The 53,215-nt window shown below is 67.7% G+C and carries 58 protein-coding genes and 1 riboswitch (2 of these 59 only partly in view); of the genes, 27 read left to right on the forward strand and 31 right to left on the reverse strand.

Annotated features, from left to right (window positions below; all coding sequences use genetic code 11):
- On the forward strand, positions 1 to 177 hold the 3' end of the coding sequence (locus ACSFA7_RS28385) for a histone deacetylase family protein (RefSeq protein WP_435502447.1). Its footprint begins 870 nt before the window's first position; 177 of the gene's 1,047 nt are visible here — the last part of the coding sequence; the start codon falls outside the window, past its left edge; the stop codon is at positions 175 to 177.
- Between the two features lie 95 nt (positions 178 to 272).
- A complete protein-coding gene (locus tag ACSFA7_RS28390) occupies positions 273 to 1,253 on the forward strand; it encodes a Bug family tripartite tricarboxylate transporter substrate binding protein (RefSeq protein WP_435502448.1) in 981 nt (326 codons plus the stop codon).
- Here the strand turns inward: ACSFA7_RS28390 and ACSFA7_RS28395 are convergent.
- Positions 1,207 to 1,809 carry a TetR/AcrR family transcriptional regulator gene (locus ACSFA7_RS28395; protein WP_435502449.1) on the reverse strand — a complete coding sequence of 201 codons (603 nt, stop codon included), beginning with the start codon at positions 1,807 to 1,809 and terminating at the stop codon, positions 1,207 to 1,209. The two genes, ACSFA7_RS28390 and ACSFA7_RS28395, sit on opposite strands and share 47 nt — an antisense overlap.
- Before the next feature lie 88 nt (positions 1,810 to 1,897).
- Between ACSFA7_RS28395 and ACSFA7_RS28400 the strand changes: the two genes are divergently transcribed.
- Positions 1,898 to 3,163 (forward strand): MFS transporter, encoded by a 1,266-nt coding sequence (locus tag ACSFA7_RS28400; RefSeq protein WP_435502450.1) that lies wholly within the window; start codon positions 1,898 to 1,900, stop codon positions 3,161 to 3,163.
- Here ACSFA7_RS28400 and ACSFA7_RS28405 read toward each other — a convergent pair.
- Positions 3,153 to 3,995: an HAD-IIB family hydrolase gene (locus tag ACSFA7_RS28405; RefSeq protein WP_435502451.1), complete on the reverse strand. Its 843-nt coding sequence runs from the start codon at positions 3,993 to 3,995 to the stop codon at positions 3,153 to 3,155. The genes ACSFA7_RS28400 and ACSFA7_RS28405 overlap by 11 nt on opposite strands.
- 95 nt (positions 3,996 to 4,090) lie before the next feature.
- Here ACSFA7_RS28405 and ACSFA7_RS28410 point away from each other — a divergent pair, with 95 nt between their 5' ends.
- Genes ACSFA7_RS28410 through ACSFA7_RS28420 form a run of 3 tightly spaced genes read left to right on the forward strand, consistent with a single transcriptional unit; the run spans position 4,091 to position 6,737 of the window.
- Positions 4,091 to 5,086: an ABC transporter ATP-binding protein gene (locus tag ACSFA7_RS28410; RefSeq protein WP_435502452.1), complete on the forward strand. Its 996-nt coding sequence runs from the start codon at positions 4,091 to 4,093 to the stop codon at positions 5,084 to 5,086.
- Positions 5,086 to 5,928: an ABC transporter permease gene (locus tag ACSFA7_RS28415; RefSeq protein ID WP_435502453.1), complete on the forward strand. Its 843-nt coding sequence runs from the start codon at positions 5,086 to 5,088 to the stop codon at positions 5,926 to 5,928. Before ACSFA7_RS28410 ends, ACSFA7_RS28415 begins: the two co-directional genes overlap by 1 nt.
- A 5-nt stretch (positions 5,929 to 5,933) precedes the next feature.
- Positions 5,934 to 6,737 (forward strand): ABC transporter permease, encoded by an 804-nt coding sequence (locus ACSFA7_RS28420; protein ID WP_435502454.1) that lies wholly within the window; start codon positions 5,934 to 5,936, stop codon positions 6,735 to 6,737.
- 25 nt (positions 6,738 to 6,762) lie between these two features.
- Here ACSFA7_RS28420 and ACSFA7_RS28425 read toward each other — a convergent pair whose 3' ends face one another.
- The 11 genes from ACSFA7_RS28425 to ACSFA7_RS28475 form a co-directional block, all read right to left on the reverse strand.
- Positions 6,763 to 8,796, reverse strand: a complete 2,034-nt coding sequence (locus ACSFA7_RS28425) for a hypothetical protein (RefSeq protein ID WP_435502455.1) — start codon at positions 8,794 to 8,796, stop codon at positions 6,763 to 6,765.
- A 310-nt stretch (positions 8,797 to 9,106) separates the two neighbouring features.
- Positions 9,107 to 10,735 (reverse strand): peptide chain release factor 3, encoded by a 1,629-nt coding sequence (locus tag ACSFA7_RS28430; RefSeq protein WP_354358610.1) that lies wholly within the window; start codon positions 10,733 to 10,735, stop codon positions 9,107 to 9,109.
- A gap of 86 nt (positions 10,736 to 10,821) precedes the next feature.
- Positions 10,822 to 10,959: a hypothetical protein gene (locus ACSFA7_RS28435; RefSeq protein WP_435502456.1), complete on the reverse strand. Its 138-nt coding sequence runs from the start codon at positions 10,957 to 10,959 to the stop codon at positions 10,822 to 10,824.
- 11 nt (positions 10,960 to 10,970) lie between these two features.
- Positions 10,971 to 11,594, reverse strand: coding sequence for a hypothetical protein (locus ACSFA7_RS28440; protein ID WP_435502457.1), 624 nt, complete (start codon positions 11,592 to 11,594; stop codon positions 10,971 to 10,973).
- Between the two features lie 162 nt (positions 11,595 to 11,756).
- Positions 11,757 to 13,010 carry a hypothetical protein gene (locus ACSFA7_RS28445; RefSeq protein WP_435502458.1) on the reverse strand — a complete coding sequence of 418 codons (1,254 nt, stop codon included), beginning with the start codon at positions 13,008 to 13,010 and terminating at the stop codon, positions 11,757 to 11,759.
- 139 nt (positions 13,011 to 13,149) lie between these two features.
- Positions 13,150 to 13,707: a GNAT family N-acetyltransferase gene (locus tag ACSFA7_RS28450; protein ID WP_435502459.1), complete on the reverse strand. Its 558-nt coding sequence runs from the start codon at positions 13,705 to 13,707 to the stop codon at positions 13,150 to 13,152.
- A 47-nt stretch (positions 13,708 to 13,754) separates the two neighbouring features.
- A complete protein-coding gene (locus tag ACSFA7_RS28455; RefSeq protein ID WP_435502460.1) occupies positions 13,755 to 14,828 on the reverse strand; it encodes an alpha/beta fold hydrolase in 1,074 nt (357 codons plus the stop codon).
- The gene (locus ACSFA7_RS28460; RefSeq protein WP_435502461.1) at positions 14,825 to 15,250 is read right to left on the reverse strand and encodes a cyclin family protein; all 426 of its coding nucleotides are present in this window, start codon (positions 15,248 to 15,250) and stop codon (positions 14,825 to 14,827) included. The genes ACSFA7_RS28455 and ACSFA7_RS28460 overlap by 4 nt, the downstream gene beginning before the upstream one ends.
- 29 nt (positions 15,251 to 15,279) lie before the next feature.
- Positions 15,280 to 16,197 carry an alpha/beta fold hydrolase gene (locus ACSFA7_RS28465; RefSeq protein WP_435502462.1) on the reverse strand — a complete coding sequence of 306 codons (918 nt, stop codon included), beginning with the start codon at positions 16,195 to 16,197 and terminating at the stop codon, positions 15,280 to 15,282.
- An 18-nt stretch (positions 16,198 to 16,215) separates the two neighbouring features.
- Complete coding sequence (gene phaP / locus ACSFA7_RS28470) at positions 16,216 to 16,716, reverse strand: TIGR01841 family phasin (RefSeq protein WP_206175725.1); 501 nt, start codon at positions 16,714 to 16,716, stop codon at positions 16,216 to 16,218.
- A 161-nt stretch (positions 16,717 to 16,877) separates the two neighbouring features.
- Positions 16,878 to 17,513: a hypothetical protein gene (locus tag ACSFA7_RS28475; protein WP_435502463.1), complete on the reverse strand. Its 636-nt coding sequence runs from the start codon at positions 17,511 to 17,513 to the stop codon at positions 16,878 to 16,880.
- Positions 17,514 to 17,630: 117 nt separating this feature from the next.
- A riboswitch (S-adenosyl-L-homocysteine riboswitch) is annotated at positions 17,631 to 17,700 on the forward strand.
- A 73-nt stretch (positions 17,701 to 17,773) separates the two neighbouring features.
- On the opposite strand from ACSFA7_RS28475, the gene ahcY reads away from it, so the two are divergent.
- From ahcY to ACSFA7_RS28495, 4 genes are all read left to right on the forward strand, one after another.
- Positions 17,774 to 19,213, forward strand: a complete 1,440-nt coding sequence (gene ahcY / locus ACSFA7_RS28480; protein ID WP_435502464.1) for an adenosylhomocysteinase — start codon at positions 17,774 to 17,776, stop codon at positions 19,211 to 19,213.
- Positions 19,214 to 19,221: 8 nt separating this feature from the next.
- Entirely contained in the window at positions 19,222 to 20,040 is an 819-nt protein-coding gene (locus tag ACSFA7_RS28485; RefSeq protein WP_435502465.1) for a TlyA family RNA methyltransferase, read from the forward strand.
- 10 nt (positions 20,041 to 20,050) lie between these two features.
- Positions 20,051 to 20,875, forward strand: coding sequence for a methylenetetrahydrofolate reductase [NAD(P)H] (gene metF / locus ACSFA7_RS28490; RefSeq protein WP_435502466.1), 825 nt, complete (start codon positions 20,051 to 20,053; stop codon positions 20,873 to 20,875).
- A gap of 83 nt (positions 20,876 to 20,958) precedes the next feature.
- Positions 20,959 to 21,585: a septal ring lytic transglycosylase RlpA family protein gene (locus tag ACSFA7_RS28495; protein WP_435502584.1), complete on the forward strand. Its 627-nt coding sequence runs from the start codon at positions 20,959 to 20,961 to the stop codon at positions 21,583 to 21,585.
- A gap of 17 nt (positions 21,586 to 21,602) precedes the next feature.
- On the opposite strand, the gene ACSFA7_RS28500 is transcribed toward ACSFA7_RS28495, so the two are convergent.
- The gene (locus ACSFA7_RS28500; RefSeq protein WP_435502467.1) at positions 21,603 to 22,553 is read right to left on the reverse strand and encodes a 23S rRNA (adenine(2030)-N(6))-methyltransferase RlmJ; all 951 of its coding nucleotides are present in this window, start codon (positions 22,551 to 22,553) and stop codon (positions 21,603 to 21,605) included.
- An 88-nt stretch (positions 22,554 to 22,641) separates the two neighbouring features.
- Between ACSFA7_RS28500 and ACSFA7_RS28505 the strand changes: the two genes are divergently transcribed.
- From ACSFA7_RS28505 to mdtD, 5 genes are all read left to right on the forward strand, one after another.
- Positions 22,642 to 23,181: a hypothetical protein gene (locus tag ACSFA7_RS28505; RefSeq protein ID WP_435502468.1), complete on the forward strand. Its 540-nt coding sequence runs from the start codon at positions 22,642 to 22,644 to the stop codon at positions 23,179 to 23,181.
- Positions 23,182 to 23,377: 196 nt separating this feature from the next.
- Complete coding sequence (gene rplM, locus ACSFA7_RS28510; protein ID WP_013543664.1) at positions 23,378 to 23,809, forward strand: 50S ribosomal protein L13; 432 nt, start codon at positions 23,378 to 23,380, stop codon at positions 23,807 to 23,809.
- A gap of 12 nt (positions 23,810 to 23,821) precedes the next feature.
- Positions 23,822 to 24,214: a 30S ribosomal protein S9 gene (gene rpsI, locus ACSFA7_RS28515; protein WP_007827948.1), complete on the forward strand. Its 393-nt coding sequence runs from the start codon at positions 23,822 to 23,824 to the stop codon at positions 24,212 to 24,214.
- Positions 24,215 to 24,398: 184 nt separating this feature from the next.
- Entirely contained in the window at positions 24,399 to 24,764 is a 366-nt protein-coding gene (erpA, locus tag ACSFA7_RS28520) for an iron-sulfur cluster insertion protein ErpA (protein WP_013543663.1), read from the forward strand.
- 90 nt (positions 24,765 to 24,854) lie between these two features.
- The gene (gene mdtD / locus ACSFA7_RS28525; protein ID WP_435502469.1) at positions 24,855 to 26,288 is read left to right on the forward strand and encodes a multidrug transporter subunit MdtD; all 1,434 of its coding nucleotides are present in this window, start codon (positions 24,855 to 24,857) and stop codon (positions 26,286 to 26,288) included.
- 3 nt (positions 26,289 to 26,291) lie between these two features.
- On the opposite strand, the gene ACSFA7_RS28530 is transcribed toward mdtD, so the two are convergent.
- Positions 26,292 to 27,416: an anhydro-N-acetylmuramic acid kinase gene (locus ACSFA7_RS28530; protein WP_435502470.1), complete on the reverse strand. Its 1,125-nt coding sequence runs from the start codon at positions 27,414 to 27,416 to the stop codon at positions 26,292 to 26,294.
- Between the two features lie 36 nt (positions 27,417 to 27,452).
- Positions 27,453 to 28,799 (reverse strand): M23 family metallopeptidase, encoded by a 1,347-nt coding sequence (locus ACSFA7_RS28535; RefSeq protein ID WP_435502471.1) that lies wholly within the window; start codon positions 28,797 to 28,799, stop codon positions 27,453 to 27,455.
- Positions 28,800 to 28,982: 183 nt separating this feature from the next.
- On the opposite strand from ACSFA7_RS28535, the gene tyrS reads away from it, so the two are divergent.
- A complete protein-coding gene (tyrS, locus tag ACSFA7_RS28540) occupies positions 28,983 to 30,191 on the forward strand; it encodes a tyrosine--tRNA ligase (protein WP_435502472.1) in 1,209 nt (402 codons plus the stop codon).
- 37 nt (positions 30,192 to 30,228) lie between these two features.
- On the opposite strand, the gene ACSFA7_RS28545 is transcribed toward tyrS, so the two are convergent.
- A complete protein-coding gene (locus ACSFA7_RS28545) occupies positions 30,229 to 30,852 on the reverse strand; it encodes an OmpA family protein (RefSeq protein WP_435502473.1) in 624 nt (207 codons plus the stop codon).
- Complete coding sequence (locus ACSFA7_RS28550) at positions 30,849 to 31,343, reverse strand: FecR family protein (RefSeq protein WP_435502474.1); 495 nt, start codon at positions 31,341 to 31,343, stop codon at positions 30,849 to 30,851. Before ACSFA7_RS28550 ends, ACSFA7_RS28545 begins: the two co-directional genes overlap by 4 nt.
- A gap of 153 nt (positions 31,344 to 31,496) precedes the next feature.
- Here ACSFA7_RS28550 and ACSFA7_RS28555 point away from each other — a divergent pair, with 153 nt between their 5' ends.
- Entirely contained in the window at positions 31,497 to 32,414 is a 918-nt protein-coding gene (locus ACSFA7_RS28555) for a cation diffusion facilitator family transporter (protein WP_435502475.1), read from the forward strand.
- The gene (dtd, locus tag ACSFA7_RS28560) at positions 32,411 to 32,854 is read left to right on the forward strand and encodes a D-aminoacyl-tRNA deacylase (protein WP_435502476.1); all 444 of its coding nucleotides are present in this window, start codon (positions 32,411 to 32,413) and stop codon (positions 32,852 to 32,854) included. The genes ACSFA7_RS28555 and dtd overlap by 4 nt, the downstream gene beginning before the upstream one ends.
- On the opposite strand, the gene ACSFA7_RS28565 is transcribed toward dtd, so the two are convergent.
- Genes ACSFA7_RS28565 through ACSFA7_RS28575 form a run of 3 tightly spaced genes read right to left on the reverse strand, consistent with a single transcriptional unit; the run spans position 32,826 to position 34,874 of the window.
- A complete protein-coding gene (locus ACSFA7_RS28565) occupies positions 32,826 to 33,464 on the reverse strand; it encodes a class I SAM-dependent methyltransferase (protein ID WP_435502477.1) in 639 nt (212 codons plus the stop codon). The two genes, dtd and ACSFA7_RS28565, sit on opposite strands and share 29 nt — an antisense overlap.
- The gene (gene ybeY / locus ACSFA7_RS28570) at positions 33,461 to 33,922 is read right to left on the reverse strand and encodes an rRNA maturation RNase YbeY (protein ID WP_435502478.1); all 462 of its coding nucleotides are present in this window, start codon (positions 33,920 to 33,922) and stop codon (positions 33,461 to 33,463) included. The genes ACSFA7_RS28565 and ybeY overlap by 4 nt, the downstream gene beginning before the upstream one ends.
- Before the next feature lies 1 nt (position 33,923).
- Complete coding sequence (locus ACSFA7_RS28575) at positions 33,924 to 34,874, reverse strand: PhoH family protein (RefSeq protein ID WP_435502479.1); 951 nt, start codon at positions 34,872 to 34,874, stop codon at positions 33,924 to 33,926.
- A gap of 20 nt (positions 34,875 to 34,894) precedes the next feature.
- Here ACSFA7_RS28575 and ruvA point away from each other — a divergent pair, with 20 nt between their 5' ends.
- On the forward strand, positions 34,895 to 35,467 hold the full coding sequence (ruvA, locus tag ACSFA7_RS28580) for a Holliday junction branch migration protein RuvA (RefSeq protein ID WP_126749423.1): 573 nt from the start codon (positions 34,895 to 34,897) through the stop codon (positions 35,465 to 35,467).
- Positions 35,464 to 36,351, forward strand: coding sequence for a hypothetical protein (locus tag ACSFA7_RS28585; RefSeq protein ID WP_435502480.1), 888 nt, complete (start codon positions 35,464 to 35,466; stop codon positions 36,349 to 36,351). The genes ruvA and ACSFA7_RS28585 overlap by 4 nt, the downstream gene beginning before the upstream one ends.
- 13 nt (positions 36,352 to 36,364) lie before the next feature.
- On the opposite strand, the gene ACSFA7_RS28590 is transcribed toward ACSFA7_RS28585, so the two are convergent.
- The 7 genes from ACSFA7_RS28590 to ACSFA7_RS28620 all read right to left on the reverse strand — a co-directional run bounded on the left by ACSFA7_RS28590 (position 36,365) and on the right by ACSFA7_RS28620 (position 42,907).
- Positions 36,365 to 36,928, reverse strand: a complete 564-nt coding sequence (locus tag ACSFA7_RS28590; protein WP_435502585.1) for a YdeI/OmpD-associated family protein — start codon at positions 36,926 to 36,928, stop codon at positions 36,365 to 36,367.
- A gap of 68 nt (positions 36,929 to 36,996) precedes the next feature.
- Positions 36,997 to 37,953 (reverse strand): phosphatidate cytidylyltransferase, encoded by a 957-nt coding sequence (locus ACSFA7_RS28595; protein WP_307649153.1) that lies wholly within the window; start codon positions 37,951 to 37,953, stop codon positions 36,997 to 36,999.
- Positions 37,950 to 38,657 (reverse strand): lysophospholipid acyltransferase family protein, encoded by a 708-nt coding sequence (locus ACSFA7_RS28600; RefSeq protein ID WP_435502481.1) that lies wholly within the window; start codon positions 38,655 to 38,657, stop codon positions 37,950 to 37,952. Before ACSFA7_RS28600 ends, ACSFA7_RS28595 begins: the two co-directional genes overlap by 4 nt.
- Complete coding sequence (locus tag ACSFA7_RS28605; RefSeq protein ID WP_435502482.1) at positions 38,654 to 39,094, reverse strand: hypothetical protein; 441 nt, start codon at positions 39,092 to 39,094, stop codon at positions 38,654 to 38,656. Before ACSFA7_RS28605 ends, ACSFA7_RS28600 begins: the two co-directional genes overlap by 4 nt.
- On the reverse strand, positions 39,087 to 40,430 hold the full coding sequence (locus tag ACSFA7_RS28610; protein ID WP_435502483.1) for a phosphatase PAP2/dual specificity phosphatase family protein: 1,344 nt from the start codon (positions 40,428 to 40,430) through the stop codon (positions 39,087 to 39,089). Before ACSFA7_RS28610 ends, ACSFA7_RS28605 begins: the two co-directional genes overlap by 8 nt.
- 61 nt (positions 40,431 to 40,491) lie before the next feature.
- Positions 40,492 to 42,258 carry a bifunctional alpha/beta hydrolase/class I SAM-dependent methyltransferase gene (locus tag ACSFA7_RS28615; protein WP_435502484.1) on the reverse strand — a complete coding sequence of 589 codons (1,767 nt, stop codon included), beginning with the start codon at positions 42,256 to 42,258 and terminating at the stop codon, positions 40,492 to 40,494.
- Positions 42,259 to 42,292: 34 nt separating this feature from the next.
- Positions 42,293 to 42,907: a CDP-alcohol phosphatidyltransferase family protein gene (locus ACSFA7_RS28620; protein ID WP_435502485.1), complete on the reverse strand. Its 615-nt coding sequence runs from the start codon at positions 42,905 to 42,907 to the stop codon at positions 42,293 to 42,295.
- 82 nt (positions 42,908 to 42,989) lie between these two features.
- Here ACSFA7_RS28620 and ruvB point away from each other — a divergent pair, with 82 nt between their 5' ends.
- A complete protein-coding gene (gene ruvB / locus ACSFA7_RS28625; RefSeq protein ID WP_307645940.1) occupies positions 42,990 to 44,054 on the forward strand; it encodes a Holliday junction branch migration DNA helicase RuvB in 1,065 nt (354 codons plus the stop codon).
- A gap of 6 nt (positions 44,055 to 44,060) precedes the next feature.
- Positions 44,061 to 45,011, forward strand: coding sequence for a CDF family Co(II)/Ni(II) efflux transporter DmeF (dmeF, locus tag ACSFA7_RS28630; RefSeq protein WP_435502486.1), 951 nt, complete (start codon positions 44,061 to 44,063; stop codon positions 45,009 to 45,011).
- Positions 45,012 to 45,015: 4 nt separating this feature from the next.
- Here the strand turns inward: dmeF and ACSFA7_RS28635 are convergent, their stop codons facing one another.
- On the reverse strand, positions 45,016 to 46,761 hold the full coding sequence (locus tag ACSFA7_RS28635; protein ID WP_435502487.1) for a lysoplasmalogenase family protein: 1,746 nt from the start codon (positions 46,759 to 46,761) through the stop codon (positions 45,016 to 45,018).
- Positions 46,762 to 46,855: 94 nt separating this feature from the next.
- On the opposite strand from ACSFA7_RS28635, the gene ACSFA7_RS28640 reads away from it, so the two are divergent.
- Complete coding sequence (locus ACSFA7_RS28640) at positions 46,856 to 47,725, forward strand: UDP-2,3-diacylglucosamine diphosphatase (protein WP_176661669.1); 870 nt, start codon at positions 46,856 to 46,858, stop codon at positions 47,723 to 47,725.
- 13 nt (positions 47,726 to 47,738) lie between these two features.
- Here the strand turns inward: ACSFA7_RS28640 and ACSFA7_RS28645 are convergent, their stop codons facing one another.
- Positions 47,739 to 47,999 carry a hypothetical protein gene (locus ACSFA7_RS28645; RefSeq protein ID WP_435502488.1) on the reverse strand — a complete coding sequence of 87 codons (261 nt, stop codon included), beginning with the start codon at positions 47,997 to 47,999 and terminating at the stop codon, positions 47,739 to 47,741.
- A 208-nt stretch (positions 48,000 to 48,207) separates the two neighbouring features.
- On the opposite strand from ACSFA7_RS28645, the gene ACSFA7_RS28650 reads away from it, so the two are divergent.
- From ACSFA7_RS28650 to ACSFA7_RS28665, 4 genes are all read left to right on the forward strand, one after another.
- Complete coding sequence (locus ACSFA7_RS28650) at positions 48,208 to 49,389, forward strand: acyl-CoA dehydrogenase family protein (protein WP_435502489.1); 1,182 nt, start codon at positions 48,208 to 48,210, stop codon at positions 49,387 to 49,389.
- Between the two features lie 10 nt (positions 49,390 to 49,399).
- Positions 49,400 to 50,533: an acyl-CoA dehydrogenase family protein gene (locus ACSFA7_RS28655; RefSeq protein WP_435502490.1), complete on the forward strand. Its 1,134-nt coding sequence runs from the start codon at positions 49,400 to 49,402 to the stop codon at positions 50,531 to 50,533.
- Between the two features lie 100 nt (positions 50,534 to 50,633).
- On the forward strand, positions 50,634 to 51,737 hold the full coding sequence (locus ACSFA7_RS28660) for a CaiB/BaiF CoA transferase family protein (RefSeq protein WP_435502491.1): 1,104 nt from the start codon (positions 50,634 to 50,636) through the stop codon (positions 51,735 to 51,737).
- Between the two features lie 37 nt (positions 51,738 to 51,774).
- Entirely contained in the window at positions 51,775 to 52,923 is a 1,149-nt protein-coding gene (locus ACSFA7_RS28665; protein ID WP_435502492.1) for an acyl-CoA dehydrogenase family protein, read from the forward strand.
- A 27-nt stretch (positions 52,924 to 52,950) separates the two neighbouring features.
- Here the strand turns inward: ACSFA7_RS28665 and ACSFA7_RS28670 are convergent, their stop codons facing one another.
- Positions 52,951 to 53,215: the 3' portion of a hypothetical protein gene (locus ACSFA7_RS28670; protein WP_435502493.1), read on the reverse strand. 116 nt of this gene lie beyond the right edge of the window; only the last 265 of its 381 coding nucleotides appear in the window; the start codon falls outside the window, past its right edge; it ends in the stop codon at positions 52,951 to 52,953.

Below are 53,215 nucleotides of genomic sequence, written 5' to 3' on the forward strand. Positions count from 1 at the left end.
GAGGGCGACCCGATCTCCGGCTTCAAGCTGAAAAGCGACGACTACCTGCGCATGGGAGAAGACCTCGCGCGCGCAGGGTTACCCACGGTGTTCGTGTTCGAGGGCGGTTATGCGGTGGCCGAAGTGGGCGTCAACACGGTGAACGTGCTCGAAGGTTTCGGCCACGCAGCCGGCTGAGGAACGTCGGCGACAGCAGTCGGGTGAGCCCCGATTGCCGCATCGGGCGGGGCAAGGCCCAATGCGCGGTTCTTCAAGTTTCAGGAGCCTCCGCCATGTCCCGCCGTTCCCTTCTCTGTGCCGCCACGCTCGCCGCGTGCGGCCTCGCTTCCCCGCTGGCGGCGCTTGCCCAGGCTTTTCCGAACAAGCCGATCAAGCTGGTCATCGCGTTCCCTGCAGGCGGCCCGACCGATATCACGATGCGCCAGCTCGCCGACAACGCGAGCAAGATCCTCGGCCAGCCGGTCATCGTCGACAACAAGCCCGGCGCCGGCGGCACGCTCCCCGCGCAGGCGCTGCAGACCGCGCAGCCCGACGGCTACACGGTCGCGCAGATTCCACTCGGCGTGTTTCGCCTCGGCTACACCACCAAGATCAACTGGGACCCGCTCAAGGACATCACCTACGTCCTGAACGTCACGGGCTACGCCTTCGGCATCGTGGTGCCGGCCAACAGCCCGTTCAAGACCTGGGCCGACTTCGTCGCCTACGCCAAGGCCAACCCTGGCAAGCTCACCTACGGCTCGACCGGCACACTGACCAGCCCGCACCTGACGACCGAGATCGTCGCGCAGAAGGCCGGCATCGAACTGCAGCACGTGCCCTACAAGGGCAGCGCCGACCTGATGCTCGCGGTGGTCAGTGGCCAGTTGATGGCGGCCGCCGACAGCACCGGCTTCGCGCCGCAAGTGGAGGCCGGCAAGCTGCGCGTGCTGAACACCTGGGGCGAGAAACGCCTGGCCAAGTTCCCCGATGCGCCCACGCTCAAGGAACTGGGCTACGACGTGGTGCAGAACTCGCCCTTCGGCATCGGCGCGCCCAAGGGCACGTCGCCCGAGGTGGTGAAGAAGCTGCACGACGCGTTCAAGCAGGCGATGGAAGAGCCGAGCTACGTGGCCGCGCTCGGCCGCTACGACATGCTGCCGGACTACATGAGCTCGGCGCAGTACACCAAGTTCGCGCAGGACACGGTGGTGAAGGAGAAGGTGGTTATCGAGAAGCTGGGGTTGGCGAAGGAACAGCCGAAGACGAACTGATCGCGAACAGCTCGCCCACCAGCCGATCCGCCAGCTCCGGCTTCACCGGATCGGCCCCAAACACCAGCCGGAACACGATCGGCGCAATCAGGTGATCGATCACCTGCTGCGCATCTGGCGCGTGCTCGCCGCGGGCATGGGCCTGCTCGACCAGCGTCAGGGCTTCCTTGCGGCGGTTGCGCAGGCAGTCGGTGTCCGCCTCGCCGGTGGCCAGCGCGGCCGCGGCTTTCAACAGGGACTTGCTGCAGGGCTGCGCCAGGTGCGTGATGAGTTCCTGCGCCCACGCGGTCAGGTCCTCGCGCAGGGTGCCGGTGTTCGGCAGCGGCCGGTCCGGGTCCAGCCGGCGTGTGGCCGTCTCGGCCAGGAGACCTGACAGATCCCCCCATCGGCGGTAGATGCTGGAGGCGCTGACCCCGGCGCGTTCGGCCACGGCCGGCACGGTGACGCGCTCGCTCCCCTGCTCGGCCACCAGTTGTTCGAGGGCGGTGCGCACCAGCGCCTGCACCTGGGCGCTGCGGCCGCCGGGACGCTTGCTGGGAAGGACAACATCGTTCATGCTAGGACTTTAACGCAAAGTAATTTGCTTTAGTGAATCTACAGGTCTAGAATCACAAAAGCTAAAAAAGTTGCGTTAAGGACATCCAATGCCTTCCTCTTGCCCTGAACTTGCCGTTGCCACCGCTGATGTCGCTGCCCGTTCCAAGCCCTGGCGGCTACCTGCAGCGGTCGGCTTCCCGCTGCTGGCCGCGGTGCTCTTCGCCTTTTTCTTCGCGGCCGCCGCACCCACGCCGTTGTTCGTGGTGTTCCAGCACGCCTGGGGCTTCTCGGCGTCGATGCTCACGGTGGCGTTTGCGATCTACGCGATTGCGCTGCTGATCTCGCTACTGGTGGCCGGCTCGCTGTCCGACCACATCGGCCGTCGCCCGGTGGTGCTGGGGGCGCTGGTGCTGCAGGCGGTGGCAATGGGGCTTTTCGTGTTGGCGCAGGACATCGGCGGGCTGATCGGCGCGCGCGTCGTGCAGGGCGTGGCCACGGGCATCGCGAGCGGCGCGTTGAGCGCTGCGGTGGTCGAAGCGGCGCCGGCATCGCGCAAGCGCCTGGGCGCGATGATCACGAGCGTGTCGCCGCTCGCGGGGCTCGCCGTGGGCGCGCTGCTCACTGGCATGGCGGTCAAGTTCACCGCCCAGCCCGTGATGCTGGTGTTCGGCGTGCTGGCCGTGGTGTTCGCGGTCGGCGCGGCCGTGGTGCTGTGGATGCCCGAGACCGTCACGCCGCGCGCTGGTGCGCTGGCCTCGCTGGTGCCGCGCGTGTCGATTCCCGCGCGGGCACGGGCCGACTTCGTGCGCGGCCTGCCGGTGTTCATCGCGGTGTGGGCGCTGGGCGGCCTGTACCTCTCGCTCGCGCCGTCGTTGATGCTGCATGTGTTCCACATCGACAACGGCGTGGTCAACGGCCTCACGGTGGCGGTGCTCTCCGGTTTTGGCGCGCTCGCGCCGACGCTGCTCAGTCGCGTCTCCGCACCGCGGACCGTCGTCTTCGGCACGGCGAGCATCGCGATCGGCCTGGTGCTGCTGCTGGCGTCGCTGGCGACGAAGTCGCTCGCGCTGTTCTTCGTCGGCACCGCGATCGCGGGCCTGGGCTTCGGCGGTGCGTTCTCGGCGCTGGTGCAGACGCTGGCGCCGCTGGCCGATTCGCACGAGCGTGGCGAACTCTTCGCCGCCATCTTCGTGGTCTGCTACCTCGCGTTCAGCCTGCCGGCGATGCTGGCGGGCTTCCTGGTGAAGCCGCTCGGCCTGCTGAACACGGTGGAAGGCTACGCGGCGGTGCTGCTGCTGATCGCGGCCTTCGGCATCTGGCGCCAATCGGCGGTGCTGCGCCGCACGGTGCGCAGCCTGCCGGTCAGCGAGTAGCGCCGCGCACCGAGAGCATCGCGCGCGCCGCCTCGGCGAAGCCCACGCCGCGTTCACCTGGCGTCACATAGCGCGGCAGGTGCTCCAGTTGCGGCACGAAGCGCGCCACGTTCGCCACGCCGATGCTGCCGGCGAAGGTGCGGAACATCAGCTGGTCGTTGGTCGAATCGCCCACATAGGCCCAGCGGTCGAGTTCGTCGTCGAGCGTGCGGCCCCAGAGCTCGCGCACGATCCAGCGCGCGCCCTCGAGCTTGTCGTTGTCGCCGTACCAGCCGTTGATGTGGATGCTGCTCACGGTGGCGTGCATGCCCTCGCTGCGCATCAGCGCGACGACATGCGCGATGGTCTCCTCGCTCAGCTGCACGAACTCGCTGTGGTCGATGGCAATGTCGGTCTCGCGCCCCGCCGAGTCGGTGGCGCGCTGCGCGCCCGGAATCTCGCGCTCGATGCGCGCCAGCACCGCCTGCATGCGCTCGAAGTTGGCGGCGCGTGTGGGCGCATCCTGCTGGTAGCGCTTCTCGATCTGCCCGTCGGGCGCGGGCAGCAGCGCCACCGCGCCGTTTTCCGCCACGATCGCATCGACCGGCCAGGTGTTGACGAAGGGCAGGCTCCAGCCCACCGGCCGGCCCGTGATCGCCACGATGGCGAAGCCGGCCGCCTTCAGATCGCCAAGCGCCTGCAGCGCATCGGCCGTGATCGCGCCATCGGTGGTGAGCGTGTCGTCGATGTCCGTGAACACGCCGGCGATCGCGCTACGCGCCGGTGCTGCCCAGCGGTCGAGCGGCAGCAGATGAGTGGGCGAGGCGGGCAGGGGAGACGACGAAGACGACATGGGCGATGAATCTCTGGAGAGCCCGAGATCGTACCGGCGCTTTCGTGTAGCATCCCGCCCCCGCCGCGCCTTCCAGGCCGGCGCGGCACTTTTCCATGCCCCACATCCTCGTCGACCACCTCCTCAAGACCTACCGGATTTCCGAGCGCGACCCCGGCGTGATGGGCGCGCTGCGCGGCCTGGTGCAGCGCCGGCACCGCACGGTGGAGGCACTGTCCGGCGTGTCCTTCGAACTGCAGCGCGGCGAACTGCTCGGCTTCATCGGGCCGAACGGCGCGGGCAAGTCGACCACCATCAAGATCCTCGCGGGCATCCTGCGGCCCGACGGCGGCCGGGTGGAGGTCGACGGCCGCGATCCCTTCGCGGACCGCGAGCGTCACGTGGGGCGCATCGGCGTGGTCTTCGGCCAACGCACGCAGCTGTGGTGGGACCTGCCCGTGGGCGACGGCTTCGACCTGCTGCGCGACATCTACCGCGTCGACCCGCAGCGCTATCGCAGGACGCGCGACGAGCTGGTCGCGCTGCTGCACCTGGAGCGCGTGCTCGACCAGCCGGTGCGCCAACTCTCGCTGGGCCAGCGCATGCGCGCCGAGATCGCCGCCGCGCTGCTGCACGAGCCCGACATCCTCTTCCTCGACGAGCCGACCATCGGCCTCGATGCGCCGTCCAAGCTCGCGGTGCGCGACTTCGTTCGCCGCGCCAACCGCGAGCGCGGCACCACGGTGCTGCTGACCACGCACGACATGCACGACATCGAGGCGCTGGCCCAGCGCGTGATCGTCATCGGCCACGGCCGCGTGCTGGCCGACAGCCCGGTCGAGGCACTGCGCGCGCAGGTGATGGCCGAGCGCCGGTTGATCGTCGACTTCGCGCAGGACGCCGCGCTGCCCATGCAGGTGCCTGGCGCCATGGTGCGCGCACGCGACGGCCAGACGCTGGTGCTCGATTTCGATCCTTCGGTGACCACCGCGCCGGCCTTGATCGCGCGCATCGCGGCCGAGCATGCGGTGGAGGACATCCGCCTCGAAGGCATGGCGATCGAGGCGGTGATCGCGCGCTTCTACGCCATGCACGGAGCGGCCGAAGCGTGATGAGGCTGCGAACCCTCGCGCGTCCCTACGTCGCGGCTTTCGCCTCGCGCTTCCTGCAGATGCTGCAGTACCGCACGGCCGCGCTCGCGGGCTTCGCGACGCAGTGCTGGTGGGGCGGCATCAAGGTGATGGTGTTCGCCGCCTTTTATGGCGGGACGGCCATCGCGGGCGCGAGTTCGTCGATGTCGCTCGAACAGGCCATCACCTACACGTGGCTTGCGCAGGGGCTGCTCGTGCTGCTGCCCTGGCTGGGCGACCCGGAAGTGGCGCAGGCCGTGCGCACCGGCGCGGTCGCCTACGACCGGTTGCGCCCGGTGGACGCCTATGCGCTGTGGTTCGCGCGCAGCGCCGGATGGATCGCCGCGCGCGTGCTGCCGCGCGTGGCGCTGATGGCGGCGTTCGCAGCGGTTGCATTGCCTTTGGCCGGTCTGGGCGAATGGGCCTGGCAGTTGCCTGCGAGCTGGGCCGCGGGGCTCGCATTCCTTCTGTCCACAGTGTTGGCACTGCTTCTGTCGGCATCGATGGTGATGCTGCTCAACGTGGCGGCCACCGCTGCGCTCAACGAGCGCGGCATCAGCGCGGTGGCAACGCCCGTGGTCATCGTGCTCTCGGGCAACCTACTGCCGCTCGCGCTGCTGCCGGACGCCTGGCAGACGGTGCTGTTGCTGCAGCCGCTGGCCGGGCTGATGGACATTCCGGCCCGGCTGTACTTCGGGCAACTGGGCGGCTGGCATGCCGTGGCCGCACTGGGGCTGCAGTGCTTCTGGATCGTCGTGCTGGTCGCGGCGGGACGCCTTGCGATGGGTCGCACGATGCGCAGCCTTCAGATCCAGGGGGGCTGACCGAGGTGGGCTCGCTTTCTCTTTTCTTCCGACTCGTGCGCGCGTCCATCGGCGGCCAGGCGCGCTATCCCGCCTCGGCGCTGATGCTGACCGTCGGCCAGTTCCTCGGGACCGGCATCGAAGTGATCGTGGTCTGGGCGCTGTTCCATCGCTTCGGCGACGTGCAGGGCTGGCGCATCGGCGAAGTGGCGCTGTTCTACGGCTTGGTCAACTGCATGTTCGCGCTGGCCGATGCATTGGGCCGCGGCTTCGACGTGCTCGGCACCGAGTTCCTGCGAACCGGCGCCTTCGACCGCTTGCTGCTGCGCCCCCGCCCCTTGGCGCTGCAGCTGATGGGCAACGACTTCCGCATCAGCCGCGCGGGCCGCCTGCTGCAGGGCCTGGCCGTCGTGGTGTTCGCTACGCACCAGGCAGGCATCGAATGGACGGCCGCCACTGTGGCGATTGCGCTGTTCGCGCTGGCCGGCGGCGTCGCGTTGTTCCTCGGCATCCTGGTGCTGCAGGGCACGCTGTCGTTCTGGACCGTCGAGAGCCTGGAGATCGCCAATGTGCTCACCTACGGCGGCGTGCAGGCGGCGCAATACCCGCTGGCGCTGTATGCGCGATGGTTCCGCCGGGTGCTGACCTTCGTGGTGCCGCTGGCCTGCGTGGCCTATTACCCGGCGCTGGCGATCCTGGGCAAGGCCGATCCGCTCGGCGCGCCGGCGTGGGTCGGCATCGTGTCGCCGGCCACGGGCTTCGTGTTCCTGGCGGCTGCCTTCGGCGTGTGGCGGCTGGGGGTGCGCCGCTACGCGTCGACAGGCAGCTGAGTCTTCTTTCTTCCGGCCTTCTTCCTCAATCCACCAGATTGAGCTGGATGTAGCCCTGCGTATTGACGTTGAGTCGCGCACCCACCAGCACGCTGAGGCCGGACGATCGCGCCTCGAAGTACGTCTTGTCGTTGTGGGGTCCACGGCCGTTCACCACGCGCAGCGCCGACAGGCTGCTGATCGTGTCCACGGGGAAGCTCAGCGTTCCCGTGGTTCCGTTCACGCTGGTGCTCGTGCGCCGGTTCGCGTAGTTATCCAGCACGGAAGAACCCCATGACCCGTCGGTGGCATGGCCGTGGGCCGTGACCGAAGGCCAGGCATTCGATTCGGGCAACCCGATGCGGAAGATCGTGCTGGCCTGGCTGGCGCCGAATGCGCCGCGCAGCTGGACGTTCTGTCCACTGATGCGCGCCATATGGAAGATCTGGCCCTGGTTCGGGTCCGGGTTGTCGAGTCGGATCGCCTGCCAGCGCGCATTGGCGGCGTCCCAGCTGACCGAATACGCGATCTGGGACCCGCTGGGGCACGCATCGATGGCCGAGATGGCGTTGCTGTTGCACAGGACCATGCCCGTGCCCGCACCCTGGAGCTTGAACGTCGTGATGGAGGAGTCCGCGCCGGCGGCGTTGCGCGTCACGGCCACCTGGTTGTAGGTGCCGTCCAGATCCGCGGCGCGGGTCACGAAGGTCCGGGCCGCAACGAACGGCTGCGCCGCGTAGGTCGCCGGATTCGAGAGCGCCACCGCGAACGGGAACCCACCGACGACGGCATCGCTGGAGACCCGGAAGCGTGCCGTGTTGTACGGGGTGTTGGCGACCCGGCCCGTTGCGAAGATATACGTGCCCGCTTCCGCGCCGTCGTCCGCAATCGCCCCGGCCACGGTCGCGCCCGTGTTGTCGGTCATCTCGTAGCGCTTCGTGTCGAGGTTGAGCTTCAGCGTTTGCTGCGTGCCGTTGGTGGCGAAGACCTTGTAGCGGCCGTTGCGCGAGTCGCCGGGCGCGCGGCTGTCGACGAGGCCGAGCGCGATGTAGCCCACGGTGCTTGCAACGGTGCGGAACCCGGTTGAGACCACCAGGCCGCTTCCCTGTACGGCGTGGTACTTGTCGGTGCCGTTGGTCAGCACGCGGATGCCTGTCGGCCCCGACGCCAGCGGGGTGACGGGCATGGTCAGGGTGTTGTAGTTGTCATCGGCGGACGAAGACGCGCGCAGGTAGGTGGTTGCGTTCAGCGTCGTCGTACCCCAGGTGCCCCGTGTGGAGCCGCCGCGCATCGTGACGGCCGGCCAGCTGGACGACTCCGGCACGGCCAGGCGGAAGACTTGGGTATCGGGATCGATCGTGCTGGCGCCGGCCGAGAGGTAGACGTTCTGACCGCCGATGCGGGTCATACGGAACCCGATCTTGTCGTCGGGGTTGGTGACGCTGGTGCCGGTCCACTTCGAGTTGGCGTCGACGGCCAGCGAATAAGCGCGTTTCGACCCCGTGGGGCAGGCGTCCATCGTGTAGATCGTGTTGTCGAAACACATCTCGAGCAGCGTGCCCGTGCCGGAGATGCGCATCGGCACGGCCTGGGAGTCGACGCTGCCGTTGCGGTTGTGGCTGATCCCCAGGCGGTTGTAGACGCCGTCCATCGCCGCGCCGGCCGTCACGAAAGTCCGCGCCGCGATAAAGGGCTGCACCGCGTAGGTTGCGGGGCTCGAGTAGGCGTTCGCGAACGGGAACTGGCCGACCGCGGCGTCCGCGGTGATGCGAAAGCGCGCCAGATTCAGTGCGGCGGGGACACGCGTGGTGTCGAAGACGTAGGTGCCGGGCTCGGTGAAATCTTCGGCAAAGGTGCCCGATGCCGATTCCCCTGCCGGGTCGGTCATCACATAGCGCTTCGCGTTCAAGTCGATCGACAGGGTCAGCTGCGTCCCGTTGGCCGCGTAGACCGCGTAGCTGCCGTTTCGCGGGTCCGGGGCATCGAGCCGGGCCTGGGCACCCGACAGATCGGGGCCAGCGTTGTCGGTGACCTGCGCCGAGAACGAAGGAGCCGGCTCGTCGCCGGGTGCCTGGAGCATTGCCGAGGAGGACTGCGCATCGGACCCAGTCACCTTGCCAAGGCCGGCTCCCCCGGATGAAATGCCCCCCGAACCGACTGAACTCCCTCCGCTGCCGCCACCACCGCAGCCCGAAAGAACCAGACACACAAGCGCTGCACTCGACAGCGACTTCGACCAACCGACAGCGAACATCAGTCTCCCCCCCCCGCGTGTAAATCGACGATCTGCCGCAGCCTTGCGAGGCCGCGATGCTTTGTCGCCAATCGTAACCGGAAGGGCCTACTGTAAGCGTGGACTATGCGATTTCACAGTCGGTTCGCAGCCCAGCTCAGCCCGCGCTCTGCAGCGCCAGCCCCGCGTGTTCCCGCAGCGGGTGGAAGTGGATCTTCGGAAAACGCTCCTGCGCCAGCCGCACGTCGTAGGGCGAGGTGCACAGGAAGGCCAGCGTGTCGGCCGCGTCCTTGGCCATGCGCACCGGGTAGGCGTTGACGAACTCGCGCAGCTCGGCCGGCGTGTCGGCCGTGATCCAGCGCGCGCCCGTGTACTGGCAGCCCTCGAGCCGCACGTCGGCGTCGTACTCGGCCTTCAGGCGGTGCTGCACCACTTCGAACTGCAGCTGGCCGACCGCGCCCAGCAACATCGGGCCGCCGACCTCGGGGCGGAACACCTGGATCGCGCCTTCTTCGCCGAGTTGGGCCAGGCCCTGCTGCAACTGCTTGGTGCGCAGCGGGTTCTTCAGGATCACCGTCATGAACAGCTCGGGCGCGAAGAAGGGCAGCCCGGTGAACTGCAGGCTCGCGCCGTCGGTGATGGTGTCGCCCAGCTGCACGCCGCCGTGGGTGGTGAAGCCCACGATGTCGCCCGCATAGGCTTCTTCGACGGCCTCGCGGCGCTGGCTCATGAAGGTCACGACGCTGGTGGGGCGCAGTTCCTTGGACGTGCGCTGCACCTTGAGCTTCATGCCCGGCGTGTACTTGCCCGAGGCCATGCGCACGAAGGCGATGCGGTCGCGGTGGTTCGCGTCCATGTTGGCCTGCACCTTGAAGACCACGCCCGCGAAGTCCTTGTCCTCGGGCTGGATCTCTTTCACCACCGGCTGGCGGTTGACCATGGTGGTGCTGGTGCGCGATTGCGGCGAGGGCGCCAGGTCGACCAGCGCATCGAGCACTTCCATCACGCCGAAGTTGTTCACGCCGGAGCCGAAGAACACGGGCGTCTGCTTGCCGGCGAGGAACGCCTCGCGGTCCCAGGTGGGCGAGGCGCCGGTGGCCAGCTCCATGCTGTCCATGGCCGACTCGAAATCGGCGCCGAAGCGCTGGGTGAGCTTGTCGCGTTCCGTCAGCGGAATCGTCTCGAAGTCATGCGGCAGCCGCTCGCTGCCCGACTCGAACACCGTCATGGTCTGCGTGCGCAGGTTCATGATCCCGCGAAAGCTCTTGCCCTGGCCCACGGGCCAGGTCATCGGCACGCAGGGCATGCCGAGCTCGCGCTCCACTTCGTCGAGGATGTCCAGCGGCTCGCGCACTTCCCGGTCCATCTTGTTGACGAAGGTGATGATGGGCGTGTCGCGCTGGCGGCAGACTTCGATGAGGCGCCGCGTCTGCGCTTCCACGCCGTTGGCCGCGTCGATCACCATCAAGGCCGAGTCGACGGCGGTGAGCACGCGGTAGGTGTCTTCCGAGAAGTCCTTGTGGCCGGGCGTGTCGAGCAGGTTGATCACGTGGTCGCGGTACAGCATCTGCATGACCGACGAGGCCACCGAGATGCCGCGCTGCTTTTCGATTTCCATCCAGTCGGAGGTGGCGTGGCGCGAGGCCTTGCGCGCCTTCACCGAGCCGGCGATCTGGATCGCACCGGAGAAAAGCAGCAGCTTTTCGGTCAGCGTGGTCTTGCCGGCGTCAGGGTGGGAAATGATCGCAAAGGTGCGGCGACGGCGGGTTTCGGCAACAAAAGACAAGGTGGGCAATCTGCGGGGGAATCACCCGATTTTAGAAGGACGCACCCCCGGCGGCCCCGCCAGGGTGGATTGCGTCGATCCCGCGGTCAATCCGCCAGGCCGATGTGCAACTGGCTCGCATCGCCGTTCGACGGCATCTCGAACACGAAGCGGCCGTCGTTGATTGCGAGGAACGGCGTGCCGACGGCATCGGTGCCGGTCATGAACCACCCGTTGTTCGTCACGGGGCCGAGCGTCAGTGCGAACGGCGCCGTCGTGCCGTCGGCTCGCCGGTAGGAGCCCCCATGGCTCGACGGGCCGATGGCCAGTGCGCCCAATTGCCCGCGCTCGAATAGCTGTGCACGTTGCCGGTGAGCCATGTCGCGGGCCCCGTGGCAGGCTGGCGCGGCCCCAGGAGCAGGTAGGAGCCGAGCTTGCCGTCGCTCCCGTAGGCCTCCCGGCCGAATGCCAGCATGATCTCGCGGCTTCGCACGTTGGCCACGACGAAGGTGAAGAGCGCCGAGCCGCCGCCCGAGAACAGGTACCACTGGTTCGATGCCGGGGACACGATGAAGGCGTCCGGCGATGCTTCCTCGGCGCAGGTCGTGACCGCGGTCAGCCTGCAGATCTTCGTCAGCTCGCCGTCCGGCCCGATGACCACGCGCACAATGCTGGACGACAGGTAGCGGGGTTCGAGGGCTGCAGGCGTGCCGGCCACGATGAGGTCGCAGCTGCCCGGGAGATCGGCCTGGCTCGTGACCAGGTTGCGCACCGCGAAGAAGGGCTGGACCTGGTGCGGCGGCGTGGCGAGTGCGCTCACATACAACGGGAATGCACCGCCGATCGCATCGTCGGTCACCCGGAACCGCGCCGTGTTCACGGCGCCTGCGATGCGCGGGCTGGCGAAGACCTAGCTGCCGGGATCGGAAGGGTCGGCACTGAACGTGCCGCTGCTGGCCTGTTGGAAGGCCTCGTTCATCTGGTAGGTGGCGGCATCGAAATCGAGCGTCAGCCTCACCGGATCGCGCTGTGCGGAGTAAGCCTAGTAGCTGCCGCTTCGCGGATCGACACCGCCGTTGTCCTTGAACAGGCCGATCTGGATGTAGCCCTGTGTTCCGGGATTGCGCGCGCCGACGATCACCGCCAGCGTGCCGTTCTGGGTCGCGAAGTACCTGTCCACGCCGCTGCCGTTGATCAGGCGGATGCCCTGGGGCATGCGAGGGTCGACGTCGTTCACCGGCAGCGTCAGGGTGGCGGATGTTCCTGTCGCATCGAAGCTGGTGCGCGACGTGCTCGCGGGCCCAAGGAGGTTCGTGCCCCAGCGGCCGTCCGAGGAACTGCCGACGTAGCGCGCCGTCGGCCAGGTGGTCAGGTCGCGCAGCGCGATGCGGAAGGGCCGCACGTCGGGGGCCGTGAGGCTGGCACCGCCGAGCAGCGCCACGTTCTGCCCGCCGATGCGTGCCATGCGGAACCCCAGCACGTCGGTGGGCGCATTGACGTTGGTGCCGGTCCAGACGAAATCCGCCCCCGGCGTGATCGTGTAGACGCGCCGCGATTGGAGCGGGCAAGCCTCCGGCTGGTAGATCGCGCTGTCGAAGCACATCATCAACTGCGTGCCCTTGCCCGAGATGACCATCGGCACGATCTGCGAGTCGGCGCTGCCGTCGCTGTTGAGGCTGATGCCCAGGCGGTTGTATTCGCCGTCGAGCTGTGCGGGGTCGGTCACGAAGGCGCGTGCCCCGATGAAGGCGGTGACCTGATAGCTGACCGGGTTCGACCACGGCTTCTCGAACGGGAACGCGCCGACGATGGCGTCGGCGGCAATGCGAAAACGCGCCGTGTTCACTGCGCCGGTGATGCGGCTGCTCGCGAAGAGGTACGTGCCGGGCTCGCCCGGGTCTTCCCCGAAGGTGCCCGACGTCGCCTGGCCCAGGTGGTCCGTCAGCATGTAGCTCCTGGTGTCGAAGTTGACGCGGAGCTTTTGCCGCGTGCCGTTGGTCCCGTTCGCGGCATAGACGTAGTACAAGCCGTTGCGTGCATCCGCGCCGTTCAGTCGCGCGGTGATGGCTTGTGCGTCCAAGGCTGCGCTCGTTGCCGCCTGGGCCGTCAGCGACGGCGCCCCTTCGTCGCCCCGCGCCTGGAGTGCCGGCGAATCTGAAAGGGCAGGCCCGCTGGCATCGGCAGCCATTGGCGCGGCGATGCCGTTCCCGCCGCTATTTCCTCCACCCCCGCCGCAAGCCGTCAGGCCCAGGCACAGAACAACCGCGCTCCACAGCGCAGCAAGTGTCGTCTTCATTGTTTTTTCTCCGATCCGCTCACCGGTGCCATGTGCACCGACCTCGCGCCCCCTCCGGGCACCGATGGATCGTAGCTTTAGACGCTAATTTTTTAGATGCTTTTGATTACAAAAACCGCGCAATTGTTGTCGCCGAACCCTAAAAAGCCTCTGCCATCCCATACGCCCGCATCTGCGCCTCGAACTGCGCCACGTCGTGGCTCAGCACCACGAGGTCGTGCGTCACGCCCTGCCGGTCTTTCACGTGCTTGCTCAGCAGCGCCTCGGGGCGAAAGCCCAGCGCCTGGAAGACGGCGATGGCGCTGCGCTGGTCGACGGTCATGCGCGCGACGAGTTTTTCCGCGCCGCGTTCGATGCCCAGCGCGCAGGCCTCCCGCGCGAGCCGATGGCCGAGGCCGCTGCCGCGCAGTTCGGGCGCGGCCAGGAGGCGCAGTTCGGCCACATGGCTGGACCAGGAGTGCGGGTCGCGGATCACCGCCGCGCAGCCGAGCACGGTGGTGCCGCGCACCGCGAGCACGCTGTCGATGTCGCCACGCTCGATGGCGCGGACCCAGGCGTTCATCACCTTGGGCTCGGTGATGTCGCGCGGCAGGAAGAGCAGGTCGTGCGCGGGCAGGCCCTGCGCGAAAGCCAGCACGGCGGCCGCGTCGTCCGCATTCATCAGGCGCAGGACGATGTTGCCGTCACTGCTCGTCACGGTGCGCGGATAGGTTCGCGAAAAAGAGTCGGAGACAGCAGTGATGGTCATGTCGAGCGCACTCCAAGCCAGTCGTCGAGTTTGGGCCACAGCCGGCGCACCGCGTTGGCGCCCGCGGCCAGGCTGACGTGGCCGCCCTTGAGCACCACCTCTTCCTTGTCGGCCGAGCCGATGTTGGCGATCAGCGGCTGGCCGGCCTCATAGGGAACGATGTGGTCGTGCTGCGCGAGCGCGTGCAGCACCGGCACCTTGATGTTCGCGAGCAGCACCTTGCGGCCGCCGAGCACCAGCTCGTTGCGCAGGAGCTTGTTGTCCCACATCAGTTCTTTCACGGTCTGGCGGAAGTACTCGCCGGCCAGCGGCAGCATCTCGGTGCCCCAGCGGTCGAACATGCGGTACGACTTGACGAATTCGTCATTGGCCATGTTGTCCCACAGCTGCACCACGCCGGCGCTGCGGCCTGCGGGGCGCAGCATGTCGAAGGAGGCGAACAGCATCTCGGGCGGCACGTTGCCCACGGTGTCGATGAGCCGATCGACGTCAAAGTAACGCCGGTCCGACCACGCATGGAAGAGCTTCATGCGGCTGAAGTCGATGGGCGTGGTGAAGAGCGCAAGGTTCTTGATCGGCCCGTCGGGATGCAGCGCCGCGTAGAGCGTGGAAAGCACGCCACCCATGCAGTAGCCCACGAGCGTGACGTCCTCCTCGCCGGAGCGCGCCTGCACGCGCCGCAGCGAATCGGGGATGAAGTCGAGCACGTAGTCCTCGATGCGCAGCTGCTTTTCCTGGGGGCGCGGCGCGTTCCAGTCCATCATGTAGACGTCGTAGCCTTGGAGCAGCAGGTGCTCCACCATGCTCTGGCCCGGCGCGAGGTCCAGGATATAGCCGCGATTGGTGGTCGCCATGACGATCAGGAGCGGCACGCGATAGATCTCGTCGACCAGCGGGCGGTAGTGGTACAGGCTCAGCGTGCCGCGGCGGTGGATTTCGTCCCGGCTCGTCTGCCCCATGGCCGGCGCGGCCGAAGTCAGGAAGTCCAGGCCCTTGAGGTTGCGCTGGATCGCGCGCTCGATCTCGGCGCCGATGTCGGGCAGGGCGAACGCGTCCGCGGTGGCGCTCATCGTGCCCGCTTTCCGGCGGTGCGCTTCGGGGCGGTCGGAGCCGGGGCGGCTGCCTTCGCCTGCGGGGGCTTCTTTGTGCGGCGCGGCTGGGGCGGCGCATGGGCGGCCGAAGATACAGCCGGGGAGCGTCCGCTTTCAATGGCGCGGCTGATGTTCGCCAGGTGATCGTCGATGCTTTGCAATTGCTCGCCCAGCGCCTGGATGTCGGCACGCGTGGGCAGGTTCAGCATCGTGAGGTAGCGCGCCATCAGGTCGCCCAGCCCCTTCTGCGCGGTGAGCGAGGCGTTCATGCCGCCGTGCATGCCCTGGCGGAACGGGTCCGAGGCCATGGTCTCGTTGGCGAATTCGTTGGTGCTCTTTTCCCATTGGGCCGTGAGCTCGCGCCACATGGCCATCGGGTCGAGGGGGGAGAACTTGTTCATGGACAGAGGCCCCGTCGTCTATCGGTCGTTCAATGGTCGCGACGCTGCCCGGTGTGCGCGGCAATGGCGTCGATGATCTGCGGCCACATCGGGATCGGCAGCGCATGGCCCATGCGCGGAATGCGCAGCAGCTTTGCGCCCGCAATGGCATCGGCCACGTCGACGCCGCACTCGACCGGCACCAGCGGATCGGCATCGCCGTGGATCACCAGCGTCGGCACGCGCACGTCGCGCAGTGCGGGCCTGCGGTTGCCGGACGCGAAGATCGCCGCCAGCTGGCGCGCCACACCGCCCGGATTGAGCCCGCGCAAAAAGATGAGCTGCGCGCGTTCGGCATCGCGCGCCTCGTCGAGCGGAAAGTCGGGGCCGCGCAGCACGCGCCAGACCTTCCTGTAGTGCGGCAGGTAGGTGTCGAAGGTCAGCGGCGTCGGCGAGAACAGCACCGCCATCGCCTCGGGCGTGGGCGGCGGGAGCGCCGGGTTGCCGGTCGTCGACATGATGCTGGTGAACGAGCGCATGCGCTCCGGGTGATGGATGGCCAGCTCCTGCCCGATGGCGCCGCCCATCGAGGCGCCCACGATGTGCGCGCGGTCGATGCCGAGCGCATCGAGCAGGCCGATGCAATCGGCCGCCATGTCGCGCAGCGTGTAGGGCACCACGAGCGGCTTGCCCGCCATGGCCTGCAGCATCAGCGCCTGGATGTCGGGAATGCCCAGGTGCGGCAGGTGCGTGGAATGGCCGATGTCGCGGTTGTCGAAGCGGATCACGCGGTGCCCGCCGGCTTCGGCCAGGCGCGCGCAGAACGCGTCGTCCCAGGCGACCATCTGGGCGCCGAGGCCCATGATCAGGAGAAGCGGCGGCGCGTCGGGATCGCCGAAGCTGTCCCACGCGATGTCGATGCCGTTGGCGAGCGTGCGGCGCTCGGTGCGGGGTGGGACGGCGGTCATCGCGCGGGCGCCTTGCGCCTACTTGCGCTGCAGCAGCTTGGTCACTTCGTCCACGTTGGACTGGATGCGCTGGCGCACCACGTCGAAGGCATCGGCCTGCGACTTGGCCGCGAGGTTGGCCAGCTCCTTGATGTCGTCGATGGCGCGCTGGAACGACTGGCGGCCGAGCTCGTCGAGCTTGGCCAGGTTGGCCTTGGCGTCCTTGCCGGGCATTTCCTTGGCGGCCGTCTGCCATTCGGTGATGGCGCTCTTGATCATCTCGGTCTGCCGCTGCACCACGGTCTGCAGGCCCTGGTAGGACTTTTCATTGGCCTGCATCAGCGCCTGCAGGTCCTTGCGGCCGCTCTCGAGCAGCTTGCCCGCGCCGCCGGTCAGGTTGAGTTCCTGCAGGCGATCGGTCATGCCCTTGAGATTCTTCAGCGGATTGAGCATGTCGGCGGCGCTGGGAGCGGCCGTCTTGGCGCTGCTGCTACTGCTGGCAGTGGTCTTCTTGGCGGCGGCTTTCTTGGCAGTGGCCATGGTGCGGTATCTCCTGTGTCGGGTGAACGGGTGAATGGCAAACAAGGACCGGCCGGACGGCAAAAGTCCCTCGCCACGATACGCCGCACCGGCACGCCCGCGGTCCCCGCAGCGACAAATTTGCCTGCGGGATTTCCCTTGGGTGACTTGCCTTACATCGCTTACATCGGCGGCGCGAAGCCGTTGCGCCCGGCCGTGACGCGCAGCGCCGTCGGCGTGCCGTTCTTTTCCTGTGCATTGACCAGCACCTTGGCGCCGGGCACCAGCAGCGCCTCGGTGCCGGGGCGGAAGGTCACGACTGGCACGTCGGGCGGCACGATGACGGTCTTCTCGCCGCCCTTGTAGGTCAGGCGCAATTGCTGCCCGCCGCGCACCGACTTCGGCGCCGCGGCCAGGTCGGCGACGGTGGCGTTGGTCATGGTGCTCTCCGGCAGCAGGTCCCACGGCCGGTGGCCTTCGCCGGTGCCGCGCGCGGCCTCGGGGAACACCACGACTTCGAGCGCCTTCTGCGTGCCGTCGGCCTGCGGTATGGCGGCGGTGCCGATGAAGCTGCCTTTCTTGATGTCGGCGAGCTTGATGCGGTAGACCTCCGCCAGCTGCATGTCGGCCGGCCGCGCGAGGCTGACGACTTCGCCGCCGCGGTCCTGCACGACGAGTGTCTTGGCGTCGACGCGGACGATGGTGCCGCGGATGCGGACTTGTTCGGAAGGGGCTTGTGCCGAAGCGGCGACCGGCGCGGCCGCGCCGGCAAGAAGGGCGGCCGAGGCCAGCAGGGTCGAGGAGATTCTGGAGAGCATGGGAGGGGTCTTGGTGTTGGAGTGCGGATCAATGTACGCCTCGAAAACGAAACGCGCTTCCCGTCATGCGGGATACCCCAGCGGTTGGCTCGGCCTGGCACCCCGTCTACAATCCGCCGTTCCGAGGAGCGTTGCAGCGCCATCAAGGCGTGAGGCTCGGACCACATCGCAACCACGCTCACCCGCTGTTCTCGCGGTGAGTCCCTTTTCCGTCAGACCCCGTACGCAGTGGCATCTTTCAAACCAGTTTTGGAGTTCTCATGAGCGCCGTTCTCAAGCCCACCCCCGTTTCGACCGCCGACCAGGCGATTGCCGATCTGTCCCTCGCCGCCTGGGGTCGTAAGGAAATCCGCATTGCGGAAACCGAAATGCCCGGCCTGATGGCCATCCGTGAAGAGTTCTCGAAGGCGCAGCCGCTCAAGGGCGCGCGCATCACGGGCTCGCTGCACATGACCATTCAAACGGCCGTGCTGATCGAGACGCTGCAAGCCCTGGGCGCGACCGTGCGCTGGGCCTCGTGCAACATCTTCTCGACGCAGGACCACGCCGCTGCAGCGATTGCCGCTTCGGGCACGCCGGTGTTCGCGATCAAGGGCGAGTCGCTCAAAGACTACTGGGACTACACCCACGCGATCTTCGACTTCGGTCCCAAGGACTCGAAGGGCGAAGGCCCGAACATGATCCTGGACGACGGCGGCGACGCCACGCTGCTGATGCACCTGGGCCAGCGCGCCGAAAAGGACCAGAGCTTGCTGGCCAATCCGGGCAGTGAAGAAGAACGCATCCTCTTTGCGGCGATCAAGGCCAAGCTGGCTGTCGATTCGACCTGGTACACCCGCAAGTCCGCCGAGATCATCGGCGTGACCGAAGAGACGACCACCGGCGTGCACCGCCTGAACGAGATGAGTGCCAAGGGCACGCTGCTGTTCCGCGCCATCAACGTGAACGACTCGGTCACCAAGAGCAAGTTCGACAACCTGTACGGCTGCCGCGAATCGCTGGTCGACGGCATCAAGCGCGCGACCGACGTGATGATCGCCGGCAAGGTGGCCTGCGTGGCCGGCTACGGCGACGTGGGCAAGGGCTCCGCCCAGGCGCTGCGCGCACTGTCGGCGCAGGTGTGGGTCACTGAAATCGACCCCATCAACGCCCTGCAGGCCGCGATGGAAGGCTACAAGGTCGTGACGATGGAATACGCCGCCGACAAGGCCGACATCTTCGTGACGACCACGGGCAACAAGGACGTCATCACGCACGACACGATGGCCAAGATGAAGGACCAGGCCATCGTCTGCAACATCGGCCACTTCGACAACGAGATCGACGTCGCGTCGATCGAGAAGTACGAGTGGGAAGAGATCAAGCCGCAGGTCGACCACATCACCTTCCCGGATGGCAAGAAGATCATCCTGCTGGCCAAGGGCCGCCTGGTGAACCTGGGCTGCGGCACGGGCCACCCGAGCTTCGTGATGTCGTCGTCGTTCGCGAACCAGACCATCGCGCAGATCGAACTGTTCACCAAGCCCGATGCGTACCAGGCCGGCAAGGTCTACGTGCTGCCCAAGCACCTGGACGAGAAGGTCGCGCGCCTGCACCTGAAGAAGGTCGGCGCGATGCTGACCGAGCTGACCGACGCGCAAGCTGCCTACATCGGCGTTAGCAAGAACGGCCCGTACAAGCCGGACACGTACCGCTACTGATCGGGTTCATGCGCGCCGATCAATTGCTGGTGGAACGCGGCCTCGCCGCCTCGCGTTCGCAGGCCGTGCGGCTCATTGCCGGCGGCATGCGCTGGCGCGATGCGGGCACGAGCGACGCATGGCGCTCGGTCGTCAAGAACAAGGACGAAGTGCCCGACTCCGCCGAGCTCGAGCTCGACGATGCAGCCGAGGCGCGCTACGTGTCGCGGGGCGGGCTCAAGCTCGAAGGCGCGCTGGCTGTGAGCGGTATCGATCCTGCGGGCAAGCTGTGCCTCGATGTGGGCCAGTCGACCGGCGGCTTCACCGATTGCCTGCTGCAACGCGGTGCGACGAAGGTGGTGGGCGTCGACGTCGGCCACGGGCAGTTGCATGCGAAGTTGCGCGACGACGAGCGCGTGGTGGCCATCGAAGGGGTCAATGCACGGGCGCTGTCTGCGGACGACCTGCGAGAGGATCGCGATGAAGAAGAAGGGGACGCGCCAGAGGGCGGGGAACCTTCCGACCCGCGCTTCGACCTCATCGTGGGCGACCTGTCGTTCATCTCGCAGACGCTGGTGCTGCCGGCCGTGGTCCAGTTCCTGGCCGACGACGGCCACCTGCTGATGCTGGTCAAGCCGCAGTTCGAGCTGCAGCCCGGCCAGGTCGGCAAGGGCGGCATCGTGCGTGACGCGGCGATGTACGAGATCGTCGAGAAGCGCCTGCACGACGCCTGCGCGGCGCTCGACCTGAAGGTGCTGCGCTGGTTCGACAGCCCCATCGCCGGTGGCGACGGCAACCGCGAGTTTTTCATTCACGCTGTGCGCGCGACGGGCGCGAACGGTTCCTAAGGAGACGCAGGTGCGCCTTCCGCTGAGTTTCGAATTCTTCCCGACCAAGACGCCCGAAGGCGCGGTCAAGCTGCGCGCGGTGCGCCAGCAGCTGTATGTGCGCACGCCCCAGTTCTGCTCGGTCACCTATGGTGCGGGCGGCTCCACGCACCAGGGCACCTTCGGTGCGGTGCAGGAGATCCTGAACGAAGGCGTCGATGCCGCCAGCCATTTCTCGTGCATCGGCGCTACGCGCGCCACGGTGCGGGAGCAACTGGCCGAATTGAAGGCCATGGGCGTCAAGCGCCTCGTGGCCTTGCGTGGCGACCTGCCGAGCGGCTACGGCATCGGCGGCGAGTTTCACTACGCGAGCGATCTCGTGGCCTTCATCCGCGAGGAAACGGGCAGCGACTTCCACATCGAGGTGGCCTGCTATCCCGAAGTGCATCCGCAGGCACGCTCGCCCGAGGCCGACCTGCAGGCTTTTGCCGCCAAGGTGAAGGCAGGTGCCGACTCGGCCATCACGCAGTATTTCTTCAGCCCCGAGGCCTACTTCCGCTTCGTCGACGACGTGCGCAAGCTCGGCATCGACACGCCGATCGTGCCGGGCATCATGCCAATCACGAGCTCGACGCAGCTGATGCGTTTCTCGGACGCCTGCGGCGCCGAGATTCCGCGCTGGATCCGCCTGCGCCTGCAAGGCTTTGGCGACGACACCGCATCGATCAAGGCCTTCGGGCTGGACGTGGTGACCGACCTCTGCGCGCGCCTTCGCGACGGCGGCGCACCCGCGATCCATTTCTACACGATGAACCAGTCTGCGGCGACGCTGGCTGTGCTGGAGCGCCTCGATTGAGAGGGGGCGCCGCAGGTTCGTCGCTGCGCGCGGGGCTTCGCCTCGCGATCGTCGCCGCCACCTGCGTGCTCGCGGGCTGCGCCATGCCGCCTGCCACCGAAGGCGGCACCGATCCGGGTGCCGCAGCGGGCTCGCGGCTGCGGCCGCTCTCGAAGGGGCTGGCGGTTCCGCCGGGCGCCTCGGCGCGGTCGGATGTGCCGTCGGTGCGCTATGACCTCGCAGTGTCCGGCACCGGCGAACTGACGCCCGACGACGGCGTGCCCGGCGACGACGGTCCGCGCGAGATCTTCGAGCGCGGCGGCGCGTCCTGGTACGGCATCCAGTTCCACCAGCGCAAGACAGCGAGCGGCGAGCGCTTCGACATGACGGCCCTGACGGCCGCCCACAAGACCCTGCCGTTCGGAACGCGCGTCTGCGTGCGCAGCCTGGTCAACGGCAGCGAGGTGCTGGTACGCATCACCGATCGCGGACCCTATGCGCAGGGCCGCGTGATCGACCTGAGCCGTGCCGCGGCCGAGCGCATCGGCCTGATCGGGCTTGGAATCAAGCAGGTGGCACTGTCGGTCGTCGGCCCCGCGGGCATGCGCTGCGGCGGTGTCGATGTGGAGCCGGGCGAAGCGGCTGCGCCCGTGGCGCCGGGCGCCGATCGCGCCAAGGCCACGGTGCCGGCACGGCGCAAGGCGATCGTGCCGCCGCGGCGTCGCCGCTGAATCGCTGAACGGGCGGATCAGCCGCCGCTGTCGAGCGAGAAGGTCGCGTTGCGGTCCTGCGCCAGCTTCTCGGCCAGTTGCGGCAGCGCCGCCGCGAGCAGCGGCTTCAAGGTGTACGGCGGGTTGATCAGGAACATGCCGCTGGCCGGCAGGCCGGGGCGCTTGGTCTCGCCGGTCGGCGTGGCCGTCAGCTTGCTCGACTTGACCGTCAGCGTGGCATGCAGCCACGGCTTGCCGGCCTTGGTCGCCATGGTCTTGAGCCGGCGCGGCAGGTCGTGCGCTTCGGGCCGCGGAATGATCGGATACCAGACCGCATACGTGCCCGTGGCAAAGCGCTTGAGCGCCTCGGCCGCGAAGTCGAGCACCCGGGCGTAGTCGCTCTTGATCTCGTAGCTCGGGTCCATCAGCACCAGCGCGCGGCGCGAAGGCGGCGGCAGGAACTTGGTGGCGCTCCCGAAGCCGTCCTCGGTCAACACGGCGATCTGCCGGCCGGCTTCGAGCTGTGCGATGTTGGCGCCGAGCGTGCGCGAATCGGTCGGGTGCAGCTCGAACAGCTTGAGCTTGTCGTGGTCGCGCAGCAGGTGCTGCACGATGAACGGCGAGCCGGGGTAGACGCGGGCGCCGCCCTTGGGGTTGAAGTCGTGGATCACGCTGAGGTAGCGCGCGATCGCGTCGGCCAATGGGGCCTCGGCCTCTGGCGCGACTTTCTTGGCGGTTGACTTCGCGGCGGGCGCAGCTGCGGCGGGCTCCTTGGGTGGAGCAAGCAGGCGCAGGATGCCGTCGGCCGCTTCGCCGCTGGTGTCGGCGTAGTCGCCATCGAGCCGGTAGAGGCCCGCGCCGGCGTGGGTGTCCACGACCGTGAGGGCGGCCTCTTTTTCGAGCAGGTGGTCGAGCGTGGCAATCAGCACCGTGTGCTTGAGCACGTCGGCGTGGTTGCCGGCATGGAAGGCGTGGCGGTAACTGAACATGAGGGATTCCGGGATAGGTGGCAGATGCGCAACAGCCTCTTCAATGAAGCCGCGGTAACATCAAATTACAAAACTAGAGGGAAACAGGATGAGTCCGTCGAACTGGAGATTTTGGGGCCTCGCGGCCACGATGGGAATTTTGTCGGCCCTGGGCGGCTGCGCCGCCATCAGCCAGGGACTCGATCAGCCGATGCGCGTCGACGTCCTGTCGCAGACCGGGGAGATCATTCCCGATGCGAGATGCAGGGCCGTCAACGACAAGGCCAAGGTGAGGATGCGATCCGGCCGGGTCATCGGCGTGCGCCGCTCGCGGGCCGACCTGATGATCCAGTGCACCGTCGACGGCCAAGGCGTGGCCACCGGGCAGGCGGTCTCGCGTCCCAACATCGGTTTCCTGGGCAACTTCGTCGTGGCCGGTGGCGTGATCGGCGCGGCGGTGGACGACAGCGCCGGCACGGCCTACACCTACCCGACCTGGATCCAAATGGTCATCGGCGAAGAGCGCCTGTACGACCGCAGCGGCCACCGCGACGAAAGCCTGGACACCGGCACGCTGGTGCGCAAGCTCGATGCGCCGGCTACCAAGGCTGCGGTGCTGACCGGGCCGGTGACCGCGCCGGTGCGCTGACCGGGCCAGACCCGAAATTGGCCAGATCGGCCAATTCTTCATATAATCGCGGGCTTCGCAGCGTTTTTGTGGCCCCGCGGCGAAGGCATTCAACCCGTCTTGCGGGGCGAATGAAACCCCACCTAAGAGATTCCCATCAGAGGAACGCCGACCGTGGAAAAGGGCTCGCCAAACCCTCTTTTCAAGAGAAAAACTCATGACCAAAACGTTCAGCGCCAAGCCCGCTGACGTGACGCACGAGTGGTTTGTGATTGACGCGACCGACAAGGTCCTCGGACGAGTAGCCAGCGAAGTTGCTCTCCGTTTGCGCGGCAAACACAAGGCCATTTACACGCCTCACGTCGATACCGGTGACTTCATCGTCATCATCAATGCCGCGCAACTGCGCGTCACCGGCGCCAAGTCGATCGACAAGGTGTACTACCGTCACTCGGGCTACCCGGGCGGCATCAGTGCCACCAACTTCCGCGACATGCAATCCAAGTTCCCGGGCCGTGCCCTGGAAAAGGCCGTCAAGGGCATGCTGCCCAAGGGCCCGCTTGGCTACGCGATGATCAAGAAACTCAAGGTCTACGGTGGCGCAGAGCACCCGCATACCGCCCAACAGCCCAAAGTGCTGGAACTGTAAGGAGCCTTGAGAATGATTGGTGAATGGAACAATGGCACCGGCCGTCGCAAATCCAGCGTCGCCCGTGTGTTTCTGAAAAAAGGCACCGGCAAGATCACGGTCAACGGCAAGGACATCCAAGAGTTCTTCGGCCGCGAAACCTCGATCATGATTGCCAAGCAGCCCCTGGCGCTGACCAACAACCTCGAAGCTTTCGACGTGATGGTCAACGTGAACGGTGGCGGCGAATCGGGTCAAGCCGGCGCCACGCGCCACGGCATCACCCGTGCCCTGATCGACTACGACGCAACGCTCAAGCCCGTGCTGAGCCAAGCCGGCTTCGTGACGCGCGATGCGCGTGAAGTCGAACGTAAGAAGGTCGGTCTGCACTCCGCCCGTCGTCGCAAGCAGTTCAGCAAGCGCTGATCCTGTTCATTGCGAACCAAAGCCGCCTTCGGGCGGCTTTTTCGTTGCCAGTACTTGGCGGATGCGGCATCCGACCCCACTTGCGTTGGGGTGCACGCCACAGTCAGCCTGCCTGAAATGCGGCATTGCAGTAGCATTCGTTCCCTTGGCCGCATGTTCGGCCACCCCCAAGGAGTTACCTCTCATGAGCGCCGTAGCCGAAAACATCCAGACCCAGATGCCCGAGCCGATCGTCTTCACCGACAGCGCGGCAGCCAAGGTGGCCGACCTGATCGCCGAGGAAGGCAATCCCGAGCTGAAGCTGCGCGTGTTCGTGCAGGGCGGCGGTTGCTCCGGCTTCCAGTACGGTTTCACCTTCGATGAAATCACCAACGAAGACGACACCACCATGACCAAGAATGGCGTGTCGCTGCTGATCGATGCCATGAGCTACCAGTACCTGGTCGGCGCCGAGATCGACTACAAGGAAGACCTCCAGGGCGCCCAGTTCGTGATCAAGAACCCGAACGCCACCAGCACCTGCGGCTGCGGATCGAGCTTCTCGGCCTGATGCCTGGATGCCGCTGACAAGGCTCCCCCAAGAAAGCCGCCTCCGGGCGGCTTTTTGCTGCCCGTTGTTTTCCGCTTTCCTTCTGCCCTCATGACGTCCGAAGCCGCAACCGCCGTCGATCCCTCCCGCAAGAGCCTGCTGTGGCTGGTGGCCGTCGGCTTCTTCATGCAGACGCTGGATGCCACCATCATCAACACCGCGCTGCCGGCCATGGCCGCGAGCCTGAACGTGAGCCCGCTGCGCATGCAGTCGGTGGTGGTGGCCTATGCGCTCACGATGGCGATGCTGATCCCCGCCTCGGGCTGGATCGCCGACCGCTTCGGCACGCGGCGCATCTTCTTCGCGGCCATCGTGCTGTTTGCGGCGGGGTCCGTGCTCTGTGCGCTGTCGCAGGGGTTGGGACAGCTCGTGGCCGCGCGGGTGGTGCAGGGCCTGGGCGGCGCCTTGCTGCTGCCCGTGGGGCGCCTGGCGCTGCTGCGTACGGTGCCGCGCGGCGAATTCCTCCAGGCGATGAGTTTCGTCGCGATCCCGGGGCTCATAGGCCCCTTGCTGGGCCCGACGCTGGGCGGCTGGCTGGTGCAGTACGCCTCCTGGCACTGGATCTTCCTGATCAACGTGCCGGTGGGCCTGGCGGGTTGCATCGCCACGCTCAAGTACATGCCGGACCTGCGCGGCGCCATTCAGAAGCGCTTCGACAGCGTGGGCTACGCGATGCTGGCCTTCGGCATGGTGGCGATTTCGCTGGCGCTCGACGGCGTGTCCGAACTCGGCCTGCGCCAGGGCGGCGTGATGGTCGTGCTGATCTTCGGTTTCGCGAGCGTGGTGGCCTACTGGCTGCGCGCCGCGCGCACGCCCGAACCGCTGTTCGCGCCCTCGCTGTTCCGCGTGCCGACGCTCAGCATCGGGCTCATCGGCAACCTGTTCTCGCGCCTGGGCAGCAGCTGCATGCCCTTTCTCGTGCCGCTGCTGCTGCAGGTGTCGATGGGCTATTCGCCTGTGCGGGCCGGCCTGATGATGCTGCCGATCGCGCTCGCGGGCATGGCCATGAAGCGCTTTGCCACGCCGCTGATCACCCGCCACGGCTACCGAAAGGTGCTGGTGGTCAACACGGTGCTGGTGGGCTGCACGATGGCCAGTTTCGGCCTGACGGCGCCCGGCCAGCCCATGGCGCTGCACGTGCTGCAGTTGCTGGCCTTCGGTGCGGTCAACTCGCTGCAGTTCACGGCGATGAACACGATCACGCTCAAGGACCTCGACGGCACCATGGCCAGCAGCGGCAACAGCCTGCTGTCGATGGTGCAGATGCTGGCAATGAGCCTGGGTGTGGCGGCCGCGGGTGCCGTGCTGGCGGGCTACAACGGAATTTTCGGCACCGAGACAGCCGCCCACACGCTCAATGCCTTTCAGGCCACTTTTGCAAGCATGGGTTTGATCACGGTGGCATCTGCGCTGATCTTCTGGCATTTGCCGGCAGAAGTGCGCGCGGCCCAGCCTGCGCAGCCGGAGGTTTCCGGCCAGGGTTGAAGCTCAGGCCGGGTAGATCGCGCCCAGCACCCGCGCGCCGCGCGCCCCGGTCACGCTGGCCAGATTGCCCGCATCGCGACGCACCGTGCAGCGCGCGAGCCAGGCAAAAGCCGCGGCCTCGACCTGCTGCGGCGGCAGGCCCTGGTCGGTCGATGCCACCACCTGTACGCCGGGAAGCAGCGCGCGCAGGCGCCCGAGGAGATGGTCGTTCAGCGCGCCACCACCGCACACGATCAGCAGCTTGCTATCTTTTCCGTAGCTGAGGAGGTCGGCGGCGCATGTGCTGGCCGTCAGTTCGGTCAACGTGGCCTGCACGTCGGCCGGCGCCATGGCCGTGGTGCCGAGCTGCGCGGCCAGCCAGGTCGGGTTGAACAGGTCGCGCCCTGTGCTTTTCGGCGGCGCCTTGGCGAAATACGGATCGGCCCGCAGTTGCGCGAGCAGTTGGGGCAGCACCTGCCCGCTCGCCGCCCATTGGCCGCCGCGGTCGAAGGGCTGGCCCTGGTAGGTCTGGCACCAATGATCCATCAGCGCATTGCCGGGGCCGCAGTCGAAGCCCCGCACGATGGCGCCGTCCGGCGCATTGGTGGCCGGGAGCAGGCTCAGGTTGGAAATGCCGCCGATGTTCAGCACGGCGACCGTCTCGTCGGCACGCGCGAACAGGGCGCGGTGAAACGCCGGCACCAGCGGCGCGCCCTGGCCGCCGGCGGCGAGATCGCGGCTGCGAAAGTCGCCGACCACATCGATGCCGGTCAGCTCGGCCAGCAACGAGGGATTGTTGATTTGCAGCGTGTAGCCGACGTCGTCGAATTCGAGCGGTCGGTGGCGCACCGTCTGGCCGTGCGCGCCGATGGCGGCGATCGCGCCGGCGGCAATGCCGCTGTCCGACAGCAACTGCTGCACTACGCCGGCATAGGCTCGGGCGAGTCCGTTGCCGGCCAGCGCCGCGCGATGCAGTTCGTTGTCGCCGGGGGTGTTGAGCGCCAGGAGCTCCGCACGCAAGGTCACGGGAAACTCGGCAGTGGCGTAGGCTTTCACCGCGATCCGGCCGTCGGAAAAGTCGGCAAGCACGCCGTCGACGCCGTCGAGCGAGGTGCCTGACATCAGGCCGATGAAAAGTTCGGCGGCCATCTCAGGATCGGTGTCTGGAGACCGCCGCGGTCGTGATCAGTCCGCGCTGGCCTGGATGACGGAGAAGGCGGCTGCCAGTTCGGTGCGAGCGCCGACGGCAATCCGTTCGAACGCCGGGCGCAGGGCCGCGGTGATCGGAGCGCCGCCTTCTTGCGCGATGGTGGCGGGGTCCTGGTAGACGCCGCCCACGCGGAATTCGAAGTGCAGGTGCGGGCCGGTGGCCCAGCCGGTGGAGCCCACCGCGCCGATCGCCTGGCCCTGGCTCACGCTCTGGCCGGCCTTGACGTCGATGCGGCTCAGGTGCGCATACGCCGTTTGCTGGTTGTTGCGGTGATTGATGATGACGATGTTGCCGTAGCCGCTCTGCGTACCGGCGAAGTCGACCGTACCGTCGCCAACCGTGCGCACCGAGGTGCCGGTGGGGGCTGCGTAGTCGATGCCGTTGTGCTGGCGCCAGCTGTTCAGGATCGGATGCATGCGCATCGCGAAACCGCTGGACACGCGCGAGAACTCGACCGGCGTCGCCAGGTAGGCCTTGCGCAGGCTGTCGCCGTTCGGGCGGTAGTAGCTGCCCTTCTGGTTCGCGCCCGGGGGCTGGAACCAGACAGCCTGGTGGATCCTGCCGTTGTTCTCGAACTCGGCCGAGAGCACGCGGCCGCTGCGCAGCGCCTGGCCGTCGGCCTCGAAGGTCTCGTAGACCACGGCGAAACGGTCGCCCTTGCGGAGAGCGCGCACGTCGACGTCGCCTGCAAAGATGTCGGCCAGCTGGCTCGCCACTGCGTCGGGAATGCGCGCGTCGTCGGTGGCTGCGAACAGCGAGGTGCGGATGGTGCCGCTTGCCAGGCGCGTGCCCGGCGTCAGCGTGTCGCGCTCGGTGAGGGCGACGAAGCCGACCGGCGTGCGCTCGATCACGAAGCGCTTGAAGCCGCCGTCGCCGTCGGGAATCCAGCGGGCGCTGAGCTTCTTGAGCTGGTTTTCCTGCGTGGCTTCGGCGGTGACGGTGCGGCCGACGCGCGCGAACAGCGCACCGCGGGCTTCGCCGCTGCTGCGCACGAAGGCGGCGGCGGCGGGGTCCGAAATGCCCAGGCGCTTGAGCAGGGCTTCGGCCGTGTCGCTGGAGCGGGTGGTGTCGGTGCGGAACAGCGTGAAGCTGAAGCCCTCGAGCGACGCGCTCTGGTCTGCGAAAGAGACAGGCGCGGTGGCTTCGAGAATCTGGTGGACCGGAAGGTCGGAAGCGTCAGGACCCAGCGAGGCCACCGCGAGGGTGCCGGCGCTCAGCAACGCCGCCGCGATGACCGCGGTGATCTGCTTGGGGTAGGTCCGGAACGTATAGGCCACGCGAGAAGCGAGAAGCTCCTCGGCGGCAAGAATGCCGTTGATCAAACTATGAATTCCAGCTCAGGTTCTGCAAATCCGTGCTGCAAGGCCCAGTACGTTCAGGGCGGCAGGAGACGGTGCGGAAAAAGCGCCGCTTAGAATTCGGCGCTTGAAAAGTCGGGCTGAGTATAGCTTCGGCACCCAAAAAGTCAGCTAAAAAAGCCCGTAAAGGCCGAATCTGTTACATCCATGACCCTCTCAAATAGTGTAGGACGTGCGCTCGAAATATCCCTCCGTGGGGCTGACGAGCTGCTGCCGCAGGACGAGTGGGTGCGCAAGCTCCAGCGCTCCGAAGCCACCGGGACCCCCCTGCGCATCAAGCTCGGGCTCGACCCGACCGCCCCGGACATCCACATCGGCCACACCGTGGTGCTCAACAAGATGCGCCAGCTCCAGGACCTGGGGCACCGGGTGATCTTCCTGATCGGCGACTTCACCAGCACGATCGGCGACCCCTCCGGCCGCAACAACACCCGCCCGCCACTCACCCGGGAGCAGATCGAGGCCAACGCCCAGACTTACTACAAGCAGGCCAGTCTGGTGCTGGACCCCGAGAAGACCGAGATTCGCTACAACTCCGAATGGAGCGACCCGCTGGGCGCCCGCGGGATGATCCAGCTGGCCGCCAAGTACACGGTCGCCCGGATGATGGAGCGCGACGATTTCAACAAGCGCTTCAAGGCCGGCCAGTCGATTTCGGTCCATGAATTCCTCTACCCGCTGATGCAGGGCTACGACTCGGTGGCGCTCAAGAGCGACCTTGAACTGGGTGGCACCGACCAGAAGTTCAACCTGCTCGTCGGCCGTCATCTCCAGCAGGAATACGGTCAAGAACCGCAGTGCATACTCACTATGCCGCTGCTGGAAGGGCTCGATGGCGTCGAGAAGATGTCCAAGAGCAAGAACAACTACATCGGCATCAGCGAAGACGCCAACACCATGTTCGCCAAGGTGCTGTCGATTTCCGACGACCTGATGTGGCGCTGGTACACGCTCCTGAGCTTCCAGTCGCTGGAGCAGATCGAGGCGCTGAAGGCCGAGATCGCCGGCGGCCGCAATCCGAAGGACGCGAAGGTCGCGCTTGCCAAGGAAATCACCGCACGCTTCCACAGCGCGGCGGCGGCCGAAACGGCGGAGCAGGACTTCATCAACCGCAGCAAGGGCGGCGTGCCGGACGAGATCCCCGAGGTGTCACTGGGTGGCGCGCCGCTGGGCATTGCCCAACTGCTCAAGCAGGCGAATCTGGCGCCGTCGACCTCGGAAGGCAACCGCTTGATCGACGGCGGCGGCGTGCGCGTCGATTCGGTCGTGGTCAGCGACAAGGCGCTGAAGCTGCCCGCGGGCACCTACGTGGTGCAGGTTGGCAAGCGCAAGTTCGCCCGCGTGACCCTGAGCTGACCCCAAAGAAAAGGCCCCTCGGGGCCTTTTCTTTTGACTACCGGACTTCGATGGTGACGCGCCGGTTGCGCGGCTCGTCCACCTCGTCGGCGGTCGGCACGGCCAGGTCGCGCTCGCCGCGGCCCACGGCCTCGACGCGGTTGGCCGGAAACCGCTGCTCGACGAACAGCTGAACCACTTCCTGCGCCCGTCGGCGCGACAACTGGTCGTTCGATTCGCCGCTGCCCTTGGTGTCGGTGTGGCCGGTCACCACGATGTCGCCGCCGCTGCGCGCCAGCGCCGCGGCCAGCGCCTCGGCCATGATCTGCTGCGACGCCGGGGTCAGCGTGGTGCCGCCGACCTCGAAGAACACCGTGTAGCGCTGCGGCAGGGGCGGGCGCATGTCGAACAGCGCCTTGTTTTCCGCCTGGACCTTGGCCGCATCGGCCTGGTCGACCACCGGCGCACCGCTGGCACCCACCGCGGCCGTTGCGCGCTGGTAGGGCTTGGAGAGGACCTCTTCCCCATCCTTGGCGCGCACCACGACGGCGGAAGGCTTGCCGTCGGCCTGCGGCAGCAGCACGACCCGCGTGCCCGGCGTCGAGCAGGCGGCAAGCAAGGCGGTGATCAGTGCAGTGGAAAGAAGGAGGAGCGGGCGGCGCGACATGCTCGTCGTCATCATGGCTTTCCGTCGGTTTGAACGATGAAGTCGGTGCCGCGAATGCCGATGGTGGCGGTTTGCGTCTCGACCCGCACCGCGTCGGGGTTGGTCTTGCCGATCAGGCCCGTGATCATGCGCATCGAACCGCGCAGCAGCGAGACCAGGAGGCCGCCGTCGCGCGTGGTCGAGTCGAAATGGAATTCCTTCAGGTCCAGGCGCGAGGAGGGGCCGACCACCAGGGTCGTGTCGTCGCGCAGAACCACGGCGGCCGAGGAGTCGGGGCCGGTCACGATGCGGTCGACGGACCCGAGGGCATCGCCCGCGGCAGCGGTGCGTGCGGTGCCGGCGGCGCTGAGCAACTGCACATTGCCGCGCACCGATTTCACGAAACCGGCCTGGAGGTCGGCGACCGCACCGGCCGGGGTGGCTGGGGCTGGGGTTGTCTGGGCCTGGGCCATCATGGCGGCGCCCAGCAGGGCGAGGCCGCCCAAAACGTTCAAGAGGTTTTTCATCGTCCCGACTCTCTGCGAAGAATGTTTCGCAATGGTCACAAATATTAAGCCGAAGGCGTTACATATGGACACTGCGCCGATAATTCAGCGTCATCTTGCGGCCTTTTGCCGTTTTTTGCGTCGCCTTTTGTCGATTCGCGGTCCCGATTGCCCATGACGCTCACTCCCAAAACACTGCTTCGCGTCTCTGTGGCCGTTGCCTTGGTCACCATCGTGCTCAAGGGGGTGGCGGGCTACATGACGAACTCGATGGGCCTGATCTCCGATGCGATGGAGTCGTTCGTCAATCTTGCCAGCGCCATGTTCGCCTTGGCAATGGTGACCATTGCCGAGCGGCCGGCCGACGACGACCATCCCTACGGCCACCACAAGGCCGAGTACTTTTCCTCCGGCTTCGAAGGCATCCTGATCGTCGGCGCCGCGGGGGCGATCCTGTGGGTGTCGGTGCAGCGGCTGCTGTCGCCCCAGCCGCTCGAGCAGCTGGGCTGGGGCCTGGCGCTGTCGGTGATCAGCTCGGGCTTCAATGCGGCGCTGGCGGTCGTGCTGTTCCGCGCGGCGCGCACCCACCGCTCCATCGCGTTGGAGGCCGACGGCCGCCACCTGATGACCGACGTGTGGACCTCCGCCGCCGTGGTGATCGGCATCGTCGGCGTGCATTTCAGCGGCTGGCTCTGGCTCGATCCGCTGCTGGCCATCGGCGTGGCGCTCAACATCGTGCGCGAGGGCGTCAAGCTGGTGTGGCGCTCGTCGCAGGGGCTGATGGACGAAGCCCTCGACGCCGAAACGCTCGCCACCGTGCGCGCCACGCTCGACACCTTCGCGGCGCGCCAGCCCGAGGGCGGCCGGCTGCGTTTCGACGACATGGTCACGCGCGGCGCCGGCCAGCGCCGCTTTGCCGACCTGCACATGCATGTGCCCGGCGACTGGACCCTGCAGCGCGCGGCGGGCCTGCGCGACGAACTCGAGCAGGCCTTGATGGACGCTGTGCCCGGCCTGCGCGTCACCATCCAGTTGCTGCCGCTGACCATGGAAGCGCGCGCAACCCAGATCGTGGAAGAACGGAACCCATGAAAGCCATCCTCCAGCGCGTCGCGAATGCCCGCGTCGACATTGCCGGCCAGACCGTCGGCGCCATCGATGCCGGCCTGCTGATCCTCTTGTGCGCGGAACGCGGCGACGTCGACGCGCTCGCCGACCGCATGCTCGCCAAGATCCTCAAGCTGCGCATCTTCTCGGACGAGGCCGGCAAGATGAACCGCAGCGTGCAGGACATCGGTGGCGGGCTGCTCGTCGTGAGCCAGTTCACGCTGGCGGCCGACGTGAGCGGCGGCAACCGCCCCAGCTTCACGCAGGCCGCGCCGCCCGACGAGGGCCGGCGGCTCTACGCGTACTTCGTGGCACAGGCGCGCGCCGCGCATCCAGTGGTGGCGACCGGTGAGTTCGGCGCCGACATGCAGGTGCACCTGCTCAACGACGGGCCGGTCACGATCCCGCTGCAGATGACTCAATGACTCGGTAGGGCAGAGGCTCAAGCAACGCTTCCCATGCGACCTTCGGGTGCGCGTAGCGGTCGATCGTGACCTCTTCGAGATGCCGCATGCGCCAGCCGTCTGCAAAGAGCCGCTCCACCGCGGCGCGGTCAAAAAAGCGCTTGGGAAAACCGTCGAACAGGTAGAAGCAGTCTTCATCCCGTCCGGTGGCCGACGACGGACCGCGCCCGCCGTAATGCCGGTCATTGATCGAATTGAGGCGGCACAGCAGCACGCCGTCCGGGCGCAGCACGCGATGAATTCGCCGTACCAGTTCCAGCGTCGCGCCCCATTCGAAATAGTGCAGCGACAGACTGGCCAGCACCACGCCGACACTGGCGCCGTCCGCCAGCGGAAACGGATCACGGAAATCCTGGCAATGGAACTGCGCGCCCACCGGAATCCGTGCCTGGGCACGCCCTACCGCCTCCGACGACAACTCGATCGCCACGACCTGCAAGCCCGCATCGACCAGCGTGGCGCTGTCGCGGCCCTCGGCACAGCCCAGTTCGAGCACGGGGTCGGCGCCCGCCCGTTCAACGAGCAAGGGCAGCCATCGCTCCAGCCAGCGATCGCCGCCCTCGGCCGTCATCCCTTGCCGTACGGATTGCGGATGCCCAGCTCCGCAAGAATCTGGATCTCGTACGCCTCCATCTCGTCGGCGTCGGCTTCGCTGGTCTCGTGGTCCCAGCCTTGCGCGTGCAGCGTGCCGTGCACCAGCAGGTGCGCGTAGTGCGCGGCCAGCGTCTTGTGCTGCTCCTTCGCCTCGCGCGCGACCACCGGTGCGCACAGCACCAGGTCGGCCATGGCGACCGGGCTCTGCGCATAGTCGAAGGTCAGCACGTTGGTCGCGTAGTCCTTGCCCCGGAACTCGCGGTTCAGGCGCTGGCCCTCGTCGGCATCGACGATGCGCACCGTGATCTCGCCGTCGATGTCCAGCGCATGGCGGATGCAGCGCGTGACGCTGTGGCGCGGCAGCGCGATGCGGTGCCGCTCGACGCCCTTGAAGCGCCCGAACTGCAACGAGAGGGAAAGTGCCGGCAGCGCCATCTCAATGCGCGCCGGTGCGTTTGCGCTGGCCGTCGTAGGCGTCGACGATCTTTGCCACCAGCGGATGCCGCACCACGTCGGCACTCGTGAAGTGCGTGATCGCGATGCCGCTCACGCGCCTGAGCACGCGCTCGGCGTCGATCAGGCCGCTCAGCTGCTGCTTGGGCAGGTCGATCTGGCTCACGTCGCCCGTTACCACCGCCTTCGCGCCGAAGCCGATGCGGGTGAGGAACATCTTCATCTGTTCGACCGAGGTGTTCTGCGCTTCGTCGAGGATCACGAACGCATTGTTCAGCGTGCGCCCGCGCATGAACGCCAGCGGCGCAATTTCGAGCGCGTTGCGCTCGAAGGCCTTCTGCACCTTCTCGTAGCCCATCAGGTCGTAGAGCGCGTCGTACAGCGGACGCAGGTACGGATCGACCTTCTGCGTCAGGTCGCCCGGCAGGAAGCCGAGCCGCTCGCCCGCTTCCACGGCCGGCCGCGTGAGCACGATGCGCTGCACCGCCGCGCGCTCCAGCGCATCGACCGCGCAGGCCACAGCAAGGTAGGTCTTGCCGGTGCCGGCCGGGCCGATGCCGAAGGTGATGTCGTGCTTGGCGATGTTGTCCAGGTAGAGCGCCTGCGTCGGCGTGCGCGCGCGCAGGTCGGCGCGGCGCGTGACGAGCATGGCCGCGTCCTCGTCGCTCATCGAGCCGTCGCCTGCCAGCGTGAGCTGCACCACGGCCGGGTCGATCGTGCGCTGGGCGATCTCGTACAGCGCCTGCAGCACGTCCATCGCGCGCTGCGCCGAGGCCTTGGGGCCGTCGACCTTGAACTGCTCGTGGCGGTGCGCGATCTTCACGCCCAGGGCTTCCTCGATGCGGCGCAGGTGCGCGTCCAGCGGTCCGCACAGGTGTCCGAGGCGCGAGTTGTTCGGTGGGGTAAAGGTGTGTCGCAGAATCACGCCGGACATTTCAAGGAAAAAGGGCACCCATGATAGGCAAACTCACCGGCATCCTGGCCGAGCGCAATCCACCGCAAGTGGTGGTCGATTGCAACGGCGTCGGTTACGAGGTCGATGTGCCGATGAGCACGTTCTACAACCTGCCCGGCACCGGAGAGCGCGTTTCGCTGCTCACGCACTTCGTGGTGCGCGAGGACGCGCAGATTCTCTACGGTTTCGGCACCGCCGAGGAGCGCGCGGCTTTCCGCCAGCTCATCAAGATCACCGGCGTGGGCCCGCGCACTGCGCTCGGGCTGCTCTCGGGCATGAGCGTGGGCGAGCTGTCGCAGGCGATCACGACACAGGAGCTCGGCCGGCTCGTGAAGATCCCCGGCATCGGCAAGAAGACCGCCGAGCGGCTGCTGCTCGAACTCAAGGGCAAGCTGGGCGCCGACATCGGCCTGCCCGCGCATGCGGCCTCCGACGCGCAGGCCGACATCCTGCAGGCGCTGATTGCGCTGGGTTACAGCGACAAGGAAGCCGCGCTCGCGCTCAAGGCGCTGCCCAAGGATGCGACGGTGAGCGAAGGCATCAAGCTGGCGCTGAAAGCCCTGGCCAAGTGAGCCTGCGAGCAGCATGGTCGCGCGTCGAGTCGCTGCGCCACGAGTCGGTTCACAGCGACTCGCTGCTCATGCGCGCGGCCCTGATCGGCTGTGTGCCGATTCTCCTGGCCTACGGATGCGCGGGCGTCGTCTACGGCAATCTGCCGATGATGACGCCGGCCGGCTTCATCGACATGCCGGGCGCCTGCGCATGGCTCACCGCCGCGATGGCGTTCGCACTGGCGATCCTTGCGATTGACTGGCTGGTCCGCGGCGAACTGACACCGCCGCAGCCGCAGGCCGTCGTGGTCACCAAGCGCTGGAGCCGTGGCAGCTACACGCAGAGCGTCATGCCGCCGCATGTTTTCCCCGAACCTCGTTCGTCTCTGCTACGCATCGGCTGCCTGGGCGTTGCGGCTGTGGGTTGTGTGTCTGCGCTGGTCGGCCGCGCCACCCTCGCGCTGGGGTGGCAGGCCTTCGCGCGGCCGGGCGGTCTTGCGCCGCAGGCGGAGTGGCCGCTGTATCCGCTGCAATGGGTTTGGCCCTGGCTGCTGCCGCTGGCCCGGCGGCCCATCGTGCTCGGCCTCATCGGCGCGGGCGCGGTGCTGCTGGTGGCCGCCTACCTGCTGGAGTGGCGCAAGGTCCGCGGCGCGTGGTTCCCGTTCCTGACGGTGCTGCCGATGCTGGTGACGCTCAATTTCCTGGGCGACGCGGGTTTCGATTTCGCCGCCGCACGCGGCCTGGGCGGACTGGTCGAGCCTGAGCTCGCGAGCGCGCTGGCGCAGCAGCCGGGCCGCTACAACGTCTTCAATTTCCTGAGCCTCTGGGGCGCCATCGGCTTCGGCACGGTCGGCTTGATCGTGGGGTTCTGGCTCGGCCGCTCACGGGTGATGGACGAAGACTAGGGCCGCCTTCGCCTCAAGGGTGGATCTTCTCGCCCTTGGCCAGCATCGCCACGAACTGCGCAATGCGGCGTGCGCGCGTCTCGGCCTTCTTCGCACCTTGCGTGCGGAACAGCACCGCATAGCGGTTGCGCGAATCCAGCGTGGCGAAGAACTTCGCAGCCTTCTTGTTCGCGTCGAGCGCGGCCTGAAGATCGGGCGGCACGGTCGCCACGCTCGCTGCGTCGTAGGCGGCTTCCCAGCGCCCGTCGGCCTTCGCGCGTTCCACCTCGGCCAGCCCGCCCGGCTGCATGCGCCCGTCGTCGATCAGCTTCAGCGCCTTGTCGCGGTTGATCTTCGACCAGGTGCTGCGCGCGGTGCGCGGCGTGAAGCGCTGCAGGAAATACTGTTCGCCGTCGCTCTTGTCACTCTTGCGCTGCCCGTCGATCCAGCCAAAGCACAGCGCGATCTCGAGCGCCTCGGGGTGGTCGATGGAGGCGATGCCGCTGGCCTTCTTCGCGATGCGCAGCCACACGCCGGCGTGGGTGGCATGGTGGCTTTTGTACCAGCGCTTCAACGCGGCGGCGTTGGCGCATTCCATCGGCGCGTCGTCGACGATGCGCTCCGCTTTCGCGGCGGGCTTCGCGGCCTTCTTGGCGGCCGCCGTGCTCACGGCACCCACCAATAGCGCACTGCGTGAAAGTAGATCGGCGCCGCGAAGATCACCGAGTCCAGCCGGTCGAGCATGCCGCCGTGGCCTTCGATCATCGAGCCCCAGTCCTTCACGCCACGGTCGCGCTTGATGGCCGACATCACGAGCCCGCCGAAGAAGCCCATGAAGCAGATCATGAAGGCCATCAGCGCCGCCTGCCACGGGTTGAACGGCGTTGCCCAGTAGAGCGCCGCGCCCAGCGCGGTGGCGCTGGCCACGCCGCCGATCAAGCCTTCCCAGGTCTTGGAGGGCGAGAGCTCTGGCGCGACCTTGCGCTTGCCGAAGAGCTTGCCCCACACGTACTGCAGCACGTCGCTGCCCTGCACCACGATCACCAGGAACGCGATCAGCAGCAGGTTGCGGCCCTCGAAGCCCGGGATCTGCAGCGTCAGCAGCGCGGGCACGTGGCTGATGCAGAACACGCACACCATCAGGCCCCACTGGATCTTCGAGGTGCGCTCCAGAAAGCGCTGCGTGTCGCCGCCCACGGCAGCGAGGATCGGCAGGATCAGGAAGGCGTAGACCGGGATGAAGATCGAATAGAGCCCGTACCACTCGATCCAGATCAGGAAGTACTGTCCCGGCAGCGCGACGAAGAACGCAAGAGCGATCGCGGCATGGTCGCCGCGCCGCGTGTACGCGAGGCTGATGAACTCGCGCAGCGCGTAGAACGAAATCAGATAGAACAGCACGATCACGCCGCCCTTGCCGAACGCGAAGGCCAAACCGATCACCGCCACCATCACCCACCACGCATTGACGCGCGAGTTGAGGTTGTCGATCACCGAATGCGGCTGGCCGTGCGCCACCCGCCACTTGAGCAGCGCACCGATGGCCGAGGCCAGCACCAGCACGCCGAAGACGCCGCCGAAGAGCTTGAGCGTGGTCCAAGCGAAGGGAGAGAGTTCCATCATGATGCGGCGCCCTCGGCCTTGTCGTTGCGGTCGTATTCGGGGCGCAGGTCGAGCATGGCGGCTCGGGCGCGGGCGATGAAGGTGTTCTTGTCTTCGTCTTCGGCCAGCACGATCGGCGTGCCGAAGCGCACCGTGCAGGCCAGCGGAATCGGCACCAGCGTGCCCTTGGGCAGCACGCGCTTCAGGTTCTCGATCCACACCGGCACCAGCCGCACGTTGGGGCAGGCGCGCGCCAGGTGGAAGAGGCCGCTCTTGAGCGGCAGCAGGATTTCGTCGCCAGTGTTGCGCGTGCCTTCGGGGAACATGATGAGCGAGTCGCCGCCTTCCAGCGCCTCCTTCATCTGCTCGACCGGGTTGTCGCCCTGGCCCGAGCCGTCGCGACGGATCATGAGCGCGTTGAACACGTCGGCGCCAATGAAACGGCGCACCTTCGAGGCCATCCAGTAGTCCTGCCCTGCCACCGGCCGGGTGAGGGCGCGCAGGTCGGGCGGCAGCGTCGCCCACAGCAGCACGAAGTCGCCGTGGCTCGTGTGGTTGGCGAAGTAGAGCGTCTGCTCGGCCTTGGGCGTGGTGCCGCTCCAGATGGCGCGCACGCCGGTCAAAAGGCCCGCGGCACCGATGATCAGCTTGCCTGCCACCACGGCGAGCGCGCGGCGCAGGACCGTGCTTTCCGGCTTGTCGTTGTTCTCGTTTTCGTCGGTCAAGAGAAATCCTGTGTCATCAAGGCAAGAAGGAACATGGCGCTTTGGCAGGCGACCACGATGGCGTGGCGCTGCATGAGCTGGCGGGTGCCTTGCACGCGGTCGTCGAGCGGGCGGGGCGTGTGCGATGTAGGCGCGCTGCGGAGACCCAGGCGGTCCAGCGCGCGGTCGAGTGCGTCGAGCGAGGCGATGGTGCCGCGCGCCAGGTCGTCGAACAGCGTCTGGTCCAGCCGCAGCCGGAAGGCGAAGTAGCGCTCGAGCACGCCGAGGATCACGACCGCGCCGAAGCTCATGGTGGGCGTGGTCGGGAGCGAACGCAGCGTGAGCGCGAGCACCAGCGCCGCGATGCATGTCAGCGCGAAGCCCCAGATCGCCAGCACCGTGAAGGCGCGCAGCAGGCCGGCGAGCGCGGCGCAGGTGGCGCGGTCGTTGTCAGTCATGGGGTGGCACCTCCCGTGCGGGATTCAGGGGTGCGAGCGAACGCAGCCACGCCGGGCGCAGCACGATCTGCGGCCGGGCACGGCGCACCGCGTCTTCGGCCTGCGTCAGGTCGCCGGCCGAGCCGTAGCGGCCCAGCCATGCAATCACCGCCGCGGCGCTGCGCGAAAAGCCGAGCGCGCAACAGACCCACACCGGTGCGCCATCGGCGTTGCGTCGCTGGCCTTCGATGACCGCCGCTGCGCGCTGCAGCCGCACCGTCGGCGGCACCGTCAGGTCGAGCAAGGGCACGCAGCGTGCATGCGGCACATCGGCCGGCATCTGCAGCTCGGCGCACAGGCTCACGAGCCGGGGTTTGCCGGCGGCGAGCCACTCGGCATGCGTGGGTCGCCGGCCGAGCCGCAGGCCGGGCACCACCTCGACCGAGGCGGGCAGCTTGCGCGTCCAGAGCCAGGCGTTGACCGCGGCGCCCAGGCGGTAGGGCGCGAACAGCCAGCGCGCCGCCCAGCCCATGCGCCCGCGTCCGTCCATCTGGAAGCCGCGCGCGCCGAGGCCGATGTAGTTGAGCGCCACGAAAGCGAGCGACGCCGCCGGCCATGCGAGCCACAGCCACACGCCGCCGTACAAGGCAGCGGCAAGAAACAGCGCCGCACCCACCGTATAGAAGCCCGCGAGCTTCCACTGCTGTGCATCGCGCGTGACCTGCCAGGCGCAACGCATCGACACCACGCGCTCCAGCGGCCAGAGCCACACGCACAGCACCCCGAGCAGCGCGCCGGTCGGGATGTCGATGAAGTGGTGCTGCCACGTCGTGAGCACCGAGGCGCAGATCGCGAATGCCCACACATGCAGCACCAGCCGCGCCCACATCGGGCGGATGAATTGCCGGTACCAATCCCACAGGATCACGGCCAGCGCGATGTGCAGCGAGGGCGCCTGGTTGAACGGCTGGTCGAAGCCGCGCAGCGCGTTGAAGAGAAATGCCGGCGCGCCGTCGACCGGCGGCTGGCCGAAGCTGAAGTGCAGCGGCCAGGCGATGAAGCAGGTGCAGGCGACCAGCGTCGCGGTGACGAGCCGCAGCGCATGCCGGTCCAGCGTGTGTTTGCTGCGCGCGAGGAACAGCGACAGCGCGTAGAAGACGTTGATCGTCCAGTACGGAAAGATCGTCCACGGCCAGAACGGGATCTGCCGCTCCCAGTCGAAGGCCATCGACGGCACGTTCGCGCGCGTGGTGGCCCACCAGTTGGCGAAGCCGTAGGTCGCGTAGAACAGCGGCCCGAGAAACACGAGCCATGCGGCGGCGCGTTTCCAGGGCCGTTGCGCGAGCCAGGCAGTCATCGGAGAGCCTTCGTGCTGCGCACTGCGGCGCGAGCTTGCTTGGGGCGGCCCGGCGCGGCGCTCATCGCCCGGTGCGCACCGCCAGCGACACAGTGAAGATGCCCCACTCGTCGACCCGCTGGTCGATCTTGCGAAAGCCCGCTTCTTCCACCAGCTGGTCCATCTCGACCTGCGTGCGGCGGCGCATGACCCAGGCTTCGCCCTGGCGGTGGCTGGTGAGCGCGCGCGCGATCATCTCCAGCTGCGGGTGCCACGGCTGCCCGGTGTAGACGAGGTAGCCGCGGTCTTCCACCGCGTCGCCCACGCCCGCGAGCGAGCGCTGCACCATCTCGTTGTCGGGGAAGAGTTCGTACAGGCCCGACACCACCGCGAGCGTGGGCCGCGGCGTCACGGTCGCCAGGCTGATGCGGTCGAAGGCATCGGCCTGCACGAACTGCGCGGTGTCCTGCAGCCCCTTCTCGGCGATGAGCGCGCGGCCATCGCGCACGTTGATGTCGCTGTAGTCGCGCAGCAGGATCGAGCTGGCCTTCACGGGGCTCGCGAGCACCGCGTCGAGCACGTAGCGGCCGTGGCCCGCGGCGATGTCCATCACCCGCACCTCGCGGTGCATCTCGGCCAGGCGCTCCATCGCGATGCGCAGCAGCTCCTCGACGTGGATCTTGCGCTGCCGGATGCCGCGCCAGCCGATCGAGTTGAGGTACGTGTTGTCGATGCTGCGGCCCAGCGGCCCCTTGCCTTCGGGGTGGTTGCGGTAGACGTAGTCGAGCGTGCTGCCCGAGTCGAAGCCGGTTTCGTGGCCGAGCGCGATGCCGCTGGAGAGCTTGCCGCCCACGCGCAGCCCGCCGCGCGTCAGGGCCCAGTAGGCGCCGCGCGCCGACAGCGGCGAGAGCGGCTCGGCCAGCGCGCGCGATTCGTCGGCCGTGTCGCCGGTCAGGTGCGCCGCGGTGCGGTCGACCGGCACGGCCGGCGCGTCGAAGCGCTGCAGAATGAATTCGCGGATCTGCGCCACGGCAGGCGCCCGGTCTTTCTCGCCCAGCGTGTCGTGGAAGAAGCCCGGCAGTTCGGTCTTCGTCTTCACGGCGCTGCCCAGCCGCTCGAAGAACTGGTGCTGCGGCTTGTGGTGCACCACCCAGTCGGCACCGGAGATCAGCAGTTGCACCGGCAGCGTGATCGCGTTGGCGTCGGCCACCACGCGGTCGGCCGCTTCGTACAGGCCCAGCAGGATATTGACCGCGATGGGCCGCGAGATCAGCGGATCGCTCTCGTAGCTCGCGATGCGTTCCGGGTCGTGCGTGAGGAACTTCGCCTTCACATAGCTGTTGACGAAGAAGAGGCCGCGCAGCTTGTGCATCAGCCCGAGCCCTGCGCGCGCGAACGGCACGTAGAGCTTCACCTTGAAGGCGGGCGAGGCCAGCGTGAGGCCGCGCACCTTGGGCGCGTAGTCGTGCGCCCAGGTGGCGATCAGCACCGCACCCACGCTCTGCGCGACGACGTGGATGTCCTGCTCGGGCACGCCGTGGGCGCTGCCGATGTGATGCACGAAGGTCTGCACGTCGCGCACCGAGGTGCCGAAGCTCGGGCTGTAGCCGCGCTGGCCGGGCGAGCGGCCGTGACCGCGCGCGTCCCAGGCGAAGAAGTCGAAGTCAGGAAGGTCCAGCTCGTCGACCAGGTGGGCCATGCGCGCGCCGTGCTCGTGGCCGCGGTGGAACAGCACGATGGCGCCGCGGCGCACAGCGCCCGTGGCCGGCCAGTGGCGGTAGAAAAGCGATTCGCCGTCGTGCGTCTGGAAGTGATGCTCTTGCGCGATGCGTGGCGTGATGTCGGTCATTGAATCCCTGTGAATCTTGTCTTGGTCTGTGTGTTCAGCGGCCGGCGGCATCGGCTTCGGCCAATGCGCGGCGAATGCGGTTGACGATGGTCCAGGCCACGAGCGCCGCCAGCAGCGGCATGAGCCAGGCCGTCCAGGCCGCAAGCGGCCAGCCCAGCGCCACGTAGAGCCCGAGCGCGCCGAACACGAAGGCCCGGTCGCTCTTGCCCAGCGGTCCGTCGTAGCGGCGCGAGGCGCCCACCGTGGGGCCCAGTGCGCCGGCGAATTCGCTCAGCCCGGCCAGCACGATCACCGTGCCGACCCAGAACGGGCTGAAAGGCGCCACCAGCGCGAAGGGCAGGTAGAGCGCGGCGTCGGAGACCACGTCGGTCAGTTCGTTGAGAAAGGCGCCCAGCCTGCTTTGCTGGTTGTGCTCGCGCGCCAGCATGCCGTCGATGGCGTTGAAGGCCATGCGCAGGAACATCCAGGCCGGAATGAGCGCGAAGGCGGCCGGCGAGCGCACGAAGAAGAAAAGCCAGAGCCCGAGCACGACCGAGACGACGCACGCCGCCAGCGTGACCTGGTTGGCCGTGACGCCCATCGCATGCAGGCGGACCACCAGCGGCCGCAGCAGCGCCTGGAAACGCGGCTTCAATTCGTAGATCGACACGTGCTGCCTTCCCTCGTTCGTTATATGGCCGAAGCATTCTGCCAGTGAAGGCAGGCACTAAACTCCCCTGAAAACCCACCAAATGACGATCCAGACCGACGATTTCGCACCCGCCCCCCAACGTGTGGTGTCCGCCGCCCCCGCTTCGCCGAATGAAGAGGCGATCGAGCGGGCCCTGCGCCCCAAGCTGCTCGACGAATACGTCGGCCAGGCCAAGGTGCGCGAGCAGCTCGAAATCTTCATCGGCGCGGCGCGCAAGCGCAAGGAAGCGCTCGACCACGTGCTGCTGTTCGGCCCGCCCGGCCTGGGCAAGACCACGCTGTCGCACATCATCGCGGCCGAGCTGGGCGTCAACCTGCGCCAGACCTCCGGCCCGGTGCTGGAGAAGCCCAAGGACCTGGCGGCGCTCCTGACCAACCTGGAGCCCAACGACGTGCTCTTCATCGACGAGATCCACCGCCTGAGCCCGGTCGTCGAGGAAATCCTGTACCCCGCGCTGGAGGACTACCAGATCGACATCATGATCGGCGAGGGACCCGCGGCGCGCAGCATCAAGCTCGACCTGCAGCCCTTCACGCTGGTGGGCGCCACCACCCGCGCCGGCATGCTGACCAACCCGCTGCGCGACCGCTTCGGCATCGTCGCGCGGCTGGAGTTCTACACGCCCGAGGAGCTCGCACTCATCGTGACCCGCAGCGCCCGCCTGCTCAAGGTGGAAACCGACGCCACCGGCGGCTTCGAGATCGCCCGGCGCTCCCGCGGCACGCCCCGCATCGCCAACCGCCTGCTGCGCCGCGTGCGCGACTACGCCGAGGTCAAGGGCAACGGCCGCATCACCGAAGAGATCGCCCACAAGGCGCTCGCCATGCTGGACGTCGATCCGCAGGGCTTCGACCTCATGGACAGGAAGCTGCTCGAAGCCGTGATCCACCGCTTCGACGGCGGCCCGGTGGGCCTGGACAACGTCGCGGCCAGCATCGGCGAGGAGCGCGACACCATCGAGGACGTGATCGAGCCCTACCTCATCCAGCAGGGCTACCTGCAGCGCACGCCGCGCGGTCGCATCGCCACGCTGGCGGCCTACCGGCACCTGGGCGTGACGCCGCCTTCGAGCCGTTCGGACGGACAGGACCTTTTCGGAGTCTGACAACCCATGCACACCCATGACCTGAGCGCCTGGCAGCACGACCACCAGTTCGGCGCCGGCAATGCCTCCGCCGAGCGCAGCACCCGCCTCGTGATGTGGATCACCGCCGCGATGATGGTGGTCGAGATCGGCGCCGGCTGGTGGTTCAACTCGATGGCGCTGCTGGCCGACGGCTGGCACATGAGCTCGCACGCGCTGGCCATCGGCCTGAGCGCCTTCGCCTATGCGGCCGCGCGCCGCTATGCGCGTGATCCGCGCTTTGCGTTCGGCACCTGGAAGATCGAAGTGCTCGGCGGCTTCGCGAGCGCGCTGCTGCTGCTCGGTGTGGCGGCGCTGATGGTGGTGGGCTCGCTGGAGCGGCTGTGGTCGCCTTCGGCGATTCACTACCCCGAGGCGATTTCGGTGGCGGTGCTGGGGCTCGTGGTCAACCTGGTCTGCGCGCGGCTGCTGGGCGGCACGCACCACGACCATGGGCATCACCACCACGGTCACGATCACGGTCATTCGCACGAACACGGCCACGACCTGAACCTGCGCTCCGCCTACCTGCACGTGGTGGCCGACGCCGCCACCTCGGTGCTCGCCACCGCGGCACTGCTCGGCGGCTGGTTCTACGGCTGGGCCTGGCTCGACCCGGCGATGGGCATCGTCGGTGCGGTGCTGGTCGCCAGCTGGGCCCGGGGCCTCTTGAAGGAAACCGGCAAGGTGCTGCTCGATCGCGAGATGGACCACCCCGTCACCGAAGAGATCCGCGAAGGCGTGGAGACCACGCTGGCCGCTTCGGAAACCCGCGTGGCCGACCTGCATGTCTGGCGCGTCGGCCGCGATGCCTATGCCTGCGCGCTCACGGTCGTGACGCATTCGCTCACGCTCACCGCCGACGAGGTGCGTGCCTGCTTCTCGATGCACGAGGAAATTCGCCACTCGACGGTGGAAATCCAGCACTGCGTCGACTGACGAATCAGCCTGGTGGGCGGTGAACGTGCCGCACGATCAGCACCTGCGCCGCGTAGTAAGTCGCCAGCACCCACAGCTGCGCGAGCGGCAGCGGCAAGACGAAGCGGTTGGTCGCCAGCAGCGCGTCGCTCAGCATGAAAAAGCACGCACCCACCGCCACCCACGTGGCTGAAGGATCGGCTTCGCGCAGCACCGCCGCGCGCCCGATGGCCTGGGCCGCCATGCAGGCGATCACCACCACGTAGACCCCGACCGGAATCCGCAGCGCTGGCGGCAGCCCGCCCTGCCAGAGAAACGCATACATGCCCGCGCCGATCAGCAGCGTCGCCGCCAGTGCCCCGCGCCGCGGGAACAGGCCCACGCCGATGCGGAACAGCGCGATGTACGCCAGGTGCGCGAGCAAAAAGCACACGAGCCCCGGCACGAACAGCTTGGCCGAGCCCATCAGCAGCACATCGCCCGCCAGCGAGGCGACCAGCCCGGCCAACAGCAGCCCGTCGAAGCGGGTGACTGCACCAGACGCCATCGCACGCCGCGCGGCAAAGACGATCGCAATCGACAGCGCCAGCGGCTTGCAGATGTGGTGCAGCCAGCCGATGCCCAGCGCCGCGCTCGCCGTCGCCAGCGCGGCGGCCTCGACCAGGAGCACCTCGGTCACCGACAGCCGCCCCTGCAGCACGGCGCCGATGGCCCACAGGCTCGCCGTCAGCGTGGCCAGCCAGACGGCGGAGCGCTGCAGCGGCATGTCGTCGGAAAACCAGAGAAAGAAGGCCACGCCGCCCAGCATCAGCAGGAACTGAATGCCAGCGAACCACTGCACCCCGCGGCTCACGACGGGCTCGTAGCGCGTCACTTTCGCGATGTCGAACGCCGGCTTCGGAAAGCGCGCCGCCACGTCGGCCGGCCGCCAGCCGGGTGGCTTGAGCCACACGCGCAGCTTGTCGGCCCAACTGCGTGCGTGCCACGAATCCTTGGCCAGCCCCCAGTACACCTCGGCATTGGCCCAGAGCGGGTCCCAGCTCTTCAATTCGCCGCGCGTGCCGTAGACGCAGCGTTCGTCCTCTTCGCGGAAGGTGCCGAACAGGCGGTCCCACACGATCAGGATGCCGCCGTAGTTGCGGTCCAGGTACGTATCGTTCACCGCGTGATGCACCCGGTGATTCGACGGCGAGCAGAACCAGCGGTCGAACCAGCCGAGCTTGCCCACCTGCTCGGTGTGCACCCAGAACTGGTAGAGCAGATCGATGAGCGCCACCACGACGAACACCAGCGGCGGCACCCCGGCCACCGCCATCGGCATATAGAAGATCCAGCCGAGCAGCGCCCCGCTCGACGTCTGCCGCAGCGCGGTCGACAGGTTGTAGTGCTGGCTCTGGTGGTGCACCACATGCGCCGCCCAAAGCACCGCCGACTCGTGGCCCATGCGGTGCAGCCAGTAGTAGCAGAAGTCGTAGAACACCAGCGCCAGCAGCCAGCCGTACCAGGTGGTCCAGAAGTCGCTGGCCGCCTCCTTGGGGAACAGCGCCACCTCCGAATACACGGCGGTGTAGATGCCGATGCGCAAGAGCCCGGTGAGCACCGCGCTGATCTGGCTCAGCATGCCCAGGCCGATGCTGTTGACCGCATCGGCCAGCCGGTAGGTGTCGTGCCCCGTGCCGCGACGGGCCCGCACGCGGCCCACCGCGAATTCGATCGCGATCAGCAAGAAGAACACGGGGGTCGCAAGAACGATGATCTGGCCAGGTCGCATCGCGCGATTGTGGCGTTGCGCAGGGGCCACGCGTCATCGGGATGTCACGGGTGTGCCATCGCAGCGTCACGCGCGGGTGGGAGCCTACCCGTCCATGCAACGCGACGACGCTTTCCTTCGCGCATGGCGCGACACCGCGACCGGGACTCCTGAGCCGGAGGACGACGATCGCCAGCGTCCACCGCTGCACTTCCGAACGCTCTGGATCTCCGACCTGCACCTGGGCACGCCCGGCTGCCAGGCCCGCGCGCTGCTCGACTTTCTCAAGCACACCGAGTGCGAGACGCTGTTCCTGGTCGGCGACATCATCGACGGCTGGCAGCTGAAGCGGCACTGGTACTGGCCGCAGGCGCACAACGACGTGATCCAGAAGCTCCTGCGCAAGGCGCGCAAGGGCACGCGCGTGATCTTCATTCCGGGCAACCACGACGAGTTCGCCCGCAAGTACCTCAATCACAACTTCGGCGGCATCGACGTGGCCGACGAATGGATCCACGAGACGGCCGACGGCCGCAAGTTGTGGATCATCCACGGCGACCTGTTCGATGGCGTGATCCAGTGCGCCAAGTGGCTCGCCTACGTGGGCGACTCGCTCTACGAATTCACGCTCAAGCTGAACCGCCACCTCAACTCGCTGCGCGCGCGGATGGGGCTGCCGTACTGGTCGCTCTCCAAGTACCTCAAGGGCAAGGTCAAGCGCGCGGTGAGCTACGTGGGCGACTTCGAGAACGCGGTGGCGCGCGAGGCCCGCAAGCGCGGTGCGCAGGGGGTGGTGTGCGGCCACATCCACCATGCCGAGATGCGCGACATCGACGGCATCCTCTACTGCAACGACGGCGACTGGGTGGAAAGCCTCACGGCGCTGGCCGAGCATGCCGATGGCACGCTGGAAATCATCGACTGGGCCCAGCACATGCCGGTGCCGTCGAAGGCGACGCCGGCGCGCGAAGCCGTGGCCGCCTGAGCGAGCAGCCGGTTCAGCCGCGGCGCTTGGGGTCCCTGGCCGGCTGGCCGAACTGCTGTTCGCGCCAGGCGTCGTAGTGGCGCCACATGCTCTTGTTCATCTCATCCATCCACAGCCACCAGTTCAGCGCGAGCTTCTCGGGGTCGTGGGCGAGGGGTGAAAGAGACGTGGCCGGCGCGGACAGCGCATGGCGGGCCGGCGGATCGGGCAATTCGTAGTCGCACAGCCGCTCGACGCTGGCGTGCGAGAAACCGGGTGTGGTGGTCGCGTGCATGGTGCTCTCCATTGAGCGCAGCGCATTCTTTGGCGCACAGAACAACTCCCGACTGGCAATTTTGCGTGGTCGTCCGGAGGCGCTGGAGAGGGCTATCCCGGGTGTGCGCGCAAACTACCGAAACCGGTGAGTCTTCGTCCGATCCGACGATGCCCCCGCCGCACTCCCCAGGTGCACACTCGCCGCTGCACTCCAACGGGACCGCACCATGGCTTGGACACTCAGCGCCGCCGAAACGGCATTCCAGAACGAGGTTCGCGACTTTCTCTCGCGCGAGTTGACACCCGAACTCCGGGCAGCCGGCCGGCGCTGCTCCGGCATCTTCAGCGACTACGCCGAAGGCAACGGCTGGCACCGCATTCTTGCCAGGCGCGGCTGGAGCGTGCCGCACTGGCCGGTCGAGCACGGCGGCACCGGCTGGACGCCGATGCAGCACTACCTTTTCGCGGCCGAGCTGGCCGCGGCCGACGCGCCGCAGCGCGCGCCCATGGGGCCGGGCATGGTCGCGCCGGTGATCGTCGCCTTCGGCACCGAGGCGCAGAAGCGCGCGTGGCTGCCGGGCATCCGCTCAGGCGAGGACTATTGGTGCCAGGGCTATTCGGAGCCGCAGTCGGGGTCCGACCTGGCCTCGCTGCAATGCAAGGCCGTGCGCGACGGCGATCACTACGTCATCAACGGCACCAAGATCTGGACCACCCACGCGCAGTACGCCAACCGCATGTTCTGCCTCGTGCGCACCACCTCGGGCAGCAAGCCGCAGCAGGGCATCAGCTTCCTGTGCTTCGACATTCCGACGCCGGGCATCACCATCCGGCCGATCATCAGCATCTCGGGCGACCACGAACTCAACCAGGTGTTCTTCGACGACGTGCGCGTGCCCGCCGAGGGGCTCATCGGCGAGGAGAACCGGGGCTGGACCATCGCCAAGTACCTGCTGCAGCACGAGCGCGGCGGCGCGTGGACGCCGATGCTGCGCGCGCGCCTTCGCCGGTTGCGCACGGCCGCCGATGCGATCTCCGACGCGCAAGAGGCCGACGACATGGCGCTGCACCTGGCCGAAGCCGAATGCGCCATCGACGCGCTCGAGGCCACCGAGCTGCAGTCGCTGCGCGCGCAGGCGCGCGGCGAGCCGCCCGGCATCCGCCCCTCGATGGGCAAGGTGCTCGGCTCCGAGTTGCGCCAGCGGCTGACCGAACTCGGCGTCGAAATTGCCGGCCACTACGCCGCCGTCAACCTGCCGCTGGACGACGGGCTGCAGGGTGAACTGCCGATCCCGGAGGAGGCCGTGTTCTCGATGTCGGCCTACCTCAACGACCGTGCCGCTTCCATCTACGCCGGCTCCAACGAGGTGCAGCGCAACATCGTCGCGGCCCATCTGCTGGCCCGCTGAGGTCCTTGCCATGAGCACACTCACCACCGAAACCGACGACACCCTCGCGATGCTGCGCGACAGCCTCGCGCGCTACCTCGACGACCACCACGGCTTCGAGCAGCGCCTGCATGCGCTCGCGAAGGCCGACGATGAACCGCCGCCGTTCTGGCAGGGCCTCTCGCGCGAACTCGATCTGCTGGGCGCGGCGCTGCCCGAATCGCAAGGCGGCCTGGGCCTGGGCATGGCCGCGCACCTCGCGCTGATGGAAACATTGGGCGGCGCACTCGCGGCCGAGCCCTACCTGTCGACGATGGTGATCGGCGCCGGCCTGCTGCAGCGCCACCCCGGCGCACAGGCCACCGCATTGCTCGCGCGCATCGTCTCGGGACAAGCCGTGCTGGCTTTCGCCCACGGCGAACCGCAGAGCCGCCACGACCGCACCGATGTGCAGATGCAGCTCGTGCGCGAGGGCGACGGTTTCCGGCTCGATGGCCGCAAGGCCGTGGTGCAGGCGGCGCCGTGGGCCAGCCACTTCATCGTCACGGCGCGCAGCGGCAAGGGCCTCTCGCTGCTCGTGGTGCCGAGGGACACGCCGGGCCTGCGCCTGCGCGCCTACCCGACGCGCGACGGCGGCCGCGCCGCCGACATCGCCTTCGACAACATGCGACTGCCCGCCGACGCATTGCTCGGCACCGAAGGCGGCGCGCTGCCGCAGATCGAACGCGCGCTCGACGAAGCCACGCTCGCCATCTGCGCCGAATCGGTCGGCGTCATGCGCCGCCTGCTGCGCGACACGCTCGACTATGTGCGCCAGCGCAAGCAGTTCGGCGTGCCCATCGCCAGCTTCCAGGTGCTGCAGCACCGCCTGGCCGACATGCACATGGCGCTGGAGCAGGCCGCGGCGCTCACCACGAGCGTCGGCGAAATCGTCGACACCGCGAGCGACGACGAGCGCGCCCGCGCGGTCTCGTCCGCCAAGGTGGCCGCCGCCAAGGCCTGCAAGGCCGTGGGGCAGGGCGCGGTGCAATTGCATGGCGGCATGGGCATGACCGAGGAGTTGGCCGTCGGCCACTACGTGCGCCGCGCCACGCTCATCGAAGGCCAGTTCGGCCCACCCGCATGGCACCTGCGCCGCGTGGCGCAGCTGCGCGCCGCCATATAGAAGGAGACAGGGAAGGAGATAACAGGCGCATTCGTCGCTTTGGACGATGCACCCCCAACCGCCCCCGCGCCAAGATGCCTCCACATACAGGAGACAGACCATGGCAGGTCCATTGCAAGGCCTTCGGGTGATCGAGATGGCGGGCATCGGCCCCGGGCCGTTCTGCGCGATGCTTTTCGCCGACATGGGCGCGGAGGTGATCCGCATCGAGCGCCCCGGCACGCGCACCGCGCCCTACGACATCCTCGCGCGCGGCCGCAGCACGCTGCAGATCGACTTGCGCGCCGAAGGAGCGGCGCAATCGGTGCTCGATGCCATCGCGAAGGCCGACGTGCTCATCGAGGGCTTTCGCCCCGGCGTGATGGAGCGCCTGGGCCTCGGCCCCGCCGAATGCCATGCGCGCAACCCGCGCCTGGTCTACGGCCGCATGACCGGCTGGGGCCAGCACGGCCCGCTCTCGCACGCGGCGGGCCACGACATCAACTACATCGCCATCAGCGGCGCGCTGCACGCCATCGGCCGCGCAGGCGAGCCGCCGGTGCCGCCGCTCAACTACGTGGGCGACTTCGGCGGCGGCGCGATGCTGCTGGCCTTCGGCATCCTCGCCGCGCTGCACGAGGCCAAGGGCTCGGGCCAGGGCCAGGTGGTCGATGCCGCCATGACCGATGGCGCGGCGCTCCTGTCTTCGATGATGTACGGCTTCAAGTCGGCCGGAATGTGGAGCAACCAGCGCGGCGAGAACATGCTCGACGGCGGTGCGCACTTCTACGACACCTACGCCTGCGCCGACGGCAAGTACGTGGCCGTGGGCGCCATCGAGCCGCAGTTCTATGCGCTGCTGCGCGAGCGCTGCGGCATCGCCGACGACACCGCCTTCGATGCCCAGATGGACGCCGACCGCTGGCCGCTGCTCAAGCTACGCATGGCCGACCTGTTCCGCACCCGCACGCGCGACGAGTGGTGCGTGCTGCTCGAAGGCAGCGACGCCTGCTTCGCGCCCGTGCTCGATTGGGACGAGGCGCCCGAACACCCGCACAACGTGGCGCGCGGCACCTTTGCGAACGTGGGCGGCGTGGTGCAGCCCGCGCCCGCGCCGCGCTTCAGCCGCACTGCGCCGGTGATGCCGCCTGCGACTGCGCACGACGACGGCGAGGCGATGCTGCGCCGCTGGGGCGCGACGACTGCGTCCGTCACCTCCGGCTGAGCGCGCTTTCACAAAACAACCCAAAAGGAAAACACCCATGCCCATCGACTTCCGCCGCTCCTGGAGCGATGAAGACCTGGACCTCTACCGCGACAACGTGGTGCGCTTCGTCGAAACCGAAGTGCTCCCGCACGACGAGGAAGCCCGCAAGCGCGGTCACGTCGGCCACGAGGTCTGGCGCAAGGCCGGTGCGCTCGGCCTGCTGTGCGCCGACATTCCCGACGACTACGGCGGCGCCGGCGGCGACTTCCGCCACGAGGCCGTGGTGTACGAGGAGATGTCGCGCCGCGGGCTCACCGGCATGGCCACCTCGGTGCACGCCATCGTGGCGCACTACATCCTCAACCACGGCACCGAGGAACAGAAGCAGCGTTACCTGCCCCGCATGGCGAGCGGCGAAATGGTCGGCGCCATCGCCATGACCGAACCCGGCGCCGGCTCCGACCTGCAGGGCGTGCGCACCCGCGCCGAGAAAAAAGACGGCGGTTACCTCATCAACGGATCGAAGACCTTCATCACCAACGGCTACCTCGCCGGCCTGGTGCTGGTGGTGTGCAAGACCGACCCGGCGCAGGGCGCCAAGGGCACCTCGATCCTCATCGTCGAGACCGAGGGCTGCGAGGGCTTTCGCGTGGGCCGCGTGCTCGACAAGATCGGCATGAAGGCGCAGGACACCTCCGAGCTCTTCTTCGACGACGTGCGCGTGCCCGCCGATGCGCTGCTCGGCGGCCAGGAGGGGCAGGGCTTCTTCCAGTTGATGAGCGACCTGCCTTACGAGCGCACCATCATCGGCGTGACCGCGCTCGCAGCCATGGAAGGCGCCTACGAGGCCACGCTCGACTACGTGCGCGACCGCAAGGCCTTCGGCAAGCCGATCGCCGAATTCCAGAACACCAAGTTCAAGCTCGCCGAGATCGCCACCCAGATCAAGGTGGGCCGCGCCTTCATCGACCGCTGCGTCGAAGACCTCGTGGCCGGCCGGCTCGACACCGCCACCGCCTCCATGGCCAAGCTCTGGGGCACCGAGGCGCAGGGCCGCGTGATGGACGAATGCCTGCAGCTCTTCGGCGGCTACGGCTACATGAGCGAATACATGGTCGCGCGCATGTATGCCGATGCGCGGGTGCAGCGCATCTACGGCGGCACCAACGAGATCATGAAAGAGGTGATTTCGCGGGCGCTGTGAGGCGCAACGCCCGCGCGTTCGAATCGTCTACGTCAGCCGGCGGATTTCTGCACGCGCGATCTCGCGGTGGTGGTACGAAGGCGAGATGCCGATGAAGCGCGTGTAGCGCTCCACCGCGGCCACGGTGTTGCCGGTGTCTTCCAGCTCCAGCGCCTCGAGCATGAACTGGGTGAAGAGCTTGTTGGCATCGGCCTCGCGGTCGGACGCCGCGAGCGTCTTGGGCCGCAGCTCGGGCCGCTCCGCGAAGATCTTGCGCTGCACTTCCATCACCTCGAGGAGCGCGCGGCCGATG

The sequence above is a fragment of the Variovorax trehalosi genome (assembly GCF_051216415.1).
Taxonomy (GTDB): domain Bacteria; phylum Pseudomonadota; class Gammaproteobacteria; order Burkholderiales; family Burkholderiaceae_C; genus Variovorax.

Excerpts from the sequence above, each read along its gene's own strand:
- ACSFA7_RS28390 (WP_435502448.1), top strand. The coding sequence starts at position 273 with ATGTCCCGCCGTTCCCTTCTCTGTGCCGCCACGCTCGCCGCGTGCGGC.
- ACSFA7_RS28395 (WP_435502449.1), bottom strand. The coding sequence starts at position 1,809 with ATGAACGATGTTGTCCTTCCCAGCAAGCGTCCCGGCGGCCGCAGCGCC.
- ACSFA7_RS28400 (WP_435502450.1), top strand. The coding sequence starts at position 1,898 with ATGCCTTCCTCTTGCCCTGAACTTGCCGTTGCCACCGCTGATGTCGCT.
- ACSFA7_RS28405 (WP_435502451.1), bottom strand. The coding sequence starts at position 3,995 with ATGTCGTCTTCGTCGTCTCCCCTGCCCGCCTCGCCCACTCATCTGCTG.
- ACSFA7_RS28410 (WP_435502452.1), top strand. The coding sequence starts at position 4,091 with ATGCCCCACATCCTCGTCGACCACCTCCTCAAGACCTACCGGATTTCC.
- ACSFA7_RS28415 (WP_435502453.1), top strand. The coding sequence starts at position 5,086 with ATGAGGCTGCGAACCCTCGCGCGTCCCTACGTCGCGGCTTTCGCCTCG.
- ACSFA7_RS28425 (WP_435502455.1), bottom strand. The coding sequence starts at position 8,796 with ATGCTCCAGGCACCCGGCGACGAGCCGGCTCCTTCGTTCTCGGCGCAG.
- ACSFA7_RS28445 (WP_435502458.1), bottom strand. The coding sequence starts at position 13,010 with ATGAAGACGACACTTGCTGCGCTGTGGAGCGCGGTTGTTCTGTGCCTG.
- ACSFA7_RS28455 (WP_435502460.1), bottom strand. The coding sequence starts at position 14,828 with ATGAGCGCCACCGCGGACGCGTTCGCCCTGCCCGACATCGGCGCCGAG.
- ACSFA7_RS28460 (WP_435502461.1), bottom strand. The coding sequence starts at position 15,250 with ATGAACAAGTTCTCCCCCCTCGACCCGATGGCCATGTGGCGCGAGCTC.
- ACSFA7_RS28465 (WP_435502462.1), bottom strand. The coding sequence starts at position 16,197 with ATGACCGCCGTCCCACCCCGCACCGAGCGCCGCACGCTCGCCAACGGC.
- phaP (WP_206175725.1), bottom strand. The coding sequence starts at position 16,716 with ATGGCCACTGCCAAGAAAGCCGCCGCCAAGAAGACCACTGCCAGCAGT.
- ACSFA7_RS28475 (WP_435502463.1), bottom strand. The coding sequence starts at position 17,513 with ATGCTCTCCAGAATCTCCTCGACCCTGCTGGCCTCGGCCGCCCTTCTT.
- ahcY (WP_435502464.1), top strand. The coding sequence starts at position 17,774 with ATGAGCGCCGTTCTCAAGCCCACCCCCGTTTCGACCGCCGACCAGGCG.
- ACSFA7_RS28485 (WP_435502465.1), top strand. The coding sequence starts at position 19,222 with ATGCGCGCCGATCAATTGCTGGTGGAACGCGGCCTCGCCGCCTCGCGT.
- ACSFA7_RS28495 (WP_435502584.1), top strand. The coding sequence starts at position 20,959 with ATGCCGCCTGCCACCGAAGGCGGCACCGATCCGGGTGCCGCAGCGGGC.
- ACSFA7_RS28500 (WP_435502467.1), bottom strand. The coding sequence starts at position 22,553 with ATGTTCAGTTACCGCCACGCCTTCCATGCCGGCAACCACGCCGACGTG.
- ACSFA7_RS28505 (WP_435502468.1), top strand. The coding sequence starts at position 22,642 with ATGAGTCCGTCGAACTGGAGATTTTGGGGCCTCGCGGCCACGATGGGA.
- rplM (WP_013543664.1), top strand. The coding sequence starts at position 23,378 with ATGACCAAAACGTTCAGCGCCAAGCCCGCTGACGTGACGCACGAGTGG.
- rpsI (WP_007827948.1), top strand. The coding sequence starts at position 23,822 with ATGATTGGTGAATGGAACAATGGCACCGGCCGTCGCAAATCCAGCGTC.
- erpA (WP_013543663.1), top strand. The coding sequence starts at position 24,399 with ATGAGCGCCGTAGCCGAAAACATCCAGACCCAGATGCCCGAGCCGATC.
- mdtD (WP_435502469.1), top strand. The coding sequence starts at position 24,855 with ATGACGTCCGAAGCCGCAACCGCCGTCGATCCCTCCCGCAAGAGCCTG.
- ACSFA7_RS28530 (WP_435502470.1), bottom strand. The coding sequence starts at position 27,416 with ATGGCCGCCGAACTTTTCATCGGCCTGATGTCAGGCACCTCGCTCGAC.
- tyrS (WP_435502472.1), top strand. The coding sequence starts at position 28,983 with ATGACCCTCTCAAATAGTGTAGGACGTGCGCTCGAAATATCCCTCCGT.
- ACSFA7_RS28545 (WP_435502473.1), bottom strand. The coding sequence starts at position 30,852 with ATGATGACGACGAGCATGTCGCGCCGCCCGCTCCTCCTTCTTTCCACT.
- ACSFA7_RS28550 (WP_435502474.1), bottom strand. The coding sequence starts at position 31,343 with ATGAAAAACCTCTTGAACGTTTTGGGCGGCCTCGCCCTGCTGGGCGCC.
- ACSFA7_RS28555 (WP_435502475.1), top strand. The coding sequence starts at position 31,497 with ATGACGCTCACTCCCAAAACACTGCTTCGCGTCTCTGTGGCCGTTGCC.
- dtd (WP_435502476.1), top strand. The coding sequence starts at position 32,411 with ATGAAAGCCATCCTCCAGCGCGTCGCGAATGCCCGCGTCGACATTGCC.
- ACSFA7_RS28565 (WP_435502477.1), bottom strand. The coding sequence starts at position 33,464 with ATGACGGCCGAGGGCGGCGATCGCTGGCTGGAGCGATGGCTGCCCTTG.
- ybeY (WP_435502478.1), bottom strand. The coding sequence starts at position 33,922 with ATGGCGCTGCCGGCACTTTCCCTCTCGTTGCAGTTCGGGCGCTTCAAG.
- ACSFA7_RS28575 (WP_435502479.1), bottom strand. The coding sequence starts at position 34,874 with ATGTCCGGCGTGATTCTGCGACACACCTTTACCCCACCGAACAACTCG.
- ruvA (WP_126749423.1), top strand. The coding sequence starts at position 34,895 with ATGATAGGCAAACTCACCGGCATCCTGGCCGAGCGCAATCCACCGCAA.
- ACSFA7_RS28590 (WP_435502585.1), bottom strand. The coding sequence starts at position 36,928 with ATGGAATGCGCCAACGCCGCCGCGTTGAAGCGCTGGTACAAAAGCCAC.
- ACSFA7_RS28595 (WP_307649153.1), bottom strand. The coding sequence starts at position 37,953 with ATGATGGAACTCTCTCCCTTCGCTTGGACCACGCTCAAGCTCTTCGGC.
- ACSFA7_RS28605 (WP_435502482.1), bottom strand. The coding sequence starts at position 39,094 with ATGACTGACAACGACCGCGCCACCTGCGCCGCGCTCGCCGGCCTGCTG.
- ACSFA7_RS28610 (WP_435502483.1), bottom strand. The coding sequence starts at position 40,430 with ATGACTGCCTGGCTCGCGCAACGGCCCTGGAAACGCGCCGCCGCATGG.
- ACSFA7_RS28615 (WP_435502484.1), bottom strand. The coding sequence starts at position 42,258 with ATGACCGACATCACGCCACGCATCGCGCAAGAGCATCACTTCCAGACG.
- ruvB (WP_307645940.1), top strand. The coding sequence starts at position 42,990 with ATGACGATCCAGACCGACGATTTCGCACCCGCCCCCCAACGTGTGGTG.
- dmeF (WP_435502486.1), top strand. The coding sequence starts at position 44,061 with ATGCACACCCATGACCTGAGCGCCTGGCAGCACGACCACCAGTTCGGC.
- ACSFA7_RS28635 (WP_435502487.1), bottom strand. The coding sequence starts at position 46,761 with ATGCGACCTGGCCAGATCATCGTTCTTGCGACCCCCGTGTTCTTCTTG.
- ACSFA7_RS28640 (WP_176661669.1), top strand. The coding sequence starts at position 46,856 with ATGCAACGCGACGACGCTTTCCTTCGCGCATGGCGCGACACCGCGACC.
- ACSFA7_RS28645 (WP_435502488.1), bottom strand. The coding sequence starts at position 47,999 with ATGCACGCGACCACCACACCCGGTTTCTCGCACGCCAGCGTCGAGCGG.
- ACSFA7_RS28650 (WP_435502489.1), top strand. The coding sequence starts at position 48,208 with ATGGCTTGGACACTCAGCGCCGCCGAAACGGCATTCCAGAACGAGGTT.
- ACSFA7_RS28655 (WP_435502490.1), top strand. The coding sequence starts at position 49,400 with ATGAGCACACTCACCACCGAAACCGACGACACCCTCGCGATGCTGCGC.
- ACSFA7_RS28660 (WP_435502491.1), top strand. The coding sequence starts at position 50,634 with ATGGCAGGTCCATTGCAAGGCCTTCGGGTGATCGAGATGGCGGGCATC.
- ACSFA7_RS28665 (WP_435502492.1), top strand. The coding sequence starts at position 51,775 with ATGCCCATCGACTTCCGCCGCTCCTGGAGCGATGAAGACCTGGACCTC.